We start from the raw sequence: 55,622 nt of genomic DNA, 5'->3' as shown, positions 1-55,622 counted from the left end.
CGCCTCGCGTGCAGCCGCCATCATACCGGTTTTCGGCTTTTTCCCCTGCCAGACTGTTGTCCGGTGCGGAATGCCCATTGATGCGCAAAGAGTTGCGACCCGGCAGGCCTCATCCGCGGATTCGCGGCGTAGCGCATGGTCGACTGTCGAGGCGCAAAGGGAAATGGAAAGATCTGGTGCGGCCTTCAGCGCTTCATGGAGCAACAGGAGCAGGCCACTGGAATCGCTTCCGCCTGAGATCGCGACAAGAATGCGCGCGGGCGTCTTCAGCGAAGCGAGGAAACGGTCGATTGCCGCCTCGGGAGAAATCGGATCTTCCGGAAACAAGCCGGAAGATCCTAGCAGGCGAGACGCTTCTGTTCGCTCGCGACCTTGTTTATGACGGCACGGGAGGCTTTTGGATACCGCTTGCTGACTTCGCGCAGCGTCGCGCAGGCAGTATCGGTATTGTCGAGTGCGGCAAGCGACATGCCGAGCTTCAGCAGCATCTCGGGCGCCTTTTCAGACGTGCCGTATTTTTGATGGGCGTTCAGGAAAGTCTTGGCCGATTCGTTGAACTTGCCCTGCGAATAAAGCGCTTCGCCGAGCCAGAAATTTGCATCCGGAGCACGCGAGCTGTTCGGATAACGGGAAATGTACTGCGTGAATTCCTGCTCCGCCGTAGCGTAGTCCCCGGAAAGCACATGGCCATAGGCCGCCTTGTACTGGTCGGACTCGCTGCCGAGCGAGGCGGTCTGCTGCGGCGCCGCCGCATCCGGCAGCGGCGCGGAACCGACCGTCGCATTCTGGTTCATGGTATTGCCAACGGGATTGCCGTTCTGGTCGAAATCCATGGAGCCGAGCTCGCGCGGCGGCTGTCCGAGGCCTCCATTGGCCGGCAAGTCGGTGGAGGGAGCCGTTTCGGCTCCCTGCGGGGCTTGAATGACCTTGGCGATATCGTCGCCGCCGCCTGATGCCGATGGAGCGACATCAGCTTCGCTCTTCTTCACCGGCGTCTTGGCAGCACCGCCACCACTTGCACCGCCGCCCGTCTTTTCGAGTTGCTGGAAGCGGAATTCATTGTCTTCCTGCTGCTTGCGGATCGTTTCCTGCATCTGGAGGAGTTGATAGCTCATCTCCTCGATACGGCCGTTCAACTGCCGCATCTGGTCTTCCATCTGCTGGATGCGGACTTCAGCCCCGCTCGCCTGCACATTGACGACCGGCGCTGCGGCTTGGCTCTGCTGCGCGGGTTGGCCGCCGAAATGCAAGCCCAAGAACGACGCGGAATAAGCCGCTCGCTCGCTCCCGGTCACGGCCGCAAGGCACAGCATGCCTGCCACGACTAGTTTCTTCATTTGTATCGTCCTGTCCCAGTGATTCTTCGCGCCCCGATGGCACGACAGGAGATTTTTCCAATTGCTCTCAAAAAGCAACGGAGTCTGGCCAAAGTGTGGTCAAAAAGAAAGGCGGCCCGCAAGGAGCCGCCTCATCAAATTCCGGCTTTTGCCGAAAATTACATGCCCGCGCCACCGAGAACGGTGACGGCACGGCGGTTCTGCGACCAGCACGAAATGTCATCGCAGACAGCAACCGGACGCTCCTTGCCGTAGGAGATCGTCTTCATGCGCTGGGCCGGAACACCACGCGAAGCGAGATAATCCTTGGCGGCTGCGGCGCGGCGAGCACCGAGAGCGAGGTTGTATTCGCGCGTGCCACGCTCGTCGGCATGGCCTTCGACCGTGATCTGGTAGTTCGGGTAACGACCGAGCCACTGAGCCTGACGGTCGAGCGTCTGGGCAGCATCGGCGCGGATCGACGTGGAGTCGGTATCAAAGAAGATGCGATCGCCGACATTGACCGTGAAGTCCTGGGCAGAGCCCGGCGTTGCCGCACCTGCACCGAGGCCGAGATCGCCGGCGCTGTTAGGCACATTCTTCTTGTTGGCGCAGCCTGCGAGAGCAAGGCCGGCGACAAGCGCGATCATGACGGGGTTACGGGCGAAATTCTGCATGCGGCTCATTGCCGGGGTGTGAATTCGGCTCATGGCCGGGTCTCCTTGCGACTTCAATCAGGGTTTCCGGACAGTAACCGCACTCGGTTAACCGGCCATCAAAGTTTATGGTTAACAATTCGTTGATTTGTCCCTGCATCGCCCATTTTCAGGACTTTGCGGCGACATGAAGGCGGTATTTTTGCTCTCCACTACTCCAGAAGCGGCGACCAGGCCGGGTCCGAGCCATAGGCCGGCGTCTTGATGGCCTGTTCATTGTAGCCCGTCAGGTCGATCGAATAGAGCTGCGGACCGCCCGCACCCGCCGCCTGACGGAAGAACATGATGACACGGCCATTCGGCGCCCAGGTCGGGCCTTCATTGTGGAAACCGGTCGTCAAAATACGCTCGCCCGAACCATCCGGCTTCATGACACCAATCGAGAACTTGCCGCCCGACTGCTTGGTGAAGGCAATCAGATCGCCGCGCGGCGACCAGACCGGCGTGGAGTAACGGCCATCGCCGAAGGAGATACGGGTTTGGCCCGAACCATCGGCATTCATGACGTAGATCTGCGACTGTCCGCCGCGGTCGCTTTCGAAGGCGATGCGGTTGCCGTCTGGCGAATAGGAGGGCGAAGTGTCGATGGCCGCCGTCGAGGTCAGGCGGGTCGTCGTGCGCGAACGCAGGTCCATCGTATAGATGTTCGAGTTGCCCTCCTGCTGCAGGCTCATGATGACCTTCTGGCCATCAGGAGAGAAGCGCGGCGAGAAGGTCATGCCCGGGAAGTTACCGACGACTTCACGCTGTCCGGTTTCGAGCTGCAGCAGATAAACGCGCGGCTGCTGGTTGGCGAAAGACATGTAGGTCACTTCCTGCCGGTTCGGCGAGAAGCGCGGCGTCAGAACGAGGTCGCTGCCATCCGTCAGCATACGCACGTTGAAGCCGTCCTGATCCATGATCGCCAGCTGACGCTTGCGCTGCTGCTTGGGACCGGATTCGGAAACGAAGACGACGCGGGTGTCGAAATAGCCTTCTTCGCCGGTGATCTGCTTGTAGATCGCGTCAGCGATGATGTGGGCAACACGCCGCCAGTTCTCAGGCTGGGTGTAGAACTGCTGGCCCGTCATTTGCTGGCCGGCGAACGGATCCCAAAGGCGGAACTCCGCGCGAAGGCGCCCATCGGCCTCCTGGGTCACACGGCCAGTCACCAGCGCTTGTGCATTGATGACCTTCCAATCCTCGAAGCGCGGCGAGGCGTCAGGATTGGAAATCTTCTCGATGAAGGCCGTCTTGTTGATCGGCGCAAACAGGCCGGATCTCTGGAGGTCGGCTGCGATGACCTGAGAAACCTGCGCGCCCATATCGCCCTGAAGGAAATCCGTCACCGCGATCGGCAACGGCTGAACGTTACCTTTTCGGATGTCGAGCGTAACCAGCGCGTTGGCCGGCGTCGCGAAGACGGCAGCGGTCATCAGACTGGCTGCGACCATGATGGCGCGGAAGAAGGAACACTTTGTCATACCAAACAGCCTTTCAGCATCTATGGAGTCGGATCGCCGGCTTCGAAGCGCAGGACGACTTCTTTCCAGGATTCGTATTTGTCTTTCGGAAGCATGGTGAATGGCGATGCGCGCAACACCGCATGGAGAGCTGCAGCCGACAGGCGATTTCGCGCAGCCTCATCGCCGCCCGAAACTGTCACCAGCGGCGAACCATCGATCGCACCAGTCCTGCTAAGCTTCAGGTGAACGGTGATCAGAACCTTGCCACCCTTCAGCAAGTCTGGAGGCACATTGAAATGGGTCGTTATAGCTCGACGCATCGCTTCCACCGACGCATCGGACGTCGCTGCCCCGGCTGACTGTGCCGATGCCTCAAAGGCGCAGCCCAGAATCGTGCCGAGTACTAAGGTGGCTGCTAAGGACTTGGTGCCGTGGGACAGGTCCGTCAGCATCTAGATTCCCATGCTGCTCGGATCGAAGTTCAATTCGACCTCATTCCAAGTGTCATACTTGTCCTTCGGAAGCATCGAGAATGGCGCGGATTTCATAACAGCTCTGTAGGCACCGCTTTCCAGCGCACGCCGCGTAGAATCGCTGCTGCTACCGCCCGAGGACTCAACTTCAGGCTGGCCAACAATGTTACCATCCTTATCGAGCTTCATATGTACCTTGATGACCATGCCGGAAAGGCCTTCCATCCCCGGAGTGATCAGCCAGTTACCCTCGATCAAACCTTGCAGTGCATTCTCTTCGCTCTGGCTAAGTTTCGAGCCCCCAGTGCTCTTCTTCGCGCCCAGGGATGCTTCCTGTGTCGAGCGCTTGGCACCACCTGCGGACGGATCGGTCTTGTTCAGCAACGCGGAAATCTCGTCCGCATTGAAGTCGCTCTTCATCGAAGAAGCGGATTTCGCCACCTCGCGCTTCTGATCGTCCTTCTTCTTGTCGGTCGGCTTTTCGGCAGTCTTCGGCTGATCCTGAGGCTTCTCCGGTGGCTTTTCGGCAGCCTTCGGCTCCGGCGGCTTTACCTGCGGCTTCAGGACCGGGGTCGGCACTTTGTCCGGCAATGCCTCGGCATCCGGCTTCGGCGGTTCTGCAGGCTTGGCCTGTTCTTCCGGCGGCTTTTCCTCGGGCTTCGGCGGCGTCACTTCCACGGGCTTGGTCTGCGGAATGGAAGCGACTTCCTTCGGCTGCTCGACCTCGGTCTCTTCCTTGTTGACTTCCTTGACGTCGTTCGGCTTGGGATCGATCGTCGGCAGCGGCTTCTCGCTCGAATTCGCCGCCGCAGCTTCGCTGTTGCTGGGCTTGGCGTTCGGGACCGGCGGCGTCTTCAGGTCGACATTGTTGTCACCGGCATTTTCCGCCGGCTGCGGGATCGGTGGCCGGGTCGTCGGCGTCGGCGCAGAAACCTCTTTCTTCGGAGCCTTCTTGTCGCCCTGCTGCAACTGCGTGATGGATTCCACCGGCACGAGGTCGACCGGCATCGCCTCGAAATCCTCCACCTTGAAGGATTCCGGAGCGCTTAGCGACACCAGCGCCCAGGTAAGCACCAGCCCGTGCAGAACCGCAGATGTGACGACGCTGGTCTTCATCTTGAGCGTTACTGGTCCTTCTTCTGCTGCGTCACGAGGCCGATATTCTTGAAGCCCGCGCCCTGGATACGGGCCATGACGTCAGCAATCACGCCGTAAGGCGCAGTCGCATCGCCGCGCACGAAGATGCGCTCGTTGTAACCGGTGGTGGCGATCGCCTCGAGCTTTGCAGCAATTTCCTCAGCCGGGATCGGCGTTTCCTGCAGATAGACTTCGCCGTTGTTCTTGACCGAGATCGTGATCGGCTGCGTCTCGGAATTCAGCGCCTTGGCCTGCGTTTCCGGCAGATCGATCGGAACACCGACCGTCATCATCGGGGCCGCCACCATGAAGATGATGAGCAGCACGAGCATGACGTCGACGAGCGGCGTCACGTTGATTTCGGAGATAACCCCCTTGTTGCGGCCACCGCGGCGGCGGCGTCCGCCGCCTCCTCCACTATTGCCGCCTACAGCCATACCCATGGTCGTCTACTCCGTTACTGCGCGGCCTGGCGCGGCTGCAGCTTCTCGTCGATCTGGCGCGAAAGGATGGCGGAGAATTCATCCGCAAAGCCTTCCATGCGACCCGAGAGCTTGCCGGCATCGGCGGAGAACTTGTTGTAGGCGATAACCGCCGGGATAGCGGCGACGAGACCGATGGCGGTTGCGAGCAGCGCTTCCGCGATACCAGGCGCCACAACCGCAAGGTTGGTAGACTTCGAACCGGCGATTGCCTGGAACGAGGTCATGATACCGACGACCGTGCCGAACAGACCGATAAACGGACCGGCCGAACCGATCGTCGCAAGCGAGCCGAGACGGGCCGAGAGATATTCGGATTCACGGGCGAGCGTCACGTCCATCGCGCGGTCAATACGCATTTGAAGACCGATCGGCGAACGTGCACCACGCTCGAAGGACTTCTTCCATTCGCGCATCGCCGCGACGAAGATCGCCGCAAGGCCCGTATTGTTGCGCTCGGAAAGCGTCCGGTAGAGTTCTTCCAGCGACTGGCCCGACCAGAAGACCTGCTCGAACTTGTCGAACTGGCGACGGGCGCGGCCGTAAGCCAGATATTTGTCAATGACGATAGCCCAGGTCCACACCGAAGCGGCGATAAGGCCGAGCATGACCAGCTTGACGACGATGCCGGCCTGCATGAAAAGCGACCAGAGGCTGACGTCGGTCGTGGCTGCTGCCAATCCTACTTGTTCCATAGATCCAAAATCCCCGAATCCAAACGCCCGGCGCTTGACCGGGCGGCACGAAGTGATCACGCAAGAATGTCTGGCGGCCGCCGCCCAAAGCCCTGGTCAAGCTTCCAAGCTCTTCTTCCGCCTTCTTGCCGTCAAATTTGGTCAAAGGAAGGCGTGCGTCGCACAAACTCCGACTCCGCGAGTAAGACACCATTATGGTTAATAGATCGTTAGTGCCAAACTGTGACAGCAGGAATGTCGCGTGAGATTTTGTTCCTGGATTAACTTGACCGGAGCATCGCTCGGTTGCTGAACACAGCGCTCATCTTGCAGCGCGGCAATTCCTTCACATAAAATTCAAGTTTTTACAACCCCTCGATTCCGGCAGTTTGACGCGAGAAGCGCAGGCATTGTCCCGGCTATTTTCAGGTCTCGGGAATGAGCATTTGCCTTGCGAGCGCCTCCGGCAGCCGGCGCGGCCTGCCCTTGGCATTGATCACGGCGATGATCACCTTCGCGGCGATCAGCAGAGTATCGGCGCGGCGGATTTCCTGGTTGAGCACCATCTTCGCGCCACCGGCCTTTTCGGTGTGTGTGATCACGGTCAAAATGTCGTCCATGCGGGCCGGGCTTTTAAAGTCGATCTCCATGCGATGAACGACGAAAACGAGTCCTTCCTCGTCCGCATTCACGAGCTCTCGCTGCTCGACACCGAGACAGCGCAGGTAGTCGGTGCGGCCCCGTTCGAGGAAATGCAGATAGCGTGCGTGATAGACCAGACCGGAGAAATCGGTATCTTCATAATAGACCCGCTGAACGAGTCGATGACCCACCTCGGTGAGCTCGCCGGAAATAGAAAAACCGTGTTCCGCCATAATTTTCTCCAAACTTTCCGGCCCTCTTTGGCGCAACACGTCTCGACACGCAAGCATTGAACAATTGTCATATTTCCTAACTATTCCCGTTAGGACACAACCATGAGGAGCCAGTGGCATGAAGATTGCAGTGATGGGCGGAGACGGGTTCATCGGTTGGCCAACCTCGCTGCATCTCTCCGATGCCGGGCATGACATCCACATCCTCGACAATCTCTCCCGCCGCTGGATCGATACCGAGCTCGGCGTCCAGTCGCTGACGCCGATGGACTCCATTCAGGAGCGCACTCGTATCTGGCATGCCGAAACCGGCCGGCGCATCCATTTCAATCTGATCGACCTCGCTCGGGACTACGAGCTCCTGAAGAAGTGGCTCGCGGAAAACCGGCCGGATGCGATCATCCATTTCGCCGAGCAGCGCGCCGCGCCCTATTCGATGAAGAGCGACCGGCACAAGAATTACACTGTAAACAACAACGTCAGCGCCACGCATAATCTCTTGAATGCGTTGGTCGAGCTGCAGCTCGATGCGCATCTGGTCCACCTCGGCACCATGGGCGTCTACGGCTATTCGACGGTCGGTGCCGCCATTCCGGAAGGTTATCTGCCTGTCGGCATCGAGACGATGGATGGCGAAACTGCCTCGCAGGAAATCCTCTATCCATCCAATCCCGGCTCGATCTACCACATGACCAAGTGCCTGGATCAGTTGCTCTTCCAGTTCTATGCCAAGAACGACAGCCTTAGGATCACTGATCTGCATCAGGGCATCGTGTGGGGCACGCATACTGAACAGACGCGCCGCCATCCGCAACTCATCAATCGCTTCGATTATGACGGCGACTACGGCACGGTGCTGAACCGCTTCCTCATTCAGGCTGCCATCGGCTATCCGCTGACCGTCCACGGCACCGGTGGCCAGACGCGCGCCTTCATCCATATCCAGGATTCCGTCCGCTGCATCGAACTGGCGCTCAAGAATCCCCCGGCCCGTGGTTCACGCGTCGAGATCTTCAACCAGATGACGGAAACCCATCGTGTGCGCGATCTTGCGGAGATGATCGCCAAGATGGCCGGTTCCGAAGTCGTCTGGCTGCCCAATCCGCGCAAGGAAGCTGCCGAAAACGATCTGGTCGTCAGGAACGACAAATTCCTCAGCCTCGGCCTCGATCCGATTACCCTGAAGGCCGGCCTGCTCGACGAAATCGTCGAAGTCGCCAGGAAATTCGCTTACCGTGTCGACCGCTCCCGCGTCCCGGCCGTCTCCGCCTGGACGAGGGATATCGCCGCGACGATCAATCACGACCCGGAAGGTAAGCGGCTGAAGTCCGTATCATGAGTGGTGCTTTCTTCTCGAGGCAACGGCCTTGCCGGAGCGAGGCCGTTCAGGAAAGTACCCCGAATCCATGACCCCCGCCCGGCACTTCGCCTACGTCACTCTCGTCACCAACGCCGACTACGCCATGGGCGCGACGGCACTGGCCAACTCGCTGCGTCGCACCGGTACGGACGCCGCCATCGTCATCCTGCATACCGGCGGTGTTGACGCGGCCACGCTCGCCCCACTGGGCGCCCTCGGCTGCCGGCTGATCGAAGTCGAGCATCTGCCTTTGTCTGATGCTTTCAACGAGCGGCATACGCGCGGCAATCTCCACTCCGCTGCACCTTTCACCAAAGGCCGCAAACCGGCCTTTCACTCGCCGCTCGACAATTTCTGCAAGCTCCGCCTCTGGCAGCTTGTCGAATATGAGCGCTGCGTTTTCATCGATGCCGATGCGATCGTCTTGAAGAACGTCGACAAGCTCTTCGCCTACCCGGAATTCTCCGCGGCGCCGAATGTCTATGAACGCCTTGCCGACTTCCGCCGCATGAACTCCGGGGTCTTCGTCGCCCGCCCTTCGCAAGAGACCTTCCGGAAGATGCTTGCGGTTCTGGATCAGCCTGACATCTTCTGGCGGCGCACGGATCAGACCTTCCTCGAGACGTTCTTCCCCGATTGGCACGGCCTGCCGATCTATCTCAACATGCTGCAATATGTCTGGTTCACCATGCCGGCCCTATGGGATTGGAAGAGCATTTCCATCCTGCACTATCAATATGAAAAACCTTGGGAAAAAGATCATCCCAAGGCCGCGAGACTACAACCTTTGATCGATTTGTGGCATTGTTTCCATACTGACAGCCACGTGCCGGAGATTGCATCTCTGGCCAATCCGGATGAAGCGGCATGAAAGTACTGGTATCAGGCGGAACGGGCCTCGTCGGACGTTATATCGTCGAAGAGCTGCTTTCTGCCGGATATCAGGTGATTGTCGGCGGACGGCGTGCGCCGCTCCCCCGGTCCTTCTCCCGTCCGGTCGATTTCGTCCCGCTTTCGCTCGATCCGGACGAGGACGATATCGGCGCCTTCGATGATGCCTATTTCTTCGTGCACGCCGCCTTCAGTCACATCGAAGGAAAATATCGCGGCGGCGAAGGCGATGACCCGAAGGCATTTCACCGCCTGAACCTCGACGGCACCGTAAAACTCTTCGAGGAGGCAAAGCGTGCAGGCACCCGCCGTTGCATCTTCATGTCCAGCCGCGCCGCCTACGGCAAGCATCCAGCGGGCACCGAGCTTTTCGAAACCATGCCCGCCACGCCGGAAACCCTCTACGGACAGGTCAAGCTCGATGCGGAACGGGCGCTCGCTCATCTTTCCGGCCCGGGCTTTGCGGGCGCAAGCCTGCGGGCGACAGGCATCTACGGTGACCGTTCTCCAAACAAATGGGATCGACTGATCGAAGACTACCTGAGCGGCCAGCCTGTTTCCTCACGCGCCGGAACCGAGGTGCATGGACGCGATCTCGGCCGCGCCGTGCGGCTGATGCTGGAAACAGAAAGTGCGCGAATCTCCGGCGAAGTCTTCAACATCTCGGATATCGCCGTCGATACCAGGGATATTCTTTCGCCGATCCGGCATCACGTCGACTGTCCCTTCCCGCTGCCCGAAGCAGCGGACAAGGCAGAGCTTTGCGATATGAACACGGGTAAGATCCGCGCGCTCGGCTGGAAGCCCGGCGGCATGCCCCTTTTCGAGCAGACGATGCGGCAATTGGCCGAGAAACAAACCGTTTCGCGACCCAGTTCCACGCAAGTCTGATCTGGCAGAGTACGCCCCAAATGTAATCGGGGGTATATTATGCAGCTCGCAACCGTTTCGGCGTCCACCCTTCTGCGCGGCACCCAACCGGCACAATCCGGCGTTTTGTCCACGAGCGATGAGCCCGATACCGGCGTATTGAAGATCCAGCGGCAGTCGCTGGCGCTGGAGCAGGTGCGCAATTCGCTGGCTAGCTCCGCCGACGATGCGAAGAGCCGCGCCCAGCGCAAGCTCGAAGAAGCCAAGCAGGAGCTTCAGGCGCTGAAAACGGCGGGTTTCCCGCCTGAAGTGATTGCGCGTCTTGCTGCGGAACTCGCGCGCAAGGTCGGCGCCGCAGCCTCCGAATTCGCCTCCGCCGTCGCAACCGGCGGCTCTTCCGCCCCAGGTGTTGCGACCAGCACAGCAGCCACATCAGCTTCCGCCGCCGCGACGACCGATGTCGCTACGAATGCTACGGCAGACATCGTCGCAAGCGATGCAACGGCTTCTACCGAGACATCGCAGGATACCGCAACGACAGCGGAAGCAGCCGAAGACAGCACGAATACTGCGGAAATGGACGGCGCGGCTCATGCCCGCAAGGCCTATCAGGAAACCATCGATGACGGTCCGAAATCGTCGGCAATTTCCGCCGATGACCGCCAGACAATGGAAGAATTCAAATCCATCGTCCGCGAGCTGAAACAGATCCTCGAAAAGGCCATGCGCGATCTGCGTGAAAAGAACCGCGACGCCACCGCCGAAGATGCAATCGGAGCAGCACAATCTGCCGTGACCGGCCTGTCGGCTGCCGTGCCGACGGCGACCATTCCTTCGAGCATCGTCGTCTAAGCCTTAGGCGCTGCCGTCTGCGGCAGAAAATGGATCGTTGCCTGGTTGACGAGCAGCACAAGGCAGGCGGCGAAGACAGTTGCAAATAGCCTATCCAGCAGTGCTGACGTTGGCAGGGCATGATCGGCGGTTCCCATCGCCATCATCATCAGCGGCGTCATCACGATCGAATAAGCGAGATAATTCCTGACCCGGAGGAAGGGCCTGGCCCCGCCGAGCATGCCGATGACAAGCACATCGGCCCAACTTGGCAAGGTTAGAAACGACAGCAATCCCGCACAGCAGACACCGAAGATGACGCCGATCACTCTTTGCGTCGTCTTCAGCGGCAAACGCTCCGGCCGCCGCTCGATCAGCAGCACCAGCGCCAGCGCCGCCCAGTGAACGTCATGATCGGGAAAGAACAGGTGGATGAGCGAAACTGCGCCCAGGCAGGAAACCAGCCGGACGGGATATTGCCAACCCGCCGGTTCCGCCAGGGAGCGCCGCAGCCTATTGAATTTCTGCCTGATGGTTGGTTTGCGTTCATCTTCAACCTGCTCCGGCGCATGACCGCGGATATGCGCGACGACCACAGCCACCACCATATGGAGAACAACAGCAAAAAGCGCGCCGCCGATGACAATCGCAAAAATGAGCAACGGATCTGCCGTGGTGGTAGAAACGATGCCGCCGACCATGACGAGATAGAAGACGAAGCGCATGGCGGCGGCGACAACAACGCGATCGAAGCCGCCGACGACGCCGGCAAGCCCCGCGATCAGCAACAGGCCGATCTGCCACGCACCGCCCAGCCGCCCGAGTACACAGGCAAGCCCGGCCGCAAGCAACAATACCAGCAATGCAGCCCCTGCGCTCGCAGCTTGCGTCGTCAGTCTGCCATGCGCTACCGTCCCGCTCATCGCCATGCCACCGATCAGGCCGAGCCCTGTATGATGGCCTCTCGCCGCAAGCAGAGCCGGAACGGCCACGGCGAGCGCCGAAACGGCGATTTCGATCGCCGTCACGTCCTTCTCAGTCGACCAGCGAAAGGCTCCGGTAACGTGATTGAGTGTTTTTTCCATCAACCGTCTCTCAAACCAGGGATTGAGCTTGAGCAATATAATACGCAGTGCGTACTATATGTCCAGTAGCAACGACGCCCCTGCGACGCTCATCCTGCGTTCGGTCCTACTCCTCGGCCGCCGCCTGCGCGCTGCGCGGTCCGAAAGTCCGCACAGCCTGTCGACCATCGCGATCCTCGGCACTCTTCATCGCTTGGGTCCTATGCCCGCCTGGCGTCTTGCGCTCGAGGAGCGCCTGCAACCGCAATCGGTAACCCGCATCATCGCCGCTCTCGAGCGCGACGGACTGATCAGCCGCATGCGGAGCGAAGCCGACCGCCGCGAGATCGAACTGTCGATCACCCCTCACGGCCGCAACATACTGTCGGAGGATATAGGCGCTCGCCGCGCCTGGCTGGAAAAAGCGATGGACGAACACCTGACTTCGCAAGAACGCAAGGCGTTGATCGACGCATCGGAGATCATGCTGAAGCTTGCCTATGCCCATCCCGAGGACGAGGCGCAATCAGGCGAGGAATAGACCCTTTTCACCTGTCGCAACCAACCACAAGCGGTTATGTTCGCTGGGTAAAGATACTGGATTTGAAATGACACCCAAGGAATTGAAGGCTCAATTGCGCGCCGAGCGTCTGGCGGCCCGCGACGCGATCCCGACGGATCTGCGCGCAGCCAAAAGCCTCGACATGGCAGCCCATGCCGGCGATACGATTGCTTTTGCACCCGACACCATCATCTCAGGTTTTCTGCCGATCCGTTCGGAAGCCGATCTGCAGCCGCTGATGGCGCGGTGGCGCGGCCGCGGCGCCCGCCTCTGCGTGCCCGCAATCATCGACAAGCAAACCATCGTCTTCCGGGAACTCGTCCACGGCGTGGCACTCATCGGCACCGGCTTCGGCACGGTCGGCCCAGGCGAAGATGCTGCTATCCTCGACCCGGAAATCATGCTCGTGCCGCTGTCGGCCTTCGATCCCCGCGGCCACCGCATCGGCTACGGTGCCGGCCATTATGACCGTGCAATCGACCGTCTTAGGCAAAAAGGCCTCTCCCCGAAGCTGATCGGCATTGCATTTGACTGCCAGGAAGTGGCAGAGGTACCCGCTGAGCCGCATGACATAAGCCTGGATGCCATCCTGACGGAAAGCGGCCTGCGCCATTTTACCTCACGGATTGGATAGGGAATGCGACTGCTATTTCTGGGTGACATGGTCGGCAAGACGGGACGCACGGCGGTCTGGGATCGTCTACCCGGCCTGGTGTCCGACCTGAAGCTGGACTTCGTCATCGTCAATGGCGAAAACGCTGCCGGCGGCTTCGGCATCACCGAAGACATCTTTTTGGAAACGATCAATGCCGGCGCCGACGTGGTGACGACAGGCAATCACGTCTGGGACCAGAAAGACGCTGTCGCCTTCGCGGGCCGCCATGACCAGTTTCTGCGTCCGGCAAACTACCCGCAGGGCACGCCTGGTCGCGGCTCCGGTCTCTTCTATGCGCGCAACGGCGCGCGCGTGCTTGTCGCCAACATCATGGGCCGCGTCTTCATGCATCCCGAGCTCGACGATCCCTTCAAGGCGGCAGAAACGATCCTTGCCGCCTGTCCGCTGAAGGAACAGGCCGATGCCATCATCTTCGATTTTCATGCGGAAGCGACGAGCGAAAAGCAGTGCTTCGGCCATTTCGTCGACGGTCGCGCCAGCTTCGTCGTCGGCACTCACACCCATGTCCCGACCGCCGACGCACAGATCCTGAATGGCGGCACCGCCTATATGTCGGATGCCGGCATGTGCGGCGATTACGATTCCTCGCTCGGCATGGACAAGGAAGAACCATTGAACCGCTTCATCTCCAAGATGCCGAAGGGCCGCATGGAAGCCGCCACCGGTCCCGCCACCATCTGCGGCGTCGGCGTGGAAATTTCGGATGCGACGGGTCTGGCCGAAAAGATCGCCCCGCTGCGCCTTGGTCCGCGGCTTGCCGAAACGATCCCGGAGTTCTGGCGCTAGAACGTTGTAACACGCAATTGTGAGCGTGCTCCGGCTGGACCGCTGCGACGGCATGCCGCATCCTCGCCGCTTCGTGAAAGCGCCGGAGGGGTGGCATGAAGCCGCATTGTCTTGTCCTCGCTATTGCATGTTTTGCAATTTTCACCGTGCCGTACCTTGCCGCAGCCCAGGAAGATCGAAGACCGGTCAGCCAGTGCCAGGCAATCGCTCAGAATATTCCCAAGGCCACCTTCGCGAGCTTCTCCGGCGTGGCGCCGGCAGTCCCTGCAGTTTCCGAGGGTGAAGATGTCAAGTTCACCTATCTCGGCCATTCAACCTTCGAAATCGAGACTCCCGGCGGCATCGTCATCGCCACGGATTATAATGGTTGGTACAGACCGGCCGTCACACCTGACGTCGTCACCATGAACAAGGCGCACTCGACGCATTACACCCTGACGCCGGATCCCGGCATCAAGCACGTACTGCACGGGTGGAGCGACATCCCCGGCGAAAAAGCCAGGATCAATCTCGTCGTCGGCGATGCCTATATTCGCAATGTGACGACGGATATCCGTTTCAGCTATGGGTTGGGCGGATCACAACTGGACGGCAATTCGATCTTCATCTTCGAGGTCGCCAGCCTCTGCATCGGCCATCTCGGCCACCTGCATTACGAGCTGACCGATACGCATTATACGGAAATCGGCCGGCTCGACGTGGTCATGGTGCCCGTCGATGGCGGTCTGACCATGGGAGCCGACAGCATGAGCCGCGTCATCAAACGGCTGCGCTCCTCGCTGATCCTGCCGATGCATCGCCGCGGCCCCCCGGTCAATGCCTTCATCTCAATGTTCGGCAATGGGTTCGACGTCAACTATGCGCCCGACAACAGCATCACCGTTTCGCTGCGCACGCTGCCGAAAAAGCCACTGATCTATGTGATGAAGGACGTGCAGTAAAAAGGCCCGGACTGTGCCCGAGCCTTTGTCTCATGCAAATTGCAGATGCCGCTTGATGCCGACGTCGGGCATCTTCTCCTCGTCGAAATTGGCCTTGGCAATTTCCCAGCCGAATTTCAGCTTGCTGCCGGTCGAGACCCAGATCTCGGCATCGTCGACATGCATGGAAAGCATCGTCAGCTTCGGATCCTTCTTGCCGCCTTCGTACCAGGCGGCAACGACCGAGCTCCAAAACTCCTCGATTTTCGCGGGATCGGGCCGCACCTCGATAACCCCGGACAGGCAGGCATGATAATCGTGGTTCTTGCCGATGACGCAGAAATGCGCGCGGCTTCCCGGTTTGATCATCTGCACGAGTTCGGCATCCGTCTTGGTATAGAACCAGATCGTATTGGTGGTCGGATCGACATTCGGAGCCATCGGCTGCATATGCATGTCGACGCCTGAAAGGCCGAGCATGCCGGCATGGATGTCGTTGATCTGGTCCCAGAGTTGACGCGCCGGTTGTTCACGGGCTTCGCTGAAGCTTGCCATAGCCGTTCCTTTCCTGCTGGTGTTGTCGGTTGAAAACGTCATCTTTGCCGCTTTGTTCCGCCATTCGCCATGCCACCAGAGAAGGATTGAAAAGCTGCTTTTTCCTTGAATATCGTCCTTTCCGATCTTATAAGGCGGCCCATTCCGAACAATGAGACGTGAACAGGGGTGCCATGGCTGGCCATTCACAGTTTAAAAACATCATGCACCGCAAGGGCCGTCAGGATTCCGTGCGGTCGAAAATGTTCTCTAAGCTCGCGCGCGAAATCACCGTTGCCGCCAAGGCCGGCCTGCCCGACCCGACAATGAACGCCCGCCTGCGCCTGGCCATCCAGAACGCCAAGGCCCAGTCGATGCCGAAGGACAATATCGACCGCGCCATCAAGAAGGCTTCCGGCGCAGATACCGAGAACTATGACGAAGTCCGTTATGAGGGCTACGGCCCGGGCGGCACGGCGATCATCGTCGAGGCACTGACCGACAACCGCAACCGCACCGCCTCCAACGTCCGCTCGATCTTCACCAAGGCCGGCGGCGCACTCGGCGAAACCGGGTCGGTTTCCTTCTCCTTCGATCATGTCGGCGAAATCACTTACAAGCTATCCGCCGGCGATGCCGACAAGGTCATGGAAGCCGCAATCGAAGCCGGCGCCGACGATGTCGAGACCGACGAGGAAGGCCACTACATCACCACCGCCTTCGAGGCCCTCGGCGAAGTCGCCAAGGCGCTCGAAGCCTCTCTCGGCGAAGCCGATACCGTGAAGGCCGTCTGGCGCGCCCAGAACAACGTGCCGGTCGACGAAGAGAGGGCGCAGTCGCTGCTGAAAATGATCGACTCGCTCGAAGACGACGATGACGTGCAGAACGTCTATTCGAACTTCGAAGTCTCGGAAGAAGTTCTGGCCAAGCTCTCGGCTTAAAGCCATCCAACATATTGAATCGAAAAACCCGGCCATTCCGCCGGGTTTTTTGCTTGCTGAGATGCCTGGTGGCTAGGCCGCAGCTCGCATGAAATTGCCGAGCCCGGCAAAGAGCTCCACCGATTTCAACCGCGCCTCGATATCATGGATCGGCATGGAGATGATCACCTCATCTGCCTGAGTTTCCTTGAGGAAATCGTTAAGTTGTGCTTCGGCAGTCGCCGGCGAGCCGACGACTGCGTAACGCAGCGTGTGCTCGACATTCATCTTTTCCATCGGTGACCAGAAGGCATCCATATCCCTGACCGGCCGAGGGAAGGGACCGCGCACATTGCGCCTGAGGTTGACGAATTGCTGCTGGGCCGAGGTGAAGTGATACTGCGCCTCCTCGTCCGTCTCGGAGACCGCGCCCATGACGCCGACCATCACATAGGGCTTGTCAAGTTCCGACGAGGGCTGGAACCGGTCGCGATAGATCGCGATAGCATCAAGCAGCATGTCAGGCGCAAAATGCGAAGCAAAGGCGAAGGGGAGGCCAAGCATGGCCGCAAGCTGGGCGCTGTAGAGGCTGGAGCCGAGCAGCCAGATCGGGATGTGCGAGTCGTTGCCGGGCACGGCGAGGATCGCCTGGTTTTCGATCGGCGTGCCGAGAAGCTGCTGCAGTTCCACCACATCATTGGGGAAACTGTTCGCACCGGCATCGAGATTGCGCCGTAGCGCCTGCGCCGTGCGCATGTCCGTTCCCGGAGCGCGACCGAGACCGAGATCGACGCGGCCGGGAAACAGCGCTTCCAGCGTGCCGAACTGTTCGGCGATGACGAGCGGCGCATGGTTCGGCAGCATGACACCGCCTGAGCCGATGCGGATGGTCTTCGTCACCGCCCCGATCTGTCCGAGAATAACCGAAGTCGCCGCGCTCGCGACGCCGGGCATGCCATGATGCTCCGCCATCCAGAAACGCGTATAGCCGAATTCCTCCGCCTTCTGCGCCATGCGCTTCGACGCCGCAAAGGATTGGCTGATGGTCGTGCCGTCTGCCACAGGGGAAAGATCGAGAATGGAAAAGGGAACCATGGAAACCTGCCGCGCAAGGATGGGATGCGGTCTATGTAGGTTCGCCGTCGCTCTATTCCAAATCGCGGCACCAATAAAAGCTGCCGCGAAAACTAACCGTCATTCGCCGAAAGCCCGCGAGAATTTCAGTGCACCTGATGGTGGCGATCCCTTGAAGACGATCCGCTGAACGTAACGCGTATCAAGATCGCCATAGGTCAACTTTCCATCGCTTTCGAAACCGACACCACGATAGACTGCGGGATCGCCGATCAGGGCGCAGCCTGTCGCATCACGCTCTCTCAGGAGATCGAGCCCTTTCAGGATTAGCTCTCTGCCAATCCCCTGCCGCTGCCGCTCTGGCTTTACCGAAATCGGCCCAAGCCCATACCATCCATCCTTGATGTCACTGATTGTGATCGGCGAGAAGGCGACATGGCCGATGATCTGCCCGCTTTCTTCGGCGACGAGAGATAATGTCAGATCACCCGATGCACGAAGATCCCGGATGATTTGCGCTTCGGTGTTATTGCTGTAGGGCATCGGTTCGAACGCCACCCAGGTCAGCTCGTGAATGGCATCCGCATCCTCGGGTTTTTCGAGTCGGGTCAGCATAGTACGATCAGGCCCGCTTGCGCTGCAGATGCATGTCGGTGCTATGCTGCTGATATCCTTCGCCAAGCGTAAAGTTGCCGAGCTGGCGGTCCATCTCTACGGCCTCGGTTGCCAGGCGGTGGATTGCAGCCGTTGTCTCCTCGACCATCGCCGCATTCTGCTGGGTCATGGAATCGAGCTCGGCGACCGAACTGTTGATCTGACGCAGGGTATCGGCCTCTTCACGGGTGGATTCCATGATCTCGTTGATCTGGCCGTCGATGGCTTCGACATGACCACCGATGCCGGTTAACGCAACGCCGGCCCTCTCAACGAGCGCCACGCCGCTTTCCACCTCATGCGTGGATTTTTGCAACAGGTTGGAGATTTCCTTGGCAGCGCTCGAAGAGCGCTGCGCCAGTTCGCGTACTTCCATGGCGACGACCGCAAAACCCTTGCCGCTTTCGCCAGCGCGTGCCGCCTCAACGCCGGCATTCAGCGCCAGCAGATTGGTCTGGAAGGCGATATCGTCGATGACGGAAATGATAGTGTTGATCTGCCGCGACGACGCCTGGATCGCTTCCATCGCTGCAATCGTCTCGCGCATGATCTGGCCGGAGCCGACCGTCTCCTTTTTGGCGTCGCGGGCGATGCGCGCCGCCTGCTCGGCGCGCTCGATCTGCAAGCGCACAGACTGTGTGATGGCGCTGATCGCATTGGCCGTCTCGGTGATCGAGCTTGCCTGACGCTCCGTGCGGCCGGCCAGTTCATCGGCACCGGAGCGCATCTCTTCGGAGCCTGCACGCACGGCCATGGAATTACCGCCGATCGCCGTCATCGTCTCGTTGAGCGTCGCCAGCGCCTCGTTGAAGTTCACCCGCAGGCTTTCGAGCTCGCTCGGGAAGCGGGTCTCGATTTGGTAGGCGAGATCGCCGCTTGCCAGATGATGAAGCCCCTCGTCGAGTGCCGTGACGACATCCTGCAAGCTGCGGGCTTCCGCTTCGCGCTGAGCCAGATTCTGCTGGCGCTCGCTTTCAGCCCGCGCGCGCGTTTGCTCGCTCGCAGCTTCGAGCTCGCGGCCTTCGATCAGCGACTGCTTGAAACGAGCAAGCGCCTTCGCCATCGTGCCGATCTCGTCCCTGCGGTTCTGGCTGCCAATCTCGACTTCAAGCTTGCCGTCAGCGACTTCGCTTGTCACGCCGGCAAGACGGGCGAGCGGTGAGAATAGTAAGTTGGTGATGAGCCCCGTGGCAATAGCCATGACAACGAGAACGCCAATGCCGATCGTGGTCAGCAAGGTGGCGATCTCGATGGAGCCGGCATTCAATTCGCTGAGCAGCACGCTTTCAACGACGAGGAAACGGTCGCCGCGATAATCAATGCCGCGCACATAGGCGCGGGCCGCACCGTCGGCGCGATCGAAATCCGCAACCGTCATCGCCGAACTTGCAAGCGCATCCTTGATAAAGGTGAACGGCGCAGTATCGAGCGTCGCAAGCTGGCTGGATGCGTTGAGACCAACGGCCGAACCGTCAGCAGAAATGATGGCGGTCTGCGCCGTGCTGCCGGATACGATACCCTTTGCGAGAATGCTGGTGACGACATCGTCGCGCACCTTGAACAGCATCAGCCCCTTCGCCTGGCCGAGCTTGACGATCGGCACGGCATAAAAGATCGCCGACTTGCCGCTTCCGGTATCGACGCGCAGACCGGAGAAGGCCGTCGGCGCGGAATCGTCTGTCGCCTTGGCGGTGTTTTCGATCGCCCTGGCATATGCGATGCCCGCTCCGGTCGATTTCCAGGCATCTGACTTCAGGTTTTCGGCGAAGTCGTCATTCTTCTTGTAAGAATAGAGCACAGTGCCATCGAGATCGACGATCAGGAGGTCGCTGAAGGCGGTATCGGCGAGGTCGCGCGTCACTTCGCCCTGCGTCTTCTCATGGCTCGAATAATAGAAACCGCTCGGACCATCCGGCTTTGCGAGCTTCTCTCGCTGGTCGGCCGGGTTCGGATTGTTCGTGATGAAGACCTTCTTCAACTCCCCACGTGCATCGCCGGAGCTCTTCTCCATCGTCTTCCAACCGCTCTTCAGGTTGGTGATCGACATCTGCAGCGCTTCGATGCGCGCAATTGAGGTCGCCTGGTTTTCAAGCTGTAAAAGCTGATCCTGCAGCATGTCGCCGCGGAAGATCAGCACGCTTTCCTTGGCCTTCAGCGCCTGCTCGTCGGAAACACGGCTGCTGGCGAAATAGGCGAGGACATTGATCACCGCGACCGAAAGCGTGGTCAGCAGGATGAAGGTGGCTATCACCTTGAAGGACAGGGATTGAAATCTCTGAGCCATGAAAAACGAACCCTTCCGGAACGGCGTCACCGGCGGGTGGAATCACGGAGACATCACCCATCGGTTGAACTGCAAACAGACCATCGGAAGCCTTAAGCTTTGCGAAAGCCGGCCCCTCTCACATTTGATGGACTAGAATTCAGGCATCCGGTTTAATTCGCGGTAAATGCGACCGCGCAAAAACAGCGTATGTTTTTGTTTTGTTCACATATCAATGGCACTTATTTCGCCATCGCTATAGGGTGAACCATGCAAAATACGATTCGCATCATCGGTATCGATCCCGGTCTTCGCCGCACCGGATGGGGCATCATCGATACGCTCGGCAATTCGCTGCGCTTCGTTGCCTCGGGAACAGTCACTTCGGATGGCGACATGGACCTCGCTTCCCGCCTCTGCCAGCTGCATGACGGCCTTGCCGATGTGGTCCATTCCTACAAGCCGGATGAGGCCGCCGTCGAACAGACTTTCGTCAACAAGGATGCGGTGGCGACCCTCAAGCTCGGCCAGGCTCGTGGTATCGCCATGCTTGTGCCCGCCCGCGCCGGCCTGCAGGTGTCCGAGTATGCGCCGAACGCCGTGAAGAAAACGGTTATCGGCGTCGGCCACGGCGAGAAGCAGCAGATCCATATGATGCTGAAGATTCTGATGCCAAAGGCGGAATTCAAGGGCAACGACGCCGCCGACGCCTTGGCGATCGCCATCTGCCACGCTCATCATCGCGGCGGAAACAAGATGCGGCAGGCACTCGCCGGCTGATTTGTTCTTGACTTGTTCCAGGCCCGCAGCTAGGTATTACTGTAGAGGTATTACCATGCGCGTGACTGAAAAAGGCCAGGTGACCATCCCTAAGGAAATCCGCGACAGACTTGGAATCGTTCCGGGATCTGAGGTGGAGTTTATCGCGAAAGACGATGCAGCCCTTTTGGTGAAGGTCAACGAAAACAGCTTACAGATTCGCAACTTCGAGGAATGGGCTGCCAGCGTAGAGGGACTGCTGGACCTCGATGGCATGACGACGGATGAATATATGGAATGGCTAAGGGGTCCGCGTGAAGATCTCGACCGTCATTGACACGAATATTCTCATCGGCATTTTGGGACCGCAAAGCTCATTTCGCCATTGGTCGCTTGACGCACTGCAACGTTGCGCCTCTGAGGGAAATCTGGTGCTGACCCCGGTCGTCTGGGCTGAGCTCGGCGCCGCACCGCTGACGGAGGAGAAGCTTCTGCTTGCCTTGGCCTGGCTTAATCTTGAACGAGAGAACTTGCCTTTCGAGGCAGCCTTCCGTGCAGGGCAAGCTCATCGCAGCTATCGGACTGCGGGTGGCCAACGGGAACGGACGCTTCCCGATTTTCTGGTTGGTGCCCACGCGGAATGGCATCGGCACCGCCTGCTGACCCGTGATGCTGCCCGCTACCGCTCCTATTTCCCTTCGCTCGATATTATTTCACCTGAAACTCATCCCTGACGGAACAAGAACATGATCGGCAAGCTGAAAGGCACCATAGACGAGATCGGCGACGACTATGTGCTCGTGGATGTGCATGGCGTCTGCTATGTCGCCTATTGCTCGTCGCGCACGCTCTCGAAGCTCGGTTCCGTGGGAGAAGCCTGTGTGCTCTTCATCGAAACCTATGTGCGTGAGGACCAGCTTAAGCTCTTCGGTTTCCAGACGCAGCTCGAACGCGAATGGTTCAACCTGCTGCAGAGCGTGCAGGGCGTCGGCGCAAAAGTGGCGCTTGCCGTGCTTTCGACCCTGACCCCTCCCGAACTTGCCAATGCAATCGCCCTCCAGGACAAGACCGCTGTCTCACGCGCCCAGGGCGTCGGCCCCAAGGTCGCGATCCGTATCGTCACCGAGCTCAAGAATAAGGCGCCTGCCTTTGCCGGCGAGGCCATCAATATCGGCCTCAAGCAGGAGATCGGCGAAGGTGTGGCCGCTGCCCCTGTGGCAGATGCGGTTTCGGCCTTGACCAATCTCGGCTATTCGCGAGACCAGGCCGCCAACGCGGTTGCCGCTGCCATGAAGACAGCCGGCGAGGACGCGGACAGCGCCAAGCTGATCCGTCTCGGCCTGCGGGAACTTTCGCGTTGATGCCCCGGCATGGTGTCAATGGCGGCCGCTTGGTGTATGGACTTGAGCAAGCTTTGAACGGAAATGCCTGATGACGGATGCCCGCCTGATAACGCCTGAAAAGCGTGGCGAAGACCTGGACACCACCCTGCGCCCACAGTCTCTGGACGAGTTCACCGGCCAGGCGGAGGCGCGTGCCAACCTCAAGATCTTCATCGAAGCCGCCAAGAACCGCGGTGAAGCGCTGGACCATGTTCTCTTCGTCGGTCCGCCGGGCCTCGGCAAGACGACGCTGGCACAGATCATGGCGAAGGAACTCGGCGTCAATTTCCGTTCCACCTCCGGCCCCGTCATTGCGAAGGCCGGCGATCTGGCCGCATTGCTGACCAACCTCGAAGAGCGCGACGTTCTCTTCATCGACGAAATCCATCGCCTCAACCCGGCAGTCGAGGAAATCCTCTATCCGGCGATGGAAGACTTTCAGCTCGACCTCATCATCGGCGAAGGCCCTGCCGCCCGTTCGGTCAAGATCGACCTGTCGAAATTCACGCTCGTCGCCGCCACCACCCGCCTCGGCCTGCTGACGACACCGCTGCGCGATCGTTTCGGCATTCCGGTGCGTCTCTCCTTCTATACGGTGGAGGAGCTGGAACTGATCGTCCGCCGCGGCGCTCGCCTGATGGGTCTTGGCATGACCGATGACGGCGCCCGTGAGATAGCGCGGCGCGCCCGCGGCACGCCGCGCATCGCCGGCCGCCTGCTGCGCCGCGTGCGCGACTTTGCCGAAGTCGCAAGGGCCGAAGCCGTCACTCGCGAGATCGCCGACGAGGCGCTGACCCGCCTGCTGGTCGATAATATGGGCCTCGACCAGCTCGACAAACGCTACCTCAACATGATTGCCGTCAATTTCGGCGGCGGCCCGGTCGGCATTGAAACCATCGCCGCCGGCCTTTCCGAACCGCGCGATGCAATCGAAGACATTATCGAGCCCTATATGATCCAGCAGGGTTTTATCCAGCGCACGCCGCGTGGCCGCGTTCTGACCGCAATCGCGTGGAAACATCTCGGCATGCAGCCCCCGAAGGATATGGAGGCTGCGCAGTTCGGGCTGTTCCGGGAGGACGATTGATTGATCAGCCGGCGCGGCTTTCTCAAACTCATGGGCGGCAGTTTTGCCGGCCTCATGGCACTCGGCGGATATGCCTTTGCCTATGAACCGCTAGCCCGGCTGGGAATTTCCCATTACAGGCTGACCCCGCCGGGATGGACGCCCGGCCTGAAGCTGCGCCTTGTCGCACTAGCCGATTTCCACGCCTGCGAACCCTGGATGTCCGCGGATCGCATCGCTTCGATCTGCGCCCGCGCCAATGAGCTGGAGGGTGATATCACACTCCTGCTCGGCGACTACGCCGCCGGCATGAACATGGTGACTCATTATGTCCACTCCAGCGAATGGTCGAAGGCGCTCGCGACGCTTAGAGCCCCACTCGGAGTCCACGCGATCATGGGCAACCATGATTGGTGGGAGGACAGGACCGCACAGAAGAATGGCGGAGGCGATACGTTCGGACACAGGGCTTTGGCCGAAGCCGGCATCCCCGTCTACAGCAATCGCGCCGTCCGGTTGAAAAAGGACGGGCATGGCTTTTGGCTGGCGGGTCTGGAGGACCAGCTGGCGCTCCTGCCGGGCAGGAAATGGGGCCGCAGCCGGATGCAGGGCCTCGACGATCTGGGTGGAACGCTTGCACAGGTTTCCGACGACGCGCCCGTTATCCTGCTTGCCCACGAACCCGATATATTTCCGCGCGTACCCGAACGAGTATCGCTGACCCTGTCCGGCCATACACACGGAGGACAGATCCGCCTTTTCGGCTATTCGCCGGTCGTGCCCTCGCGCTATGGCGATCGTTATGCCTATGGTCATATCGTCGAGAACGGCCGTAATATTATCGTCTCCGGCGGACTCGGCTGCTCCATGGTGCCTGTCCGCTTCGGCGTCCCGCCGGAAATTGTGGTCATCGATCTCGGATAACATCATGCCCAAGCGGACCGTCGTTCGCCTCAATGCAGGCAGTCAGCGCTTCAATTACCGCATCGCCGGGCTCGGCTTTCGTGACGGACACCTGCTTGTCCATCGCGCGGTTCACGAACCTTTCTGGACAATCCCCGGCGGTCGGGCGGAGATTGGCGAGACCTCGGAGGAAACACTGAAACGGGAGATGATGGAGGAGCTCGGTGTCGAGGTGACCGTCGGCCGCCTGCTCTGGATCGTCGAGAACTTTTTCCACTATGAAGGCCGCGAGTGGCACGAACTCGGCTTCTACTATCTCATGGAAATACCCGAGAATTTCCCCTTCCGCACGCACGAGATCATTCATCGGGTGGAGGATGGCGACAACCATTTGGAATTCAAATGGGTGCCTGCAACATTCCAGGCACTGACTGCGCTCGACATTCCGCCCTATTTCCTTGCTGGTGAGATCGAAAACCTGCCTGCCTCGCCCCGTCATCTTGTGTGGCGCGATGGCGATCTCGATGACAAGGACTAGAGCAATTCAAATAAAAGTATGAAGCGGCTTTGCGTAGAGAATTGCGTGAAAACAAAGAGATAGAGTATTTTCGTATTTAGGCGAAAACGGAAATGCTCTAAGGAGGAGACACGATGCCGAGTTTCGACCCCTGCCGCGTGTTCCGAAAGCTCGCATACAATAATGCCCTGGCGAACAACCGGCTTCTTGCCGCCTGCGCAACCCTCAAACCCGGTGAATTCGAGGCCACGCGCACAAGCTTTTTCCCGTCGATCAAATCGACGCTGAACCACATTCTCACAGTCGATTGGTTCTATATCGATGGGCTGGAAGGTGGCACTCTCGGCCTTAGCGCGTTCGACATCGAAGAACCCTTTGACAATATCCCATCACTCTCCGCGGAGCAGACCAAGGTCGACCAGCGCCTCGTTGCAATCTGCGAAGGGCTGACACCCGAACAGCTTGCCTCAACCGTGGAGCTTCAGCGTGATGGCCGCGTTCAGAGGGAGCGCATGGAGGATGTGCTGAGCCACCTCTTCCAACATCAGACGCACCATCGCGGACAGGTGCATGCCATGCTGGCCGGCAGCAGCGTCGCCCCGCCGCAGCTCGATGAATTCATCGTGGACGACGATGCGAGGTTCCGGGGCAGCGAAGTTGCCGCCCTCGGCTGGAGTGAGCAGATGCTGATGCGTTAGCCCTTGAGGCGTGCCTTCAGGCCATCGATGATCGTCTTGGTCAGAAGATCGTAATTTTCGTCAAAGTGATGATCGCCAGGCAGTTCGATGACCTCGCCGCCGACATCCTTGACGGCGGGGCAGGCCACATCGTCATCGTCATCCTTGCCGTAGATGCATTGGACGAGCTTAGGATTGGCGCCCTTAAGATCCTTGATGGGATCGCCGCCGGCCCCTTCGGTCTTCTGACCGAGCCAGCCCATGACGGAAATGACGTAATCGACCTGGTGCGACAGAGACAGAAGCGAAATCTGTGCTACCGCCGTCTTCTCCTCGGGTTTCAGAAGCTGATAGGTGGCTGGCACGATATCTGCGCCGAAAGAATAACCGATCAGCAGGACGTGCTTAACCTTCCATTGCTTGCGGTAGAATTCGATGATGCGCGAGAGATCATCGGCCGTTTCCTGCGGCTTCCGCTCCGTCCAGAAATAGCGCAGCGAATCGATGCCGACGACGGGAATGCCTTCCTTCTGCAGCATGCCACCCACTTCCTTGTCGATGTCACGCCAACCGCCGTCGCCGGAATAAATAACGGCCATCGTATCAAGGTTCGGCTTGGCGTCGAGAACCGCTAGTGGCAGGCCGAGCGGATTGTCGAAGGCACCTGAAGCCGTCACCAGATCGTCGAGCGTATCGGCAAAGACAGTCTGCGCATCGTCGGTGGAGTCGCGGATTTCGATCGCCTCATGCGTCTTTTTCAGATCCTCCACATGAGCACGGCCGTCCTTGTCGGCGGCAGGCGTGAAGGTGGCGATAACAGGATCCGGCAGGGCGCCATCGGTGAGTCCATAGACGCTGCGGTCGCCGACCACTTTCTTCTTGGCCGGTGTGCAGAGTTCTTTGCTCAACGGAATGCCGGCACGCGGGTCAACGACAAATGTCTGGCCGATCGTTGCGTCGGGCGTCTGTGCGGCAATGGCAAGCGCCAGCGCGCCGCCCTCGCCGATGCCGGCAACGATCGGCAGGTGATAAGGGCTGTTGCCGGCGGCGCGCTGCACCTGCTGGCTAAGCGATTCAATATCGGAAACCGTGTAGATACAACCGTCGTTAAGGCTGACGTCATAGCGGTTCAACGCTTCCATATAGGATGGAAAATCGACGCCAATGACGACGGACCCCTGCGAAACCAGACGGTCTGCCTCAGTCTTTTCATTGTCGCCCCAGCCGGCTGCATCGGAAATCAGAAAGACGGCGCCCTTCACCTCGCCTTGCGGCAGGAAGATATGCGGCGAAGGGATAAGGCCAGTCTCGAAACTCTGGGTGGTTTCATCCGCAGCATAAGACGGCGCGGCCGCGAGCATGCTGACGCATGCGGCAGCAAACAGGTACTTTTTCATCATTTTCTCACTACCCCTTTCAATCCGCCCCCGATCAGAAATGTCGCATCCATCAACGCGATCATCGGATTGCCCCCTCCTGAAACCGCAAGATAGCGCGGTTGCCAGTGCGGATGAAACTTGGATTTGAAGGCACGAAGCCCCTTGAAGTTGTAGAAGCGCTCGCCGTGTTCAAAGACGGTACCGCCGATACGGTCCCAAACGGGCGCCACCTCGCGTTTCGACATGCCGGAGAGGGGCGCCATGCCGAGGTTGAAATGCGTAAAGCCCTGGGCGCGCAGATATTCCATGATCTGCACGAACAGGAAGTCCATAGCCCCCTTCGGCGCATCAGGCGAGAAGCGCATCAGGTCGATCGTCCCCTCCTCTTTCGCCGTAGTGACGAGGATATTGGCAAAGGCAACGATCCGGCCGTCCTTCTTGAGAACGCCGACCGGCTGCGACGTCACATAGTCCGGATCGAAGGCGCCGAGCGAGAAGCCCTTCTCCTTGGCATTGTGATGCTCGAGCCAGGCGTTGGAAACGGCCGAGAGATCGGCGATGATTCCGGGGATATCGACGGGTTCGACGACGGTGAATTCCAGACCATCGCGTTGGGCGCGGCTTGCAGTCTGGCGCAAGTTTGCCCATTTGCCACCCTTCATCTCGAAGGTACGCAGATCAGCCACCGCCAGCTCGCCGAGCTTGAAGGCGCGCAGGCCCGCGTCCGCACAGTGCGAGAGCAGTGCCGGCGAGATCTGGTAAAAGACTGCGCGGCAGCCGGCGGCGCGCGCCGCTTCCACGAAGCGCCAGACCAGTTCCTGTACGGCATGATGGTCGCCAATCGGATCGAACAGCGCGATCCACGAGCGGCCCTGCCGGCCATACATGATGAAGGCATCGCCCTTTTCCGAGAACATGATGGACTTGTCGCCCATGCGCACCAGATTGGCGTCCGCACTGTCCTGTTTCTCGACGATCTCGACAGCGCGGCGGACCGCCTCGTCATCCGCCGGCTCCGGTTTGAAGGCTGCTGGCCGCAGCAGGCTGAAAATGGCGATCGCCGAGGAAATGATGGTGATGCCGAGTACGGCACGCAGGCCGCGCGGCGCTTCCGCCGCGAATTCAAACTGCCACCAGAGTTGGTTGCTGTATTCCACGTCGCGATAGACGAAGAGCAGGATGACAACCGCACCGACGATGATCACGGCAATCGCCATCAGCCAGGATGCCGTCATCGCCTGGTTGAGAAGCGAAGCATGGCGGGTAAAGAGCCGGCGGCTGACGAACAGGCCGAAGACCAGAAAGGCGAGGAAGGCCGCCTCGACAAGGGCAATCGCCTTCAGCAGCGAGAGCGTCAGAGCGGCAACGGCAGAAAACACCGCCACCCACCAGGCACCATCGAGCCGCTGGCCGAGTCCACGGGCGGCAACGACAAGTGCAAGGCCGAGCAGACTGGAGAGGAAATGTGCGCCTTCCACCATCGGCAGCGGCAGATAATTGGAGAGGAATTCGAGGTTCTGATCAGGCGTCGGCGTCACGCTCGAAAAGATCAGCATGACGCCCAGGAGCAGCGCCAGCGCCGAAAGAAGTTGCGGCATCAGCCGTCCGCCGATCCGCCGCACGCTGGAAGCGGCAGGATGATCCACGAAGCGGCGTAGCTCTGTGGCAGAGACCGCAAGGATGGCGATCAAGAGCGGCAGCACGTGATAGATCAGGCGGTAGAGCACCAATGAGCCGAGAACGGCATCGATATTCACTGCGCTGCCGAGCGAGGCGATGATGACGGTCTCGAAGACACCGAGCCCAGCCGGAACATGGCTCAGCACACCAAGCCCGACGGCAATCGCATAAACCGCCAGGAACACCGGCCAGCCGATCGCCGTCTGCGGAAGGAGCACGTAAAGCACCGTGGCGGAGGCTGCGATATCGAAGGCAGTGACCAGGAACTGACGTGACCAGGTGCGCGAATCCGGCAGGCGGATCGCGATCGACCCGATCTCGATCACCCGGCCGTCGCGGCCGAGCACCATGAGAGAACCAAGGATCGCCAGGATCACCGCTGCCATGATGCGAAGCCAGAGGCCGCTGACGCTGATCAGCGGCGCAATTTCATCGGCGATGATGAGAAGTGCGATCGCCGCCACGGCAGCAAGACCGAGGCCGAAGGACAGCGTCACGAAAGCGATTACGCGGCCGATATCTTCGGGCGAAAGCCCAAGCCGCGTATAGGCGCGGTAACGGATCGCACCGCCCGAAAGGGCACCGAAACCAGCTGTGTTACCGACCGCATAGGCACTGAAGGCCGTGAGTGCGACATGCGGAAAAGGCAGCCGCTTGCCGATATAATCGATGGCGTTGAGATCGTAGAAGATGAGAGCCAGAAAGCTCAGTGCAGTAAAAAACAGGGCGAGCAGGATCGAACTCAGCCGGGTTTCCGCCAGCGCCTCGACGACGTCGTCATAGCGCACTTCATCCGTCAACTGCATGATCGCGTAGCCGACGAGGCAAAAAATGAGGAGCGTGGCAAGAGCCGTCAGCGGCGTGCGATAGCGCCGGAAAACTGCGCCGAAGGAAAAGCCCTCTTCCGTCTGTGAATTCTCTTCCAACTTGCCGTGACCCGACATCTTATACCTGCTGCAATTGCCAGTTCGGCGAGAATCTCTTTTGAGAGACGTAACATAAGCAACATGCAAGCTCTATGAACCTGTTGCGGCTACCCACACCCGCGCACTTGCCGCCTCCTTCATCCTCAATTGGGGCAAATTTGCGCAGTGCGCAGGCCGATCGCATTGCAATTTCGTAAGCTTTGCCTTGCATTTGAAGATCAGGCCGCCGGTTCGCCCCCAGTATGAGCTTGCGCCGCGTAACGCGCCGCAGCAGCGCTGGCGTCGATATCGCGCTCGCCTGCGACCTGCACGGTCGGCACGGCGAATTCGATGCCGTTCTCCTTGAAGGCGTTGCGGATCATAGCCAGTGCATTGCGGCGGATGACGAACTGCTCGCCGGGCTTGGTCATCATGGAGAGGCGGATTTCGATGGCGAATTCGCCGAACTGTTCCACGCCCTTCATCTTCAGCGTTTCGATGATGTTCGGCCCCCACTCCGGGTTATCGAGAAGTTGCTGGCCGATCTGCTTGATGATCTTCTTCGTCTTCACGAGGTCGGTATCGTAAGTGACATTCAGGCTGATCTTGTCGATCGTCCAGTCGCGGTTGAGGTTCTTGACCGCCCCAAGCTCCCCGAACGGCACCGTCGTCAGCGGCCCGCGATGATGGCGGAGCTTGACGGACCGCAGGCTGAAGGCCTCGACCACGCCCTTGTGGCTGCCGCTTTCGATATATTCGCCGACGCGAAAAGCATCGTCCCACAGATAGAACATGCCGCTGATGACATCCTTGACGATGGTCTGCGCACCGAAGCCAACTGCAACGCCGACGACACCGGCACCGGCAATCAGCGGCCCGATTTCGATGCCGATGCCCGAGAGCACCATAAGCGCCGCGATCAGGGCAATAACGACCGCGATGATGTTGCGGAAGATCGGCAGCAGCGTCTGCAGACGGGCGCGCTTGACTTTCTCCTCGTCGCTGACCGTGGCATCAACGGGTGAATCAAGAAGCTTGCCGTCGATATAGGCCTTGACCAGATGCCAAAGCAGATCGGCCGCAAGTAGAATGACGATGCCGCCGATGATGCCGCGAGCCACCCGATCGATCATCGTTTCGTTAGACATCATCATCGTGGTGGTTTCGACGCCGAGCATGCGCCCGAGCCAGATCGCTGCAAAGGCGATGATCAGAGCCCTGACACCGCGGTCAAGCAACACCGTTGCGATACGGCGTTTGGCGAGAAAGCCCGCTTCGGCATAGTGGAAGGATCTGACCGCCAACGTCGAAACGGCAAGCACTCTCGGCAGCAGGACGAGATAGATGCAGACCCAGAGAAGCCAATCGAAGCTCAATACCCAGATGCCCCAGAGCAGCACGAAATAAAGGGTCAGCAGCCAGGTAACGGCGTGACTGCGTCGCGTTTCATTGCCCGGCCTCGACCAGACCGCTTCGGTTGCGATGAGGAAGAGGCCGATGCCGAGCACATAGCCGACGAGATAGCGTGCAGCCATCGAATAGCCGAGTGGCTCCATCGACTGCAGAACGGCCCAGCCGAAGACGAAGTAGATGACAAACAACGTGCAGCGGCGGAACCAGAATTGCGCGACAGCGGGATCGACTGCAACCGTCTCTCCCTCGCCGCGCGGCAGAGTGACGAGGTCGACGATGACACTGCCAATGGAGACGGCGAAGCGCTGCACGACGACAGCGATGGCAATGGCAATCGCGATATTCTGGCTGACCGGTGGCCAACTGAAGCTGATCAATGCAAGCCCGGTTGCGAGGCCGAAGACGATGGCGGGAATGACGCGCGCAGCAAGCCGCGTGCCGGTCATCTGCGCCGCCCGCTCACGCCTTTCGCGCACAGCCCGCCGCACCAGGATTTCGACGATGAAGCCGGTGACGAGGATGGCGAGAAATTGCGCGGCCATGCGGAGCGGACCGGCATCGGTCAATTCGCCGATGAAGAGCGATGAGGCTCGTGCGATTTCGGAGGGCAGCGTCATCGCCGCACTGGAAACCATGGCGATGTGTCGGCGGGCGTGCTGGAGGCGGCCGGACAATATCGACATTTCCTCGTTATTGCCGGTCGAGGCTGCAGGCGCCGCCATCTGCGTCGCCATCCATTGCTTGACCTCCGGCGTCTGCATCAGCTCCATCATTTGCCGCACCTGGGCAGGCGGTGGCGCAACATCGGCGGAAGCTGCCGGCGTCGTCTGTGCGGAAACGGCGCTGAAAAGAGAAAGCAGCATCATGATGCCGCAGATGCCGATCGCAGAAATTCGCCCCATGCCCGCCTCCGGTGTTTTACGTCAGGCATTTATGCAAGTGCTGCAGCGGAAAAGCCAGACGAACAAATGGTCTAGGCTATAGTGAAGACCAAAAGAAAGCCGCCGGACCTCGCGGACCGGCGGCGGACATGAAAAGCAACTGTTTTCGCTTATTTGTGCGGCTTCTCGGCATGGCCGCCGAAGCCGGCGCGCATGGCCGAAAGCACCTTGTTGGCGAACTCGTCCTGGTCGCGCGAGGAAAAGCGGCCGTGCAGCGCAGCGCTGAGCACCGGGGTCGGCACGCTTTCATCGATGGCGGCCATGATCGTCCAGCGGCCTTCGCCGGAGTCCGAAACACGACCCGCATATTGGGTAAGGACCGGGTCCTTGTGCAGCGCATCGGCCGTCAGGTCGAGCAGCCAGGAGGTGATGACGCTTCCACGGCGCCAGACCTCGGAAATTTCCGGCAGGTTGAAATCGTACTGGTAGTATTCCGGATGGGAGAGCGGCGCCGTCTCGGCATCCGCCTCGTGCGTCAAGGCGCCGACATTGGCGTGCTTCAGGATGTTGAGGCCTTCTGCATAGGCGGCCATCAGACCGTATTCAATGCCGTTGTGAACCATCTTGACGAAGTGGCCGGCACCATGCGGGCCGCAATGCAGGAAACCCTGCTCGGCGGTGCTGAGAGCTGCAGCTTCCGGCGTGCGGTTCGGCGAGGCCTCCGCGGTGCCGTTGCCCGGTGCCAGCGTTGCGAAGATCGGCGACAGATGCTGTACGATACCCTTCTCGCCGCCGATCATCAGGCAATAGCCACGTTCGAGGCCGAAGACACCGCCGCTGGTGCCAACGTCGACATAGTGGATGCCCTTGGTGATGAGTTCCGCGCCGCGGCGGATGTCATCGTGATAGTAGGAGTTGCCGCCATCGATCAGGATATCGCCGTCATGCAGCAGCGGGACGATCGAGGCGATGACCTTGTCGGTGATCGCGGCCGGCAGCATCAGCCAGACGGCACGCGGGCGGGCGAGCTTCGAGACGAATTCTTCGAGCGAGCCACTACCGTCGGCACCGAGACCAACGAGCTCGGCGACGCTTTCCGGCCTGGCGTCATAGACCACGCATTCGTGGCCGCCTCGCATCAAGCGCTGGACCATGTAATTGCCCATACGGCCCAAACCTACCATGCCAAGCTGCATCTGAAATCTCCTGGGATTTAATCGATATGATTCCGGAAACTAACACCCGCATCGTGACAGGCAAGCGAAGTCTCTGTCACGAAAACGAGTGCGTTTATTGCATCTTGCGCAGGGCTATGCCTTCCGCACTCAGCAATCTGCCGTCTTTAGGACGTAATTCCAACCCTCCAACGGACATATAGCCGCCTCATCGGCGGCTATATGATCTTCTGCCTGCTCGGCACCCGTTCAGCTAGATCGCCGCTAATTGCGGCTGATTTCCCGTACCAGATGTACGATGCCAGCTGGGTTGAGGATCCAGCCACCGCGAAGATTGGGTGGCAGTGGCTCGATGGGATCGCAACGCGGAACACCGGCCTTCTCCAGATAGTCCGCGGCACGCTCGAAATCCGGCGTCATGAATTCCAGCCAGAGCTCGGCCTGGCTCATGGTCGCCACCCGGTCGATCCAAAGCCGGATCGGCCCAAGCTCGAAGGAGATATCGTCCCCTTCGATTTCTTTCAGCTTCACGATGTCACGATAGAAGGAAACGGTGGCTTCATACTGATGCGGCGGAACCTTCATCGCGACGTCGACGCCGCCATAGATCAGATCGTTCATGACGCTTCCCCTCACCCCTCCTGCGCTTTGGCCTGCTCACCCCGCATCTCGCTGAGGAACATGCCTTCGCGCAGATTGATGCCGTATTCGACAAAGGCTTTCATGCAGCAGAACATCTGCGTCCAGCCTTCGAGATTCTGGTAGGTTCCACGGCGCCCCGACTCATCCTCCCGCCAACCGTCCTCGGCGATGGTCACCATGGTGCCACCGTCATCAAGCGGTTTGAAATTCATCTCCACGAGGGTCTTGTAAGGCTTCTTCTCTTCGTCCGTTGCGCCATCCCAGCGCAGCACGATCTTACTGTCGGGCACGAGCTCGACCACATCGACCGGTACATCTTTCCACCAGGTCACCGTCGTGCCCTCAACCAGCGGCGCGCTGGCACCGCCCACCGTGGTGAAATAGCTCGACAGCTTTTTCGGATTGACGACCGCATCGAAGACCTCAGCCACCGGGCGGCCGACGCGGCCCGAGACGCGAATATTGAGAGACATGCGACTTCCTCCTCTTCTCCGTTGTATCTGAGCCAATTATGTTATAAAAACATAACATGTCAAGCGAATCGGATAATGACCCTATTTTCAAGGCGCTGGCGCATCGCCGCCGTCGCGAAATTCTCGACCTTCTGAAGGAGGAACCGCGCACGACAGGCGCGCTCTGCGAAGCATTCCCGGAAATGGACCGCTGCACTGTCATGCAGCATCTGAAGGTACTGGAGGAGGCCGATCTGGTGATTGCCAGGAAAGAAGGCAGGGAGCGCTGGAACCATCTGAACAGCCTGCCGATCAAGCAGATTCACGACCGCTGGATTAGCGCCTATGCCGGCCACGCATTGTCCATTCTCGACCGGCTGAAGAGCGACCTCGACAGTCCTTCCCACTAGCTTGCGGCGGCAATCGTTGCTGCTCTATGGTAAAGAGGGGGAAGAACCATGCCGATATCGGGATCTGCCATCCGTCGCATGCGCCAGCTGCGCAATATGAAGCAGGAGCATCTGGCGGAATTGCTCGCCGTCAACCAGGCGACCGTCTCCCGCTGGGAGCGCGGCATCCTGCCAGTCACCGTCGCTCAGGCAACACGGCTGGAAAGCATCTTCGCCTCCCCATCATCCTCCGCCGATGCCGCATTGAAACGGCTGGTCGAACATTCCCGGAGCAAGGTACATCTCATCTGCGACCGCACCCACCGGCTTCTTGCCGCATCCAATGTACGACAGTGCGAATGGCGCCTGCCGCTCTCCGATTTCCTGGACAGATCTTTATTCTCCTATGCGTCGCAGGAGATCGTGAAGAAGGAGGGCGAACTCGTCGGCCTCGGCTGGCATGAGGGCCAAATGAATTCGCTGACATTGGAGACAGGCGCCAACGGAAATCCGCACCTGCCTATTGCCGCCGGACGTGTGCTCTGGGAGCGCATCCTCCTGGCCGATGGCAGCGCCGCACGGCTGGTTACGACACTCGACTAAGCCTGCAGATTTCCTGCATTCCGCTGCATAAATTATGCGTTGTCCCGCCGAAGCGGCCTTTGTTAGCGTCCGTCACCAACTGTCTGGAGACGCAGAATGACGATACTGGTGACGGGAAGCGCAGGCCATCTAGGCGAAGCGCTGATGCAGATATTGAGGGATCAAGGCCGTCGGGTACGTGGCGTCGATATCAAACCCTCGCCTTTTACCGATGTGACCGGCTCGATTACCGATCCCGATTTCATCCGCCACGCGATGACAGGCATCAGTGCCGTCATCCATGCCGCAACGCTCCACAAGCCGCATGTCGGAACGCATCGCAATCAGGATTTCATCGATACGAATGTCTCGGGCACGCTGAACCTCCTTGAACAGGCAGTCGCCGTCGGCGTGAAAAAGTTCGTTTTCACAAGCACTACCAGTGCTTTTGGGGCAGCCCTGCGCCCGGCAGCCGGCGAACCCGCCGCCTGGGTCACCGAGGATGTTCTGCCCGTTGCCCGCAATATCTATGGCGTTACGAAGATCGCTGCCGAAGGCATCTGCGAACTCTTCGCGCGCAACATGTCGCTGCCCGTCGTCATTCTAAGGACGTCGCGATTCTTCCCGGAAAATGACGACGATCCCGATATCCGCAACCGCTATTCCGCCGAAAATGCGCAGGCCAACGAGTTGCTTTATCGGCGCGTCGATATCGAGGATGTCGTCGACGCTCATTTGCTGGCGCTGGAAAGAGCGCCTTCCATCGGCTTCGGCCGCTACATCGTCTCGGCAACGGCACCCTTCACCGAAGCCGACCTCGCCGACCTGCGCCGTGATGCGCCCGCGACGGTGGAGCGTCTTTTCCCCGGCATGGCCGCGCTTTACGCGGCGCGTGGCTGGACGATGTTTCCCCACTTCGACCGTGTCTACGTCAATGCGCTGGCCCGGCGGGAACTCGGCTGGCACCCGAAGTATGATTTTCGGCACGTGCTCGATTGCCTAGGCGACGGCAGGGAATGGAGAAGTCCGCTCGCTCTTATCGTCGGCGCAAAGGGCTATCACGATCAGATTTTCGAGGACGGGCCTTACCCGCTCCAGCGCCGCTGATACGGACCGCAAGGCCGGCCGTCCGCGACGGGCATAGTTGCAGATATCACCGAACTTGCCCGAGGTGCAGTAAATAAGGAAACGGGCGCCGAAGCGCCCGTTCTCAAGCTGCCTTGTCCCAGGCCGGAGCCAACCCTTGCGGACTGACGATACGACCATCGGGTTTCGCCAACGCATGGATTGCCGTCACCTCTTCCGACGTCAGCTCGAAATCGAAGATCGCTGCATTCTCCTGTGCGCGTTGTTCCAAGACGGTCTTGGAAAGCGCAATCAGATCCTGCTGAACGATCCACCGCAGCACGATCTGGGCAATCGACTTGCCGTATTTGGCGGCAATCGCCTTCAACACCGCATCCTCAAGCACCTTGCCGTCAGCCATGGCGTAGTAGGCCGTCACCGACATATCGAGTTGCTTTGCAGCGCGCAGCACCGGTGCTTGATCGATATAGGGATGATACTCCACCTGGTTCGTCACGATCGGCAGGCTGCTGAGCGTTACGGCCTGGTGCATCAGATCCGTATTGAAGTTCGACACGCCGATATGGCGCACCTTGCCTGCCTTTGCGACTTCATTCAGCGCGCCGATCTGCTCGGCAAGCGGCACGGCTTCGTTCGGCCAGTGCAGCAGCAGCAGGTCGACATAGTCGGTCCTCAATTTCCCAAGGCTCTCGTCGACCGAAGCGAGGAAGGCATCACGCTGGTAGTTCTCGACCCAGACCTTTGTAGTCAGGAAGATATCGCCGCGGGCGACGCCGGAGCGGCGGATACCCTCGCCGACCTCGGCCTCGTTGCCGTAGATCTGCGCAGTATCGATATGGCGATAACCGCTGGCGAGCACATGCGAGACCATGCGTTCGGCATCCGGGCCCGGCACGCGAAACGTGCCGAAGCCGAGGGCGGGGATGGAGGCGCCGTTGGCGCTGACGAATTTCATGCTGTTTCCTTTCTATGAGAGAGATCAGGCTGCGCTGCTGGCAGCGGCTGAAACCGGGGTAGAGCGGCGGTCGAGCGCGCCGCTCCGGATGGTGAGGCCAAGGGCGATAGCGACGAGGGCTGCGGCGACGAAGGGCGTGGCACCCAGTCCGAAGCGGGACTCGACCACCAGACCGCCAATCCAGGCGCCCATGGCGATGCCGAGATTGAAGGCGGCGATATTCAGTGCCGAGGCGACATCGACGGCATTCGGCTGCAACTGACGCGCAAGCTGCACGACATAGAGTTGCAGGCCGGGGACGTTCGCGAAAGACAGGAAGCCGAGGATCGCAAGCGTCGGGATCGTCAGCCAGGGCGAGACAGCCGTGAAGCCGAAGAGCACCAGCACGAGTGCCTGGGCGATGAACAGGAAGGTCAAAGCCTTGACCGGATCGCGGTTGGAGATACGCCCGCCGACGACGTTGCCGACGGCAATCGCCACGCCATAGAGCATCAGGATCAGGCCGACGGCCGAAGAGGCAAAGCCGGTAATCTGCTCGAGGATCGGCGCAAGGAAGGTAAAGGCGACGAAGGTTCCGCCGTAGCCCAGCGCCGTCATCGCATAGACGAGCAACAGCCGGCCCGTGGCAAGCACGCGGATTTGTTCACCGATACTAGCTGGCGGCGCCTTCTTGAGGTTCGACGGCAGCAGGAAGGCGATGCCTGCGAAAGCGATCACACCGAGGCCGGCAACGGCAGCGAAGGTGGTTCGCCAGCCGAAAGTCTGGCCGATGAAGGTGCCGAGCGGAACACCGGTGACGATTGCAACCGTCAGGCCCATGAACATCATCGCGATGGCCGATGCGCGGCGGTTTTCCGGCACCAGATCGGCAGCGATCGTGGAACCGACGGAGAAGAATACCCCGTGCGCGAAGGCCGACGCGACGCGGGCAATCAGCAGCACTTCATAACCGGGGCTGAGCGCCGCGATGATGTGGCCGATAATAAAGAGCGCCATCAGCCCCAGCATGAGCGGCTTGCGCTCGATCCGTCCGGTCAGCGCCGTCAGGATGGGTGCGCCGAAGGTGACACCCAGCGCATAGACGCTGACGATGAGGCCGGCAAGCGGCAGGGTGATGTGAAGGTCGTTGGCAACTGTCGGCAGCAGGCCGACGATGACGAATTCCGTGGTCCCGATCGCATAGGCCGCGATCGTCAACGCAAAGAGAGCAAGTGGCATGAGAGTGACCCGATGGTTTGGTTCTTGTTCGGGCCGGAATATGGGCGTGGCGCACTTATTCGATAATCGCCTATAATGGCTCAACAGTTGTGAATTGAATTCAAGACAGGAAGTGGATGGATAACCGTATCGGCGAGATGGATGTCTTCGTGCAGGTGGCCGAGCTGCAGAGTTTTTCGGCCGCTGGCCGCAAGCTCCGGCTCTCGCCCTCTGCCGTCAGCAAACTCGTCACGCGGCTGGAAGACCGTCTCGGCACGCGTCTTCTGGTGCGCACGACCCGTGCCCTGCAACTGACGCCGGAGGGTGAAATCTATCTCCAACGCTCCCGCCGCATCCTCTCCGACATCGAGGAGACGGAACGCGCCGTCTCAGCCGGCGGCACGACGGTGGCGCGCGGCCGCCTGCGCGTCAGCACTTCTGTCGCCTTTGGCGTTCGCTACGTCGTCCCGCTGGTTCCCGATTTCCTTGAACTCTATCCTGAAGTCGATCTCGACCTCGCCCTCACCGATGGAATCATCGATATCGTCGGCGAACGCGCCGATATCGCCATTCGCTCGGGCGCCTTACGCGATTCCTCGCTGAAGGCACGCAAGCTGCTCGAAAGCCGCCGCGTCATCGTCGCCTCACCTGCCTATCTGAAACGGGAAGGCATGCCGGAAAGCCCCGGCGATCTCGACCATCACAACTGCCTGACCTTCAGCTTCCGTTCGGCATCAGAGGAATGGCCATTCCGCGATCCTGAAAATGGCGGCCGCTTTTCAAGGCCCGTCTTCGGTAACCTCGAAACCAATAACGGACCGACTGCACGTAGCCTTTGCCTCGCCGGTCTCGGCCTCGCCCGCGTCGGTCAGTTCCATGTGCAGCCGGATATCGATGCCGGAACGCTGGTGCCTGTACTGGAAGCCTATAACCCTGAGGATATCGAGCTCATTCACGCCGTCTACCCCGGTCACGAGCATCTCGCGGCACGCATCCGCGCCTTCATTGATTTCCTCGTCAGGAACATCAGGTAGGCAGACCATGGCAGCAAAACCATCGTCATCGCCCTGTCACAGGCCAAGGATAGCGAGCGCACTATGCCGATAGAAATTCATCCGCCACGACAAAGTTGGGTAGACGACTTCGCCGACCTGAAGCAGGCCATCTTGCGCGTAGCGCCCGCCGGTGCAGTAATTCATCACATCGGCTCCACCGCAGTGCCCGGCCTTGCTGCGAAGGACATCATTGATATTCAGGTGAGTGTTGACGCTCTTGATCTGGTCGATGAAGCGGCGTTCGAGCAGAAAGGGTTCAAGAGCCGCTCGATCGTAACCGATCATTGCCCACCGGGTCTCGATCTGGCCGAAAGTGAGCTGAGAAAGCTGTTTTTCAAAAGCACGGGCCGTCCCGCGAATATCCACGTTCGTGAACGCGGCCGCTTCAATCAGCGCTACCCGCTTCTCTGCCGGGATTTCCTGTGCGCCCATCCGACAGCGGCCGCTGCCTACGGGCTGATCAAACAGCGCCTCGCCGGTTTTTTCCCTGACAATGCCGATGCCTACTACGACATCAAGGATCCGGTCTTCGATATCATCATGGAAGGCGCTTACGACTGGGCGAAGCTGACCTGCTGGACAGAGCCCCCGGGCGACTGACAATAAAGCTTATTGGGGAAATAGATCTAGCTGGCCAGAAAGAAGCCGCCGAAAATAGAAGAGCGCGATCCACACAACCGGTGGAAACTATCGATCCTGGGCGCCTACGAAAGTAGGTGGGCGCCGTATGTCCAGACCCACGAGCCCGGACAGGGACAGCTCCCTAAGGATCGGGTATGGCCCCGAGGATTCATTGTTCCTGTCGAGAAGCACAGACCGCGCGAGCGAATATAGGGACATTTGCAGCACCGCACCAGTGGGGCAGCACTGCTCTCCCAAATTAATTAAGCTCGGCCGGCGTACGGCCGTTCAGCTTGTCGGTAATGCCCTGAATACGGCTCGTGACCTCCGAAAGCGCCACTGCAATGCCTTCTTCCGTGCGAGCGGTGGCGGCAATTACCGTGTCCCGGTTGCTGCGGAGCGTCTCCAGCTCCGATTCCAGCCCGGCAACACGTCGCGTCAGCTCCGAGATCTCGTCCATGACCATGATCCCAGCCATGACGGTAATCCTGAGATCGCCGATTTCGCCGAACTGCCCCTTGAGGTGACCAACGTAACGATCGAAACGAACCGCGAGGTCAGTCAGATGATCTTCCTGCCCCTCTTCGCAGGCCATGCGATAAGCCTTGCCGTCGATCGTTACCGTTACCTGTGCCATGTTATCAAGTCCTCTTAGCGGTCAAGAACCGCGCGGATCGTTTCCATCGCCGTCACCAGACGCCGCGAAACCTCGCGATTGACCTCTTCCAGCCGGTTCGCACGGAATTCGGCCTGGTCCAGCTCCTGGGCAAGACGCGATCGATCGGCATGCACACGGCGAACTTCGCCCTCGATCTCGCCCTGCTCGCGCTGGCGCTCGATGCGCATGTCCACGGCATTCTCGAGGCCCGAGATTGCCTGTTTCAGCTCCGTAAGCGCCGCTTCGATGGTTTTGCCGTTAGGCGTCATGTCTCTTCCGGTTCCCCGCACAAGACCCGCGAATCGGCTTCAGCAGCCGACCCCATATTTTCAAGAGGATACGCAGCTAGGTTTGAGCGCGTCAATAAAGCCTCCCGGCTCGCCCCCGCCCTATTCTGTGGATGAGCGATTTACGCAAGCCTGTCACACAAAATTCGTCTTTTGTAAAACTTGACGGTCAAATGTCAAAAATCGTCGCACCCGGCCTCCAAACGGCTTCCATTTTGTTGACTTGGCCGTTCCAACTGCTATGTCTCGACCGCTCTTTGATGGTCTTGGCAGGCTCGAGGCCATCCCCAACCCGGAACCAGCGGAAAAGCCATGACCTCACGCGAACAAAACGATCGGATGGCGAATGCGATCCGATTCCTCTCCATGGATGCTGTCGAAAAGGCGAATTCCGGCCACCCGGGCATGCCGATGGGCATGGCGGATGTGGCAACGGTCCTCTTCACCAAATATCTCCGCTTCGACCCCCAGAAGCCGCACTGGCCGAACCGTGACCGCTTTGTTCTCTCTGCCGGCCACGGCTCGATGCTGCTCTATTCGCTGCTCTATTTGACCGGCTATCCGGACATGTCTGTCGAGGACCTGAAGCAGTTCCGCCAGCTCGGCTCCAAGACCGCCGGCCATCCGGAATATGGCCATGCCACCGGCATCGAAACGACCACCGGCCCGCTTGGCCAGGGCATTGCCAATGCTGTCGGCATGGCGATCGCCGAGCGCAAGCTGCGCGACGAATTTGGCCCGGAACTGCAGGACCACTATACCTACGTCATCAATGGCGACGGCTGCCTGATGGAAGGCATCAGCCATGAAGCGATCGCGCTTGCCGGCCACCTGAAGCTCAACAAGCTGATCCTCTTCTGGGACAATAACTCGATCACCATCGACGGCGCCGTCTCGCTGTCAGACTCGACCGATCAGATCGCTCGCTTCAAGGCCGTACATTGGAACACGATCGAGATCGACGGTCACGATCAGGCCGCCATCGCTGATGCGATCGAAGCCGCCCACAAGTCCGACCGCCCGACCTTCATCGCCTGCAAGACGGTCATCGGCTTCGGCGCTCCGAACAAGCAGGGCACCCACAAGGTGCACGGCAACCCGCTCGGCGCCGACGAAATCGCTGCTACCCGCAAGGCGCTGAACTGGGACTACGAACCCTTCGTCGTTCCTTCCGACGTTCTCGATGCATGGCGCGCTGCCGGCACCCGCTCCGGCAGTATCGTCAAGGCATGGGAAGAAACGCTTTCCAAGTCGCCAGCCAAGGCCGAGTTCACGCGTCGTTTTGCCGGCGACCTGCCCGAAGGCTTCGACAAGGCCATCGACGACTACAAGAAGAAGCTTGCCGAAACCAAGCCCACGATTGCCTCCCGCAAGGCATCCGAAGACGCGTTGGAAGTCATCAACGGCTTCGTACCGGAAACGCTTGGTGGCTCCGCCGACCTGACTCCGTCGAACAACACCAAGACCAGCCAGATGCATTCGATCACGCCGACGGATTTCGCCGGCCGCTATATGCACTGGGGCATCCGTGAGCACGGCATGGCCTCTGCCATGAACGGCATCGCACTCCATGGCGGTCTTATTCCCTACGGCGGCGGCTTCATGATCTTCTCGGATTATTGCCGCCCGCCGATCCGCCTTGCTTCTCTCATGGGCATTCGTGTCATCCACGTGCTTACCCATGACTCGATCGGCGTCGGCGAGGACGGCCCGACTCACCAGCCTGTCGAACAGATCGCCGGCCTGCGTGCGGTGCCGAACCTGCGCGTCTTCCGCCCGGCCGACGCCGTCGAAACGGCTGAATGCTGGCAGATCGCCATGAAGAGCAAGGACCATCCGTCCGCTCTGGCTCTCACCCGTCAGAACCTGACGACCGTCCGCACAGAGTATAATGAGAAGAACCTCTGCGGACTCGGCGCTTACACGCTCGCAGGCAACGCCGATGCCAAGGTCACGATCTTCGCCTCGGGCTCGGAAGTGGAACTCGCCGTTGCCGCCCGCGCAACGCTGGAAGGCAAGGGTATCAGCACCCGCGTCGTTTCGGTTCCCTGCACGGAACTCTTCTTCGACCAGCCGGAAGCTTACCGCAAGGACGTCATCGGCAATTCGCCGGTCAAGATTGCCGTCGAAGCTGCCGTCCGCGAAGGCTGGGATGCCTTCATCGGTCCGGAAGGTTCGTTCATCGGCATGAAGGGCTTCGGCGCCTCCGGTCCGGCCAAGAAGGTCTTCGAACACTTCGGCATCACGGCGGATGCCGTCGTCGCCGCTGCGGAAGCCAAGCTCTAACAAGCTAGGTTTCAACGGGAGTGCCCACGGGCACTTCCTTGTTTACTATCAGCAAGCCCCACCTCTAGGGAGTAAATGCACATGACAGTCAAGGTTGCCATCAACGGTTTCGGGCGTATCGGCCGCAACGTACTTCGCGCCATCGTCGAATCCGGCCGTACCGACATCGAAGTCGTCGCCATCAACGACCTCGGCCCGGTCGAGACCAACGCTCACCTGCTCCGTTACGACTCCATCCATGGTAAGTTCCCGGCCGAAGTGAAGGTCGAAGGCGACACGATCACCGTCGGCAACGGCAAGCCGATCAAGGTCACCGCGATCAAGGATCCGGCAACCCTTCCCCATAGGGAACTTGGCGTCGACATCGCGATGGAATGCACGGGTATCTTCACCGCCCGCGACAAGGCTGCGGCCCACCTGACGGCTGGCGCCAAGCGCGTCATCGTTTCAGCTCCTGCCGACGGCGCTGACCTGACCGTTGTCTTCGGCGTCAACCATGACCAGCTCACCAAGGAGCACTTGGTCATCTCCAACGCCTCCTGCACCACGAACTGCCTGGTGCCAGTCGTGAAGGTTCTCGACGACGCCGTCGGCATCGACCACGGCTTCATGACGACCATCCACTCCTACACCGGCGACCAGCCGACGCTCGACACGATGCACAAGGACCTGTATCGCGCCCGCGCTGCGGCTCTGTCCATGATCCCGACTTCGACGGGCGCAGCCAAGGCTGTCGGCCTCGTTCTGCCGCACCTCAAGGGCAAGCTCGACGGCACCTCGATCCGCGTTCCGACCCCGAACGTCTCGGTCGTCGACTTCAAGTTCGTTTCCAAGAAGGCCACCACGGTCGGCGAAATCAACGAAGCGATCAAGGCTGCCTCCAACGGCAAGCTGAAGGGCATCCTCGGCTACACCGACGAGCCGCTCGTTTCGCGCGACTTCAACCACGACAGCCATTCCTCGATCTTCGCGACCGACCAGACCAAGGTTATGGAAGGCAATTTCGTGCGCGTCCTGTCCTGGTACGACAACGAGTGGGGCTTCTCCAGCCGCATGTCAGACACGGCTGTCGCCTTCGCCAAGCTCATCTGAGCTTCAGGCAGAGACATTGGGAAACGGCTCGGGAAACCGGGCCGTTTTCGTTTCGGGCAAACGTTGGGGGAAAGAGCATGACGCAGCTGACCATTCGCAAGGCGACTGTTGATGACGCGGAGGAACTCTGCGGACTTATCAATGAAATCATCGAAGCCGGCGGCACGACTGCCCTTGAGGATCTCTTTTCGCCCGAACTGTTAGCCGACTGGTTCATATCAGGTGAATTCCCCCTCGCATGCCACGTGGCGCAAGCGGAATCAGGGCTTGCCGGCTTCCAGTTCCTCAGCAGTTACGGCGATCTGCCCAAGGGTTGGGCCGATATCGGAACCTTCGCGCGCCTGAACCCGAAGACACCAGGCGTTGGCACCGCGTTGTTTGCGACAACGCTTTCTGCCGCCGAAGAGCGCAATATCGAAGTCATCCGTGCAACCATCCGCGCCGATAATACTGGCGGGCTGGCCTATTACGAGAAGATGGGCTTTCTCACCTATAATACGCTGGAGAAAGTGCCGCTGAACGACGGTACTCCGGTGGATCGAATTCAGAAGCAATATCTGATGAAGAAGGAACGAAGCGGCCTCTGACGCCTCATCAACAAAAAGTGCGGGGCTCCCCCTGTATGCCCTGCTCTCGCCTGAATTGCTTCTACATTCTTTATACAGACTTTTTCCCGTAGCATTCTTCACTGGTCCTCACCCCAAGGGCTGTCCAGCAGCATGATGCAGCGATGCAGTAGAGGTTAAGCCGCAAGGCCTACCCTTCTGCTGTATTTTGCCGTTTACTAAAAGATCGCACTGGGCGCGGAGGGGTAAGGGACAGGCCGGGGGCGGTTTCGGGACGGTGATGAGGCGAAAGGGGTAGGCATGGAAGCGTTTTACATCGTGGTGCTGGTCGCAACGGCGCTCGTGCTTCTTGCAGCTTTTTCGAGCCTGCTGGCCTTCCGCTTCGGCGCCCCTCTGCTTCTGCTGTTTCTGATGATCGGGCTTGCCGCAGGTGTCGATGGTTTCGGCATAGAATTCAGCAACAACTATCTGGCCTATGTTCTGGGCTCGATCGCCCTTGCCATCATCCTTTTCGATTCCGGCTTCGGCACGCCGATGCAGGCCTTCCGCATCGCCGCGGTGCCGTCGCTGACGCTGGCCTCGATCGGCGTGCTTCTGACAGCAGCACTTTTCGCATTTGCCGCCCGCTGGCTGCTCAACTTCACCTGGCTGGAAGGCATGCTGCTCGGCTCGATCGTTGCCTCCACCGATGCCGCCGCCGTCTTTTTCCTGTTGCGCATCGGCGGCATCAATATCAGAGACAAGGTGCGTTCCACGCTGGAAGTCGAATCCGGCACCAACGACCCTATGGCGATTTTCCTCACCATCGCACTGGTCGAGGTTCTCGCGAGCGGCGAACGCTACGCCGGAATCAACATCGGCATGCTTGCCATGTTCATCCAGCAGATGGGCCTTGGCGTCATCCTCGGCCTGCTCGGCGGCATGATGATCGTGCTGATCGCTGGCCGGCTGGAAACCGATCGCGGCCTCACGCCGATCTTCGTGCTGGCGCTCGCTCTGCTCGTCTTCTCCTTCACTGGCGCAGTCGGCGGCAGTGGTTTCCTTGCCGTCTATGTCGCCGGCATCTACGCTGGAAACCGCAAGATGCAGGCGATCGGCACCATCAGGCGCTTTCAGGATGGCATGACCTGGCTTGCCCAGATCATCATGTTCCTCGTGCTCGGCCTGCTTGCGACGCCCTCGCAGTTTCCTGTCATCATCGTGCCGGCGATCCTGCTGGCACTGTTCCTGATCTTCGTGGCCCGCCCGCTCGCCGTCTGGCTGTCGCTGCTGCCCTTCGATTATACGCAGCAGGAAATCGGTTTTGTCGCCTGGGTCGGCCTGCGCGGCGCCGTCTCTATCCTGCTCGCCATCATGCCAATCCTCGGCGGGCTGCAGCATAGCCAGATCTATTTCAACACCGCCTTCATCATCGTGCTCGTCTCACTGCTTGTACAGGGCTGGACGATCAAACCGGTTGCCAAGCGTCTCGGCCTTATCATCCCGCCGCGCATCGGCGCGGTCGACAAGGTGGAGGTCGACCTGCCGGGCGCCGCCAACCACGAGCTGCTTTCCTATCGCGTCATCAAGGACAGCCCGGTTCTTCGCGGCGAACGCATTCCGCGCTGGGCAGCCCCCTCGCTCGTGATCCGCGACGGCAAGTCGATGCGCTACCAATATGCCGGCCGGCTCAGGGAAAACGATCTCGTCTATCTCTTCATCGCACCCAGTTATTCGCGCCTGCTCGACCGCCTCTTCGCCAGCCGTGCCCCTGTTGATGAGGACGATGCGGAATTCTTCGGCGCCTTTGCGCTGTCGCCGGCCCGCCCCGCAGCCGACCTCGATGCAGCCTATGGTCCAGGCCTGCTCAACGAATCCGAAAAGGGCCTGACGATCGCCGAACTCATGAAACAACGCCTCGGCGGCAAGGCGGACTATGCCGATCGTGTCCGTCTCGGTTCGCTCATCCTCATTGTCCGCGATCTCGACGACCAGGATCATATCACCTCGGTCGGCATGTCGCTGGAGGCCGTGGAGCCTGCCATCACGCTGCCGATTTTCATCAATCTGCGAGAGATTATCGAGCGCACCCGCGACCGTATGAAGGGCAGGAAAAAGCAGGAAGCGGCGGCTGCGGAAAGCGCTGCCGGACGTGACGAAAGCCCGCGCTAAAACGGTCGCCGACTGCCTTGCGTCTCCCTTGATCCTTGCTATGGTCGGCGCAACTTTCGCCAACCACGAACGGATCTTCCCATGGCAGCTTTCAAGACCCTCGACGACCTCAACGATATCGCCGGCAAGCGCGTTCTCGTCCGCGTCGACCTCAACGTCCCGGTCAAGGACAGCAAGGTCACGGACACGACCCGCATCGAACGCGTCGCACCGACGATCCTTGAACTGTCGAAAAAGGGCGCGAAGGTCATCCTGCTCGCCCATTTCGGCCGCCCGAAGGATGGCCCTTCGGCAGAATTCTCCCTGTCGCTGGTCGCACCCTCTGTCGAGACGGTACTGGATCATGCCGTACTGACGGCTTCTGACTGCATCGGCGAGGCCGCCGCTTCCGCCGTCGCAAAGATGAACAATGGCGATATCCTGCTCCTGGAAAACACCCGCTTCCACAAAGGCGAGGAAAAGAACGATCCAGATTTCACCAAGGCGCTCGCCGCAAACGGCGATATCTATGTGAACGACGCCTTCTCGGCTGCCCACCGCGCTCATTCCTCCACCGAAGGTCTTGCCCACCACCTGCCGGCCTATGCCGGCCGCACCATGCAGGCTGAGCTCGAGGCACTGGAAAAGGGCCTCGGGAACCCGGTCCGTCCAGTCGTCGCAATCGTCGGCGGTGCCAAGGTCTCCTCCAAGATCGACCTCCTGATGAATCTCGTGAAGAAGGTCGACGCACTCGTCATCGGCGGCGGCATGGCCAACACCTTCATCGCCGCCCGCGGCACCGATGTCGGCAAGTCGCTCTGCGAGCATGATCTCGCCGATACCGCCAAGCAGATCATGATCGAAGCCGCCACCGCCGGCTGCGCGATCGTTCTGCCGGAAGACGGCGTCGTCGCCCGTGAGTTCAAGGCAGGTGCTGCCAATGAGGTCGTCTCCATCGAAGCCATCCCTGGCGATGCCATGGTCCTCGATGTCGGTCCGAAGTCGGTCGATGCCGTCAAGGCCTGGATCGAACGCGCCACTACGCTCGTCTGGAACGGTCCGCTCGGCGCCTTTGAAATCGAGCCCTTCGACGCGGCGACCGTCGCCGCCGCGAAATATGCCGCCGAGCGCACCAAAGCCGGCAAACTCACGTCAGTCGCAGGCGGTGGTGATACGGTCTCGGCGCTGAACCATGCCGGCGTTGCCGAAGAGTTTAGCTATGTTTCGACTGCAGGCGGCGCCTTCCTTGAATGGATGGAAGGCAAGGAACTGCCGGGCGTGGCCGTTCTCTCCGCCAACCGATAAGCCGATTCGAAAGATATTCCAGCAGGATAGGCCGCGGAGCGAACGCTTCCGCGGTCTTTTGCTCAAGAAGAGAAAAAATTCCCGAACTTTCAAACGATTGAAATCATTTCAATCGTTTCAATGACTTAGCGCTCCCTTTTTTCTCCCTATAAACTTCTGTTATCCGAGTTCTATATTGTCAATTCTACCGGGTTTCATTGTGGAGAGAACGAGATGAGCGAACGACTGGAAGACATTGCAGTGAAGATGGTTGCTGGCGGTCGGGGCCTGCTTGCCGCCGATGAATCGACCGCTACCATCAAGAAGCGTTTCGACGCGATCAATCTTGAATCGACTGAAACCAGCCGGCGCGATTATCGTGAGATGCTCTTCCGCTCCGACGAAGCGATGAAGAAGTACATCTCCGGCGTCATTCTCTATGAGGAAACCCTTTTCCAGAAGGCGGCCGACGGCACGTCCTTCGTCGACATCATCAGGGCCGCCGACAGTATTCCAGGTATCAAGGTCGATACCGGCGCAAAGCCGATGGCAAAGTATCCGGGTGAGACCGTCACCGAAGGGCTCGACGGCCTCGCAGACCGCCTTGCCAGATATTACGAAGCCGGTGCCCGCTTCGCCAAGTGGCGCGGCGTGATCGCCATCTCGCAGACGCTGCCGAGCCGCGGTTCCGTCCGCGCCAATGCCCAGGCGCTTGCCCGTTATGCTGCGCTTTGCCAGGAAGCCAAGATCGTACCGATCGTCGAGCCGGAATGCCTGATGGACGGCAAGCCGGGCGACCACAATATCGACCGCTGCGCCGAAGTGACTGAAGCCACGCTGCGCATCGTGTTCGAGGAACTGGCCGATGCCCGCGTCAGCCTCGAGGGCATGATCCTGAAGCCGAACATGGTCATCGATGGCAAGAATGCCCGCAAGGCCTCCATCGCCGAAGTTGCAGAGCGTACCGTTCAGGTCCTGAAGCGCACGGTCCCGTCGTCCGTTCCGGGCATTGCCTTCCTCTCCGGCGGCCAGACCACGGAAGAGGCCACCGCCCATCTCTCCGCAATCAACTCCGGTTATGAACTGCCCTGGTTTGTCACCTTCTCCTACGGCCGTGCCCTGCAGGACAGCGCGCTCAAGGTCTGGAACGGCAAGCAGGAAAACGTCGCTGCCGGCCAGCGCGAGTTCTCCCATCGCGCCGAAATGAACAGTCTCGCTGCCAAGGGCAACTGGAAGGCCGAACTCGAAAAGGCTGCATGAGCTTTTGAAGCTTGAAAGAATGAGGCAGGCGGCGAACACCTTCGCCGCCTGTTTTATTTTGCGCCTGCGTATCGCGAGGCGATTTGTCATGGCGACAAGATAATCCTTCGCCGCAATCGCTGGCCTCGCTAATCATGGCGCCTCAACCATCGGAGCCGCCATGAACAGCCTGTCTTACACCACCGTCGACGTCTTCACTTCCACCCGCTTCGAGGGTAACCCGCTCGCGGTCATGAGCGACGCCAGGGGTGTCAGCGACGCCGCAATGCAGAAGATCGCCGCCGAATTCGGCTATTCAGAAGTCACCTTCGTGCTTCCTCCGGAGAACCCGCAAAACACGGCAAGGGTGCGCATCTTTACGCCGACGATGGAGATACCCTTCGCCGGCCATCCCAATGTTGGTACCGCCTATATTCTTGGCCAGCAGAGCGAAATCTTCGGCCGCCCCATCGGCGATACGCTGCGGTTCGAAGAAAAGGCCGGCCTCGTGGAAGTCGCCCTGCAGCGCAGCGAAGGTCGTATCACCGCAGCGACGATCCGCGCTCCACGACCGCTTGAAATAGAAGACACGATACCCGATGCGATCATCGCTGGCTGCGTCTCCATCGACCCGGCGTCAATCCGCAGGGACACGCATGTCCCGGTCTTCGTCTCCGTCGGCCTGAAATTTGCCGTTGCCGAACTCGAAAGCCTCGAGGCTCTGGCCGCGGCAAGCCCTAATATCAACGGCTTCCAGGCTGCGGCCAAGTCTGTAACCGGCAGCCATGATTTCTCCCTGTTTCTCTACGTTCGCCCGGCGGCTACGCCATGGAATATCCGCGCCCGCATGTTCGCACCGTTGGACAACGTCATCGAAGACCCCGCGACCGGCAGCGCTTCGGCAGCCCTTTCCGCCTATCTCGTCTCACTCCTGCCGGTGGCGGACATCAGCCAGCACGTGACGATCGAACAGGGCGTAGAAATGGGCCGGCGCAGCATCATCGAACTCGATGTGGTCAAGAAGGCCGGCACGGTGACTGACGTGACGATCTCGGGAAGCTGCGTACCCGTCATGAAAGGCGAGATCATCCTGCAGGACTGATCCTGTCTATTGCACCAGGAAATCGCGCGTTAGCAACGCCACCGCCCAGATGGCAAAGGCAATCAGCGCGATCTTCCAGAAATCTATCCGGCGGCGCAGCCCCGGATAGCCAAGCGGCTTGATGATTTGGATTGCCATGGCAAGGATGAGCAGCAACGCTATCAGCTTTGTCATGGCTTTATTTTTTCCATTTATCAGAATGTCACAGGACGGACATTTTTTCACGCGAACAGAGAATATCTACTCGCCGTAAAGGCATTCCGGGACACAATCAACATTCTTATGGACTGGGCGGATACAGGTCTCGCCTTATGTCCTTTTTCAAAGCGAACACGCCGAGTCTGGGGATATGACAAGAAATCTGCTGTCCGTCGCTGCGCTGCTCTTTGGCACGCTCTTCCTTTTCATGGGCAACGGATTGCAGGGCATTCTGCTTCCCGTACGCGGAAATCTCGAAGGTTATGCAACGACCACACTCGGCTTGCTCGGCACGTCCTGGGCGGCGGGCTTCGTCATCGGCTGCCTTGTTGCCCCGAAGATGGTGCGCCGCGTCGGCCATGTACGCGCCTTTTCCGGCTTCATCGCCATTATCGCCATCATCGCACTCGTGAGCGGCATCATCATCGACCCGGTCTGGTGGGTCATCCTGCGCGCCGTCACAGGCTTCTCAACCGCTGGCACCTCGATGATCATCGAAAGCTGGCTAAACGAGCGAGCGAATAATGAAAGCCGCGGCGCGATCTTCTCGCTCTATATCGGCATCACGCTGCTGGGCGTCGTCGGCGGCCAGCTGATGATCCCGCTGGAAGACGTGCGCACACCGGTGCTCTTCATGATCTGCGGCATCTTCTACTGCATTGCCATGCTGCCGACGACGCTCTCGACCGCCGCTTCGCCGCAGCCGCTGAAGGCGGTGAAGCTCGATCTGCCTGCGCTCTATCGCAACTCGCCCGTCTCATGCCTTGGCATCCTGCTCGTCGGCATCGCCAACGGCGCCTATGGTACGCTCGGCGCCGTCTTCGGCGCGGGTGCCGGGCTCTCCGATACCTCGATTGCGGTAATGATGAGTGCCACCATCTTTGCCGGTGCGATAATGCAGCTTCCGGCCGGGCGCCTCTCCGACCGCATCGACCGCCGTTATGTGCTGGCGGCCATGTCAGCCATCGCAGCGCTCGCCGGCCTCCTGATTTTCCTGCTGCATCCCTCTTCCCCGATCTTCCTGATCGGCCTCGTCATCCTCTACGGCGCCGTCGCCAATACGCTCTATCCGATCGCCGTCGCCCATGCGAACGACTTTGCCGCATCGGAGGATTTCGTAAAGGTCTCGGGCGGCTTGCTGCTTCTCTACGGTATCGGCACCGTCATCGGTCCGACGATCGGCGGTCCGGTCATGTCGGTCATAAGTCCACATGCGCTCTTCCTGGTGACGGCGCTCGCCCATCTTCTGATCACCGGCTATGCCATCGTCAGAAGCCGTATTCGCGCAGCCATCCCGGCAAGCGACCGTGATGCCTATACGACGATCCCGACAGCAACATCTCCTACGCTCACGCCGCAAAGCATGTCGCTTGCCGATCGCGGCTCCAATAAGCCTCCCGAAAGCAGCGATCCTGTTGTAAAGTTCGGCTGACGAACTGAAGCATGTTGCGCGAACTGTGCAGAGGTTTTGCGATAACGACATGCCTGAAACAGAGCTAAAACGTGGAAGCGAATCCTGGAGATCGCGACACGATTTAAAGGAGGAGCGACAATGAGCTTGATGGATGACGACAAGCCGCAGAAGAAGGCCGCACACGAGATCGGTTCCGATCTCTCTCTGCTTTCGGTGGACGAACTGAAGGCGCGCGTGGAACTCTTGAAAACCGAGATCGCGCGGCTCGAAGCCGAAGCCACCAAGAAGGCTTCCGGCCGAATTGCCGCAGAAAGCCTTTTCCGATCATAAGACTGTGAACGAGCAACTATTGCTTCGAAATTACTTTCACCAAGTCTTAAATTGGGACGACATTAATAAAAAATTAAGCTTTATAAGATATTACTCATGCTGTTCAGATCCTTCTGGACCTCAGACAGTTTTCCAAGCGGTGAATTGGTCTGATTTTTCTCCCTGTTTTACCTTGAGAGCCGCTTTTGCGGCTCTTCTTTTTGCGCTGCCTTAGACCTTTCCACGAAACTGTGGAGATTAACCTTTTCTTAAGAAACGGCTTGCGCATCTAGGCTAAAGATACCATCTTAAAATCACAAAGACCGGCTTGGGAAACTTTTCCCGGGAACCCGGCGTTACCTGATAGTAGATGCGTGCAACAGGGATTCTTTAGATGTCGGAACTTGGATTGAACACAATCAGTTTTGCGGGCCGCGCTGCCGCATCCTCGCAGTTTAAGACGCTGTATGCAGAGGGCATGTCGCTGGTCGAAGAAACCGCATCCTACCTCGACGGCCAGGGCCGCGCAGCCTCCAAGGTGCTGCCGCGCATGGCCTCGGTCCTTTACGCAGCTGAATCGATGCGCCTGACCACGCGCCTCATGCAGATGGCTTCCTGGCTGCTCCTGCAGCGCGCCGTCAACAATGGCGAAATGTCCCGCGATCAGGTTCTGGCCGAGAAGAACAAGGTTCGCCTCGATGGCTTCAACGTCGACCGCAATGCTCCGGGCTGGGGCGACCTGCCGGAATCATTCCGCGACCTCGTCGAACGTTCGCTCCGTCTGCAGAACCGCATCGCCTTGCTTGACCGCGAAATCTATCGCCCGACGGAAGCTGCGATCGTTCCGGACAATCAGAACAGCGTCCAGGCTCAGCTTTCCCTGCTGCAGACGGCCTTCGGCAACAACTGATCTGGCATCATAGAATTTCATGAAACCGGCTGCGGCAACGCGGCCGGTTTTTTATTTGCGCGCCGGTACAGACCCCAAAATAAAAAAAGCCCGGCACAAGGGCCGGGCTTTTGAATAATCCGCCAAGCGGAAGCGAATTAGAGGCCGAGGCCACCGAAACGCTTGTTGAACTTCGAAACACGGCCGCCGCGGTCCATGAGCTGCTGGTTGCCGCCGGTCCAAGCCGGGTGCGACTTGGAGTCGATTTCGAGGTTCATGACAGCGCCTTCAGAACCCCAGGTCGAGCGGGTTTCGTACTCGGTGCCATCGGTCATGACTACCTTGATGACGTGGTAGTCGGGATGGATGCCTTCCTTCATGACAATCTTCCTGCGATGCCGGGTCCAATTTGCCGCAGACAGTTGCGGCGGAAGAACCGATTGAATAAATGAAGCCGCAGTCGTGAAGGCTACGGCTTCCCATTAGGATGCGGTGCCTATACATGAAGGGCGCCGGGATAACAAGGGCCAAGGAGCCGCAATACGCGGTCTTTGAGGGCGATCGGAGACGATTTGGCAGAGCAGGCAGAGCTTGGGGAAAAGAAGTCGCGTTCGCTAAGGCCGCTCGGCAGGTTGACACCTTATGTGACCCGCTACCGCGGTATGGTCGCTGGCGCGCTGATTGCGCTGGCACTGGCCGCCGTCACCTCACTCGCCATACCGCTTGCCGTCCGCCGCATGATCGACCACGGCTTCACGCAGGCCGACGGCACGTTCATCAACAGCTATTTCGCAATGCTGATGGTCATGGCCATCGTGCTCGCCGTTGCCAGTGCGCTCCGCTACTATTTCGTCATCACAATTGGCGAGCGCATCGTTTCGGATCTGCGCCGCGATGTCTTCTCGCATGTCACGCGACTGTCGCCCTCCTTCTTCGACGTCAACCAATCGGGCGAGATCGTCTCGCGGCTGACGGCCGATACCACCCAGATCAAATCCGCCGTCGGCGCCACCGCTTCCGTGGCGCTTCGCAACCTGATCCTCTGTATCGGCGCGCTCGGCATGATGATCGTGACCTCGCCAAAGCTTTCGAGCCTCGTCATCGTTGCCATTCCTGTGATCGTCTTTCCGCTGGTCGCCGGCGGCCGCTCGGTGCGCAAGCGTTCCCGAGCGGCGCAGGATACGCTTGCAGAGGCTTCCGCCTTCGCCAGTGAGACGATCGCCGCTACCCGCACCGTGCAGGCCTTCAACGCCGAAACCGCCGCAGCGGACCGCTACGGCTCGGCTGTCGAATCCGCCTATCAAGCCGCGCGTTCCGCCGTCTCCTCCCGCGCCCTGCTGACGGGCATCGCCATCACCCTGATCTTCGGCAGCGTGGTCGCCGTTCTCTGGTTTGGCGCCCATAGTGTCCTCGCCGGCACGCTTTCGGCCGGCACGCTCGGCCAGTTTCTGCTCTATGCGGTCATCGCGGCTGGCTCGCTCGGTGCACTCTCGGAAGTCTGGGGCGAGCTTTCGCAGGCAGCAGGTGCAGCTGACCGCCTGACAGAGCTTCTCGACGAGGTGTCGCCGATCGCCGCCCCCGTAAATCCGCAGCCGCTCCCCTCGCCCGCCCAGGGTCGTGTGAAATTCGATGGCGTGCACTTCGCCTATCCGTCTCGTCCAGGCAAGTCGGCCCTGCACGGGCTGGATTTCACGGTCCTGCCAGGAGAAACGGTAGCGATCGTCGGTGCATCCGGCGCAGGCAAGAGCACGGTCTTTTCGCTCCTGCTGCGCTTCTACGATCCGCAACAGGGTAGCGTGAAGATCGACGGCGTCGACGCCTCCCAGGCGGACCCGGACGCCTTGCGCCAGCGCCTGGCTATCGTGCCGCAGGATGTGACCATCTTCGCCGCCTCGATCCACGACAACATCGCTTTCGGTGTTCAAAGCG

At 59.8% G+C, this 55,622-nt stretch carries 59 protein-coding genes and 1 other RNA gene (2 of these 60 only partly in view); 33 read left to right on the top strand and 27 right to left on the bottom strand.

All coding sequences use genetic code 11. The features are described from left to right. From tilS to ybgC, 9 genes are all read right to left on the bottom strand, one after another. Window positions 1-327 carry the start of a tRNA lysidine(34) synthetase TilS gene (gene tilS / locus H4W29_RS13165; protein ID WP_192729295.1) on the bottom strand. Its footprint begins 1,077 nt before the window's first position, so only the first 327 of its 1,404 coding nucleotides appear in the window; it begins with the start codon at window positions 325-327; the stop codon falls past the left edge of the window. Window positions 328-338: 11 nt separating this feature from the next. Continuing rightward, entirely contained in the window at window positions 339-1,337 is a 999-nt protein-coding gene (ybgF, locus tag H4W29_RS13160; RefSeq protein ID WP_192729294.1) for a tol-pal system protein YbgF, read from the bottom strand. 158 nt (window positions 1,338-1,495) lie between these two features. Beyond that, on the bottom strand, window positions 1,496-2,026 hold the full coding sequence (pal, locus tag H4W29_RS13155; protein WP_192729293.1) for a peptidoglycan-associated lipoprotein Pal: 531 nt from the start codon (window positions 2,024-2,026) through the stop codon (window positions 1,496-1,498). 158 nt (window positions 2,027-2,184) lie between these two features. Further along, entirely contained in the window at window positions 2,185-3,495 is a 1,311-nt protein-coding gene (gene tolB, locus H4W29_RS13150; protein ID WP_192729292.1) for a Tol-Pal system beta propeller repeat protein TolB, read from the bottom strand. Window positions 3,496-3,515: 20 nt separating this feature from the next. After that, the gene (gene tolA, locus H4W29_RS13145) at window positions 3,516-3,929 is read right to left on the bottom strand and encodes a cell envelope integrity protein TolA (protein ID WP_192729291.1); all 414 of its coding nucleotides are present in this window, start codon (window positions 3,927-3,929) and stop codon (window positions 3,516-3,518) included. Next, window positions 3,930-5,066, bottom strand: coding sequence for a cell envelope integrity protein TolA (tolA, locus tag H4W29_RS13140; protein ID WP_192729290.1), 1,137 nt, complete (start codon window positions 5,064-5,066; stop codon window positions 3,930-3,932). Window positions 5,067-5,074: 8 nt separating this feature from the next. Further along, the gene (gene tolR / locus H4W29_RS13135; protein WP_113295394.1) at window positions 5,075-5,530 is read right to left on the bottom strand and encodes a protein TolR; all 456 of its coding nucleotides are present in this window, start codon (window positions 5,528-5,530) and stop codon (window positions 5,075-5,077) included. A 14-nt stretch (window positions 5,531-5,544) separates the two neighbouring features. Further along, entirely contained in the window at window positions 5,545-6,264 is a 720-nt protein-coding gene (gene tolQ / locus H4W29_RS13130; RefSeq protein ID WP_029868707.1) for a protein TolQ, read from the bottom strand. A 404-nt stretch (window positions 6,265-6,668) separates the two neighbouring features. After that, window positions 6,669-7,118: a tol-pal system-associated acyl-CoA thioesterase gene (ybgC, locus tag H4W29_RS13125; RefSeq protein ID WP_183735166.1), complete on the bottom strand. Its 450-nt coding sequence runs from the start codon at window positions 7,116-7,118 to the stop codon at window positions 6,669-6,671. A gap of 118 nt (window positions 7,119-7,236) precedes the next feature. Between ybgC and H4W29_RS13120 the strand changes: the two genes are divergently transcribed. The 4 genes from H4W29_RS13120 (at window position 7,237) to H4W29_RS13105 (ending at window position 11,091) form a co-directional block, all read left to right on the top strand. Further along, entirely contained in the window at window positions 7,237-8,457 is a 1,221-nt protein-coding gene (locus H4W29_RS13120; protein ID WP_192729289.1) for an NAD-dependent epimerase/dehydratase family protein, read from the top strand. 67 nt (window positions 8,458-8,524) lie between these two features. Then, window positions 8,525-9,349, top strand: coding sequence for a glycosyltransferase (locus H4W29_RS13115; RefSeq protein ID WP_192729288.1), 825 nt, complete (start codon window positions 8,525-8,527; stop codon window positions 9,347-9,349). After that, a complete protein-coding gene (locus H4W29_RS13110; protein ID WP_192729287.1) occupies window positions 9,346-10,260 on the top strand; it encodes an NAD-dependent epimerase/dehydratase family protein in 915 nt (304 codons plus the stop codon). The genes H4W29_RS13115 and H4W29_RS13110 overlap by 4 nt, the downstream gene beginning before the upstream one ends. A 39-nt stretch (window positions 10,261-10,299) precedes the next feature. After that, window positions 10,300-11,091 (top strand): hypothetical protein, encoded by a 792-nt coding sequence (locus H4W29_RS13105; RefSeq protein WP_192729286.1) that lies wholly within the window; start codon window positions 10,300-10,302, stop codon window positions 11,089-11,091. Here the strand turns inward: H4W29_RS13105 and H4W29_RS13100 are convergent. Next, a complete protein-coding gene (locus H4W29_RS13100; protein WP_192729285.1) occupies window positions 11,088-12,155 on the bottom strand; it encodes an FUSC family protein in 1,068 nt (355 codons plus the stop codon). The two genes, H4W29_RS13105 and H4W29_RS13100, sit on opposite strands and share 4 nt — an antisense overlap. Window positions 12,156-12,213: 58 nt before the next feature. Here H4W29_RS13100 and H4W29_RS13095 point away from each other — a divergent pair, with 58 nt between their 5' ends. The 4 genes from H4W29_RS13095 (at window position 12,214) to H4W29_RS13080 (ending at window position 15,099) form a co-directional block, all read left to right on the top strand. Continuing rightward, window positions 12,214-12,675 (top strand): MarR family winged helix-turn-helix transcriptional regulator, encoded by a 462-nt coding sequence (locus tag H4W29_RS13095; protein WP_192729284.1) that lies wholly within the window; start codon window positions 12,214-12,216, stop codon window positions 12,673-12,675. Window positions 12,676-12,742: 67 nt separating this feature from the next. Continuing rightward, window positions 12,743-13,330 (top strand): 5-formyltetrahydrofolate cyclo-ligase, encoded by a 588-nt coding sequence (locus H4W29_RS13090; RefSeq protein ID WP_192729283.1) that lies wholly within the window; start codon window positions 12,743-12,745, stop codon window positions 13,328-13,330. 3 nt (window positions 13,331-13,333) lie between these two features. Further along, window positions 13,334-14,158 carry a TIGR00282 family metallophosphoesterase gene (locus tag H4W29_RS13085; protein ID WP_007827096.1) on the top strand — a complete coding sequence of 275 codons (825 nt, stop codon included), beginning with the start codon at window positions 13,334-13,336 and terminating at the stop codon, window positions 14,156-14,158. A gap of 95 nt (window positions 14,159-14,253) precedes the next feature. Continuing rightward, window positions 14,254-15,099 (top strand): MBL fold metallo-hydrolase, encoded by an 846-nt coding sequence (locus H4W29_RS13080; protein ID WP_192729282.1) that lies wholly within the window; start codon window positions 14,254-14,256, stop codon window positions 15,097-15,099. A 30-nt stretch (window positions 15,100-15,129) separates the two neighbouring features. On the opposite strand, the gene H4W29_RS13075 is transcribed toward H4W29_RS13080, so the two are convergent. Beyond that, window positions 15,130-15,633 (bottom strand): pyridoxamine 5'-phosphate oxidase family protein, encoded by a 504-nt coding sequence (locus tag H4W29_RS13075; RefSeq protein ID WP_192729281.1) that lies wholly within the window; start codon window positions 15,631-15,633, stop codon window positions 15,130-15,132. Between the two features lie 173 nt (window positions 15,634-15,806). Between H4W29_RS13075 and H4W29_RS13070 the strand changes: the two genes are divergently transcribed. Further along, window positions 15,807-16,553, top strand: coding sequence for a YebC/PmpR family DNA-binding transcriptional regulator (locus H4W29_RS13070; RefSeq protein WP_192729280.1), 747 nt, complete (start codon window positions 15,807-15,809; stop codon window positions 16,551-16,553). 72 nt (window positions 16,554-16,625) lie between these two features. Here H4W29_RS13070 and H4W29_RS13065 read toward each other — a convergent pair whose 3' ends face one another. From H4W29_RS13065 to H4W29_RS13055, 3 genes are all read right to left on the bottom strand, one after another. Beyond that, window positions 16,626-17,627, bottom strand: a complete 1,002-nt coding sequence (locus tag H4W29_RS13065; protein ID WP_192729279.1) for an LLM class flavin-dependent oxidoreductase — start codon at window positions 17,625-17,627, stop codon at window positions 16,626-16,628. A 99-nt stretch (window positions 17,628-17,726) separates the two neighbouring features. After that, on the bottom strand, window positions 17,727-18,221 hold the full coding sequence (locus H4W29_RS13060; RefSeq protein WP_192729278.1) for a GNAT family N-acetyltransferase: 495 nt from the start codon (window positions 18,219-18,221) through the stop codon (window positions 17,727-17,729). A gap of 7 nt (window positions 18,222-18,228) precedes the next feature. Then, window positions 18,229-20,544, bottom strand: coding sequence for a methyl-accepting chemotaxis protein (locus tag H4W29_RS13055; RefSeq protein ID WP_192729277.1), 2,316 nt, complete (start codon window positions 20,542-20,544; stop codon window positions 18,229-18,231). A 249-nt stretch (window positions 20,545-20,793) separates the two neighbouring features. On the opposite strand from H4W29_RS13055, the gene ruvC reads away from it, so the two are divergent. The 8 genes from ruvC (at window position 20,794) to H4W29_RS13015 (ending at window position 25,848) form a co-directional block, all read left to right on the top strand. Then, the gene (gene ruvC, locus H4W29_RS13050) at window positions 20,794-21,303 is read left to right on the top strand and encodes a crossover junction endodeoxyribonuclease RuvC (RefSeq protein ID WP_192729276.1); all 510 of its coding nucleotides are present in this window, start codon (window positions 20,794-20,796) and stop codon (window positions 21,301-21,303) included. Window positions 21,304-21,358: 55 nt separating this feature from the next. Beyond that, window positions 21,359-21,619 (top strand): AbrB/MazE/SpoVT family DNA-binding domain-containing protein, encoded by a 261-nt coding sequence (locus tag H4W29_RS13045; RefSeq protein ID WP_183805179.1) that lies wholly within the window; start codon window positions 21,359-21,361, stop codon window positions 21,617-21,619. After that, the gene (locus H4W29_RS13040; RefSeq protein ID WP_192729275.1) at window positions 21,597-22,016 is read left to right on the top strand and encodes a type II toxin-antitoxin system VapC family toxin; all 420 of its coding nucleotides are present in this window, start codon (window positions 21,597-21,599) and stop codon (window positions 22,014-22,016) included. The genes H4W29_RS13045 and H4W29_RS13040 overlap by 23 nt, the downstream gene beginning before the upstream one ends. A gap of 12 nt (window positions 22,017-22,028) precedes the next feature. Continuing rightward, the gene (gene ruvA, locus H4W29_RS13035) at window positions 22,029-22,643 is read left to right on the top strand and encodes a Holliday junction branch migration protein RuvA (RefSeq protein WP_192729274.1); all 615 of its coding nucleotides are present in this window, start codon (window positions 22,029-22,031) and stop codon (window positions 22,641-22,643) included. A 67-nt stretch (window positions 22,644-22,710) separates the two neighbouring features. After that, on the top strand, window positions 22,711-23,751 hold the full coding sequence (ruvB, locus tag H4W29_RS13030) for a Holliday junction branch migration DNA helicase RuvB (protein WP_192730729.1): 1,041 nt from the start codon (window positions 22,711-22,713) through the stop codon (window positions 23,749-23,751). Beyond that, window positions 23,752-24,654, top strand: coding sequence for a metallophosphoesterase (locus H4W29_RS13025; RefSeq protein WP_192729273.1), 903 nt, complete (start codon window positions 23,752-23,754; stop codon window positions 24,652-24,654). It abuts the gene before it with no gap. Window positions 24,655-24,658: 4 nt separating this feature from the next. Next, the gene (locus tag H4W29_RS13020; protein WP_192729272.1) at window positions 24,659-25,171 is read left to right on the top strand and encodes an NUDIX hydrolase; all 513 of its coding nucleotides are present in this window, start codon (window positions 24,659-24,661) and stop codon (window positions 25,169-25,171) included. Window positions 25,172-25,284: 113 nt separating this feature from the next. Further along, window positions 25,285-25,848 carry a DinB family protein gene (locus H4W29_RS13015; RefSeq protein WP_192729271.1) on the top strand — a complete coding sequence of 188 codons (564 nt, stop codon included), beginning with the start codon at window positions 25,285-25,287 and terminating at the stop codon, window positions 25,846-25,848. On the opposite strand, the gene H4W29_RS13010 is transcribed toward H4W29_RS13015, so the two are convergent. The 6 genes from H4W29_RS13010 to H4W29_RS12985 form a co-directional block, all read right to left on the bottom strand. Further along, on the bottom strand, window positions 25,845-27,227 hold the full coding sequence (locus H4W29_RS13010) for a virulence factor family protein (protein WP_192729270.1): 1,383 nt from the start codon (window positions 27,225-27,227) through the stop codon (window positions 25,845-25,847). The two genes, H4W29_RS13015 and H4W29_RS13010, sit on opposite strands and share 4 nt — an antisense overlap. Next, on the bottom strand, window positions 27,224-29,830 hold the full coding sequence (gene mprF / locus H4W29_RS13005) for a bifunctional lysylphosphatidylglycerol flippase/synthetase MprF (RefSeq protein ID WP_192729269.1): 2,607 nt from the start codon (window positions 29,828-29,830) through the stop codon (window positions 27,224-27,226). Before mprF ends, H4W29_RS13010 begins: the two co-directional genes overlap by 4 nt. A 200-nt stretch (window positions 29,831-30,030) precedes the next feature. Next, a complete protein-coding gene (locus H4W29_RS13000; RefSeq protein WP_192729268.1) occupies window positions 30,031-32,106 on the bottom strand; it encodes a mechanosensitive ion channel family protein in 2,076 nt (691 codons plus the stop codon). 149 nt (window positions 32,107-32,255) lie between these two features. Next, window positions 32,256-33,281, bottom strand: coding sequence for a phosphogluconate dehydrogenase (NAD(+)-dependent, decarboxylating) (gnd, locus tag H4W29_RS12995; RefSeq protein ID WP_192729267.1), 1,026 nt, complete (start codon window positions 33,279-33,281; stop codon window positions 32,256-32,258). 243 nt (window positions 33,282-33,524) lie between these two features. Next, window positions 33,525-33,881, bottom strand: a complete 357-nt coding sequence (locus H4W29_RS12990; protein WP_192729266.1) for a VOC family protein — start codon at window positions 33,879-33,881, stop codon at window positions 33,525-33,527. Between the two features lie 11 nt (window positions 33,882-33,892). Next, window positions 33,893-34,375 (bottom strand): SRPBCC domain-containing protein, encoded by a 483-nt coding sequence (locus H4W29_RS12985; RefSeq protein WP_192729265.1) that lies wholly within the window; start codon window positions 34,373-34,375, stop codon window positions 33,893-33,895. Between the two features lie 56 nt (window positions 34,376-34,431). Between H4W29_RS12985 and H4W29_RS12980 the strand changes: the two genes are divergently transcribed. The 3 genes from H4W29_RS12980 to H4W29_RS12970 all read left to right on the top strand — a co-directional run bounded on the left by H4W29_RS12980 (window position 34,432) and on the right by H4W29_RS12970 (window position 36,432). After that, a complete protein-coding gene (locus H4W29_RS12980) occupies window positions 34,432-34,764 on the top strand; it encodes an ArsR/SmtB family transcription factor (RefSeq protein ID WP_192729264.1) in 333 nt (110 codons plus the stop codon). A gap of 48 nt (window positions 34,765-34,812) precedes the next feature. Then, the gene (locus tag H4W29_RS12975) at window positions 34,813-35,346 is read left to right on the top strand and encodes a helix-turn-helix domain-containing protein (RefSeq protein WP_192729263.1); all 534 of its coding nucleotides are present in this window, start codon (window positions 34,813-34,815) and stop codon (window positions 35,344-35,346) included. Window positions 35,347-35,442: 96 nt separating this feature from the next. Continuing rightward, a complete protein-coding gene (locus H4W29_RS12970) occupies window positions 35,443-36,432 on the top strand; it encodes an NAD-dependent epimerase/dehydratase family protein (RefSeq protein WP_192729262.1) in 990 nt (329 codons plus the stop codon). Between the two features lie 103 nt (window positions 36,433-36,535). Here H4W29_RS12970 and H4W29_RS12965 read toward each other — a convergent pair whose 3' ends face one another. Together H4W29_RS12965 and H4W29_RS12960 are read right to left on the bottom strand one after the other, a co-directional pair. Beyond that, on the bottom strand, window positions 36,536-37,366 hold the full coding sequence (locus tag H4W29_RS12965; protein WP_192729261.1) for an aldo/keto reductase: 831 nt from the start codon (window positions 37,364-37,366) through the stop codon (window positions 36,536-36,538). A gap of 24 nt (window positions 37,367-37,390) precedes the next feature. Then, complete coding sequence (locus H4W29_RS12960) at window positions 37,391-38,584, bottom strand: MFS transporter (protein ID WP_192729260.1); 1,194 nt, start codon at window positions 38,582-38,584, stop codon at window positions 37,391-37,393. Between the two features lie 116 nt (window positions 38,585-38,700). Between H4W29_RS12960 and H4W29_RS12955 the strand changes: the two genes are divergently transcribed. Next, complete coding sequence (locus tag H4W29_RS12955; RefSeq protein WP_192729259.1) at window positions 38,701-39,597, top strand: LysR family transcriptional regulator; 897 nt, start codon at window positions 38,701-38,703, stop codon at window positions 39,595-39,597. A 63-nt stretch (window positions 39,598-39,660) separates the two neighbouring features. Beyond that, entirely contained in the window at window positions 39,661-40,218 is a 558-nt protein-coding gene (locus tag H4W29_RS12950) for a GrpB family protein (protein ID WP_192729258.1), read from the top strand. A 62-nt stretch (window positions 40,219-40,280) separates the two neighbouring features. On the opposite strand, the gene ssrS is transcribed toward H4W29_RS12950, so the two are convergent. The 3 genes from ssrS to H4W29_RS12935 all read right to left on the bottom strand — a co-directional run bounded on the left by ssrS (window position 40,281) and on the right by H4W29_RS12935 (window position 41,166). Beyond that, a non-coding RNA gene (gene ssrS / locus H4W29_RS12945) (6S RNA) lies at window positions 40,281-40,439 on the bottom strand. A gap of 59 nt (window positions 40,440-40,498) precedes the next feature. Continuing rightward, a complete protein-coding gene (locus H4W29_RS12940; protein WP_112968838.1) occupies window positions 40,499-40,876 on the bottom strand; it encodes a cell division protein ZapA in 378 nt (125 codons plus the stop codon). A 14-nt stretch (window positions 40,877-40,890) separates the two neighbouring features. Continuing rightward, window positions 40,891-41,166 (bottom strand): DUF4164 domain-containing protein, encoded by a 276-nt coding sequence (locus tag H4W29_RS12935; RefSeq protein ID WP_007826550.1) that lies wholly within the window; start codon window positions 41,164-41,166, stop codon window positions 40,891-40,893. Between the two features lie 330 nt (window positions 41,167-41,496). On the opposite strand from H4W29_RS12935, the gene tkt reads away from it, so the two are divergent. From tkt to H4W29_RS12900, 7 genes are all read left to right on the top strand, one after another. Beyond that, window positions 41,497-43,470: a transketolase gene (gene tkt, locus H4W29_RS12930; protein ID WP_192729257.1), complete on the top strand. Its 1,974-nt coding sequence runs from the start codon at window positions 41,497-41,499 to the stop codon at window positions 43,468-43,470. Between the two features lie 81 nt (window positions 43,471-43,551). Beyond that, window positions 43,552-44,562 carry a type I glyceraldehyde-3-phosphate dehydrogenase gene (gap, locus tag H4W29_RS12925; protein ID WP_192729256.1) on the top strand — a complete coding sequence of 337 codons (1,011 nt, stop codon included), beginning with the start codon at window positions 43,552-43,554 and terminating at the stop codon, window positions 44,560-44,562. An 86-nt stretch (window positions 44,563-44,648) separates the two neighbouring features. Then, a complete protein-coding gene (locus tag H4W29_RS12920) occupies window positions 44,649-45,149 on the top strand; it encodes a GNAT family N-acetyltransferase (protein WP_192730728.1) in 501 nt (166 codons plus the stop codon). 279 nt (window positions 45,150-45,428) lie between these two features. Continuing rightward, entirely contained in the window at window positions 45,429-47,279 is a 1,851-nt protein-coding gene (locus tag H4W29_RS12915; protein WP_192729255.1) for a potassium/proton antiporter, read from the top strand. An 81-nt stretch (window positions 47,280-47,360) separates the two neighbouring features. Then, window positions 47,361-48,563 carry a phosphoglycerate kinase gene (locus H4W29_RS12910; RefSeq protein WP_192729254.1) on the top strand — a complete coding sequence of 401 codons (1,203 nt, stop codon included), beginning with the start codon at window positions 47,361-47,363 and terminating at the stop codon, window positions 48,561-48,563. A gap of 213 nt (window positions 48,564-48,776) precedes the next feature. Beyond that, window positions 48,777-49,802, top strand: a complete 1,026-nt coding sequence (locus H4W29_RS12905; RefSeq protein ID WP_192729253.1) for a class I fructose-bisphosphate aldolase — start codon at window positions 48,777-48,779, stop codon at window positions 49,800-49,802. A 160-nt stretch (window positions 49,803-49,962) separates the two neighbouring features. Continuing rightward, complete coding sequence (locus H4W29_RS12900) at window positions 49,963-50,883, top strand: PhzF family protein (RefSeq protein WP_192729252.1); 921 nt, start codon at window positions 49,963-49,965, stop codon at window positions 50,881-50,883. 6 nt (window positions 50,884-50,889) lie between these two features. Here the strand turns inward: H4W29_RS12900 and H4W29_RS12895 are convergent, their stop codons facing one another. Next, entirely contained in the window at window positions 50,890-51,057 is a 168-nt protein-coding gene (locus tag H4W29_RS12895; protein WP_192729251.1) for a hypothetical protein, read from the bottom strand. 175 nt (window positions 51,058-51,232) lie between these two features. Between H4W29_RS12895 and H4W29_RS12890 the strand changes: the two genes are divergently transcribed. From H4W29_RS12890 to rcdA, 3 genes are all read left to right on the top strand, one after another. Continuing rightward, the gene (locus tag H4W29_RS12890; protein ID WP_192729250.1) at window positions 51,233-52,513 is read left to right on the top strand and encodes an MFS transporter; all 1,281 of its coding nucleotides are present in this window, start codon (window positions 51,233-51,235) and stop codon (window positions 52,511-52,513) included. A gap of 120 nt (window positions 52,514-52,633) precedes the next feature. Further along, the gene (locus H4W29_RS12885; protein WP_192729249.1) at window positions 52,634-52,825 is read left to right on the top strand and encodes a DUF1192 domain-containing protein; all 192 of its coding nucleotides are present in this window, start codon (window positions 52,634-52,636) and stop codon (window positions 52,823-52,825) included. Window positions 52,826-53,198: 373 nt separating this feature from the next. Then, window positions 53,199-53,714: a protease adaptor protein RcdA gene (gene rcdA, locus H4W29_RS12880; RefSeq protein ID WP_007826528.1), complete on the top strand. Its 516-nt coding sequence runs from the start codon at window positions 53,199-53,201 to the stop codon at window positions 53,712-53,714. A gap of 137 nt (window positions 53,715-53,851) precedes the next feature. On the opposite strand, the gene rpmE is transcribed toward rcdA, so the two are convergent. Further along, window positions 53,852-54,073 (bottom strand): 50S ribosomal protein L31, encoded by a 222-nt coding sequence (gene rpmE / locus H4W29_RS12875; protein WP_007826526.1) that lies wholly within the window; start codon window positions 54,071-54,073, stop codon window positions 53,852-53,854. Between the two features lie 192 nt (window positions 54,074-54,265). On the opposite strand from rpmE, the gene H4W29_RS12870 reads away from it, so the two are divergent. Continuing rightward, a protein-coding gene (locus tag H4W29_RS12870) for an ABC transporter transmembrane domain-containing protein (RefSeq protein WP_192729248.1) crosses the window boundary here: on the top strand, window positions 54,266-55,622 show its 5' portion. It continues 446 nt past the right edge of the window; only the first 1,357 of its 1,803 coding nucleotides appear in the window; its start codon is at window positions 54,266-54,268; the stop codon falls past the right edge of the window.

Source organism: Rhizobium viscosum (assembly GCF_014873945.1).
In the GTDB taxonomy this organism is placed as follows: domain Bacteria; phylum Pseudomonadota; class Alphaproteobacteria; order Rhizobiales; family Rhizobiaceae; genus Rhizobium; species Rhizobium viscosum.
Note: the sequence above shows the minus strand (reverse complement) of the source record. Positions and strands in the feature narration are given on the sequence as shown.

Bases quoted from the DNA above. Each gene is read 5' to 3' on its own strand.
- ybgF (WP_192729294.1), bottom strand. From the start codon at position 1,337: ATGAAGAAACTAGTCGTGGCAGGCATGCTGTGCCTTGCGGCCGTGACC.
- pal (WP_192729293.1), bottom strand. From the start codon at position 2,026: ATGAGCCGAATTCACACCCCGGCAATGAGCCGCATGCAGAATTTCGCC.
- tolB (WP_192729292.1), bottom strand. From the start codon at position 3,495: ATGACAAAGTGTTCCTTCTTCCGCGCCATCATGGTCGCAGCCAGTCTG.
- tolA (WP_192729291.1), bottom strand. From the start codon at position 3,929: ATGCTGACGGACCTGTCCCACGGCACCAAGTCCTTAGCAGCCACCTTA.
- tolA (WP_192729290.1), bottom strand. From the start codon at position 5,066: ATGAAGACCAGCGTCGTCACATCTGCGGTTCTGCACGGGCTGGTGCTT.
- tolR (WP_113295394.1), bottom strand. From the start codon at position 5,530: ATGGGTATGGCTGTAGGCGGCAATAGTGGAGGAGGCGGCGGACGCCGC.
- tolQ (WP_029868707.1), bottom strand. From the start codon at position 6,264: ATGGAACAAGTAGGATTGGCAGCAGCCACGACCGACGTCAGCCTCTGG.
- ybgC (WP_183735166.1), bottom strand. From the start codon at position 7,118: ATGGCGGAACACGGTTTTTCTATTTCCGGCGAGCTCACCGAGGTGGGT.
- H4W29_RS13120 (WP_192729289.1), top strand. From the start codon at position 7,237: ATGAAGATTGCAGTGATGGGCGGAGACGGGTTCATCGGTTGGCCAACC.
- H4W29_RS13115 (WP_192729288.1), top strand. From the start codon at position 8,525: ATGACCCCCGCCCGGCACTTCGCCTACGTCACTCTCGTCACCAACGCC.
- H4W29_RS13110 (WP_192729287.1), top strand. From the start codon at position 9,346: ATGAAAGTACTGGTATCAGGCGGAACGGGCCTCGTCGGACGTTATATC.
- H4W29_RS13105 (WP_192729286.1), top strand. From the start codon at position 10,300: ATGCAGCTCGCAACCGTTTCGGCGTCCACCCTTCTGCGCGGCACCCAA.
- H4W29_RS13100 (WP_192729285.1), bottom strand. From the start codon at position 12,155: ATGGAAAAAACACTCAATCACGTTACCGGAGCCTTTCGCTGGTCGACT.
- H4W29_RS13095 (WP_192729284.1), top strand. From the start codon at position 12,214: ATGTCCAGTAGCAACGACGCCCCTGCGACGCTCATCCTGCGTTCGGTC.
- H4W29_RS13090 (WP_192729283.1), top strand. From the start codon at position 12,743: ATGACACCCAAGGAATTGAAGGCTCAATTGCGCGCCGAGCGTCTGGCG.
- H4W29_RS13085 (WP_007827096.1), top strand. From the start codon at position 13,334: ATGCGACTGCTATTTCTGGGTGACATGGTCGGCAAGACGGGACGCACG.
- H4W29_RS13080 (WP_192729282.1), top strand. From the start codon at position 14,254: ATGAAGCCGCATTGTCTTGTCCTCGCTATTGCATGTTTTGCAATTTTC.
- H4W29_RS13075 (WP_192729281.1), bottom strand. From the start codon at position 15,633: ATGGCAAGCTTCAGCGAAGCCCGTGAACAACCGGCGCGTCAACTCTGG.
- H4W29_RS13070 (WP_192729280.1), top strand. From the start codon at position 15,807: ATGGCTGGCCATTCACAGTTTAAAAACATCATGCACCGCAAGGGCCGT.
- H4W29_RS13065 (WP_192729279.1), bottom strand. From the start codon at position 17,627: ATGGTTCCCTTTTCCATTCTCGATCTTTCCCCTGTGGCAGACGGCACG.
- H4W29_RS13060 (WP_192729278.1), bottom strand. From the start codon at position 18,221: ATGCTGACCCGACTCGAAAAACCCGAGGATGCGGATGCCATTCACGAG.
- H4W29_RS13055 (WP_192729277.1), bottom strand. From the start codon at position 20,544: ATGGCTCAGAGATTTCAATCCCTGTCCTTCAAGGTGATAGCCACCTTC.
- ruvC (WP_192729276.1), top strand. From the start codon at position 20,794: ATGCAAAATACGATTCGCATCATCGGTATCGATCCCGGTCTTCGCCGC.
- H4W29_RS13045 (WP_183805179.1), top strand. From the start codon at position 21,359: ATGCGCGTGACTGAAAAAGGCCAGGTGACCATCCCTAAGGAAATCCGC.
- ruvA (WP_192729274.1), top strand. From the start codon at position 22,029: ATGATCGGCAAGCTGAAAGGCACCATAGACGAGATCGGCGACGACTAT.
- H4W29_RS13020 (WP_192729272.1), top strand. From the start codon at position 24,659: ATGCCCAAGCGGACCGTCGTTCGCCTCAATGCAGGCAGTCAGCGCTTC.
- H4W29_RS13015 (WP_192729271.1), top strand. From the start codon at position 25,285: ATGCCGAGTTTCGACCCCTGCCGCGTGTTCCGAAAGCTCGCATACAAT.
- H4W29_RS13010 (WP_192729270.1), bottom strand. From the start codon at position 27,227: ATGATGAAAAAGTACCTGTTTGCTGCCGCATGCGTCAGCATGCTCGCG.
- mprF (WP_192729269.1), bottom strand. From the start codon at position 29,830: ATGTCGGGTCACGGCAAGTTGGAAGAGAATTCACAGACGGAAGAGGGC.
- H4W29_RS13000 (WP_192729268.1), bottom strand. From the start codon at position 32,106: ATGGGGCGAATTTCTGCGATCGGCATCTGCGGCATCATGATGCTGCTT.
- gnd (WP_192729267.1), bottom strand. From the start codon at position 33,281: ATGCAGCTTGGCATGGTAGGTTTGGGCCGTATGGGCAATTACATGGTC.
- H4W29_RS12990 (WP_192729266.1), bottom strand. From the start codon at position 33,881: ATGAACGATCTGATCTATGGCGGCGTCGACGTCGCGATGAAGGTTCCG.
- H4W29_RS12985 (WP_192729265.1), bottom strand. From the start codon at position 34,375: ATGTCTCTCAATATTCGCGTCTCGGGCCGCGTCGGCCGCCCGGTGGCT.
- H4W29_RS12980 (WP_192729264.1), top strand. From the start codon at position 34,432: ATGTCAAGCGAATCGGATAATGACCCTATTTTCAAGGCGCTGGCGCAT.
- H4W29_RS12975 (WP_192729263.1), top strand. From the start codon at position 34,813: ATGCCGATATCGGGATCTGCCATCCGTCGCATGCGCCAGCTGCGCAAT.
- H4W29_RS12970 (WP_192729262.1), top strand. From the start codon at position 35,443: ATGACGATACTGGTGACGGGAAGCGCAGGCCATCTAGGCGAAGCGCTG.
- H4W29_RS12965 (WP_192729261.1), bottom strand. From the start codon at position 37,366: ATGAAATTCGTCAGCGCCAACGGCGCCTCCATCCCCGCCCTCGGCTTC.
- H4W29_RS12960 (WP_192729260.1), bottom strand. From the start codon at position 38,584: ATGCCACTTGCTCTCTTTGCGTTGACGATCGCGGCCTATGCGATCGGG.
- H4W29_RS12955 (WP_192729259.1), top strand. From the start codon at position 38,701: ATGGATAACCGTATCGGCGAGATGGATGTCTTCGTGCAGGTGGCCGAG.
- H4W29_RS12950 (WP_192729258.1), top strand. From the start codon at position 39,661: ATGCCGATAGAAATTCATCCGCCACGACAAAGTTGGGTAGACGACTTC.
- H4W29_RS12940 (WP_112968838.1), bottom strand. From the start codon at position 40,876: ATGGCACAGGTAACGGTAACGATCGACGGCAAGGCTTATCGCATGGCC.
- H4W29_RS12935 (WP_007826550.1), bottom strand. From the start codon at position 41,166: ATGACGCCTAACGGCAAAACCATCGAAGCGGCGCTTACGGAGCTGAAA.
- tkt (WP_192729257.1), top strand. From the start codon at position 41,497: ATGACCTCACGCGAACAAAACGATCGGATGGCGAATGCGATCCGATTC.
- gap (WP_192729256.1), top strand. From the start codon at position 43,552: ATGACAGTCAAGGTTGCCATCAACGGTTTCGGGCGTATCGGCCGCAAC.
- H4W29_RS12915 (WP_192729255.1), top strand. From the start codon at position 45,429: ATGGAAGCGTTTTACATCGTGGTGCTGGTCGCAACGGCGCTCGTGCTT.
- H4W29_RS12910 (WP_192729254.1), top strand. From the start codon at position 47,361: ATGGCAGCTTTCAAGACCCTCGACGACCTCAACGATATCGCCGGCAAG.
- H4W29_RS12905 (WP_192729253.1), top strand. From the start codon at position 48,777: ATGAGCGAACGACTGGAAGACATTGCAGTGAAGATGGTTGCTGGCGGT.
- H4W29_RS12900 (WP_192729252.1), top strand. From the start codon at position 49,963: ATGAACAGCCTGTCTTACACCACCGTCGACGTCTTCACTTCCACCCGC.
- H4W29_RS12895 (WP_192729251.1), bottom strand. From the start codon at position 51,057: ATGACAAAGCTGATAGCGTTGCTGCTCATCCTTGCCATGGCAATCCAA.
- H4W29_RS12890 (WP_192729250.1), top strand. From the start codon at position 51,233: ATGACAAGAAATCTGCTGTCCGTCGCTGCGCTGCTCTTTGGCACGCTC.
- H4W29_RS12885 (WP_192729249.1), top strand. From the start codon at position 52,634: ATGAGCTTGATGGATGACGACAAGCCGCAGAAGAAGGCCGCACACGAG.
- rcdA (WP_007826528.1), top strand. From the start codon at position 53,199: ATGTCGGAACTTGGATTGAACACAATCAGTTTTGCGGGCCGCGCTGCC.
- rpmE (WP_007826526.1), bottom strand. From the start codon at position 54,073: ATGAAGGAAGGCATCCATCCCGACTACCACGTCATCAAGGTAGTCATG.